This window comes from Martinezella miluonensis (assembly GCF_900094545.1).
GTDB lineage: Bacteria > Pseudomonadota > Alphaproteobacteria > Rhizobiales > Rhizobiaceae > Rhizobium > Rhizobium miluonense.
Map to the genome: position 1 here is coordinate 113,961 of NZ_FMAH01000009.1, position 54,729 is coordinate 168,689.

At 59.1% G+C, this 54,729-nt stretch carries 49 protein-coding genes and 5 pseudogenes (1 of these 54 cut by a window edge); 17 read left to right on the forward strand and 37 right to left on the reverse strand.

Features of this window, described 5'->3' with window-relative positions; translation table 11 throughout:
• Positions 1-105: the 3' end of a LysR substrate-binding domain-containing protein gene (locus GA0061102_RS10995; protein WP_092846786.1), read on the forward strand. It extends 795 nt beyond the left edge of the window; the window shows 105 of its 900 coding nt (coding positions 796-900); its start codon lies off the left edge, out of view; it ends in the stop codon at positions 103-105.
• Between the two features lie 516 nt (positions 106-621).
• Here the strand turns inward: GA0061102_RS10995 and GA0061102_RS11000 are convergent.
• A complete protein-coding gene (locus GA0061102_RS11000) occupies positions 622-867 on the reverse strand; it encodes a transposase (RefSeq protein ID WP_245297981.1) in 246 nt (81 codons plus the stop codon).
• Positions 868-911: 44 nt separating this feature from the next.
• Positions 912-2,180 (reverse strand): MFS transporter, encoded by a 1,269-nt coding sequence (locus GA0061102_RS11005; RefSeq protein WP_092846790.1) that lies wholly within the window; start codon positions 2,178-2,180, stop codon positions 912-914.
• Here GA0061102_RS11005 and GA0061102_RS11010 point away from each other — a divergent pair.
• Entirely contained in the window at positions 2,179-3,585 is a 1,407-nt protein-coding gene (locus GA0061102_RS11010) for an aminotransferase-like domain-containing protein (protein WP_092846792.1), read from the forward strand. The genes GA0061102_RS11005 and GA0061102_RS11010 overlap by 2 nt on opposite strands.
• A 46-nt stretch (positions 3,586-3,631) precedes the next feature.
• Here the strand turns inward: GA0061102_RS11010 and GA0061102_RS11015 are convergent.
• The 13 genes and pseudogenes from GA0061102_RS11015 to GA0061102_RS11070 form a co-directional block, all read right to left on the reverse strand.
• Positions 3,632-4,336: pseudogene (locus GA0061102_RS11015) on the reverse strand (IS6 family transposase).
• Between the two features lie 51 nt (positions 4,337-4,387).
• Positions 4,388-5,159, reverse strand: a pseudogene (locus tag GA0061102_RS11020) (aminotransferase class V-fold PLP-dependent enzyme); the annotation flags it as partial.
• Entirely contained in the window at positions 5,160-5,702 is a 543-nt protein-coding gene (locus GA0061102_RS11025) for a sarcosine oxidase subunit gamma family protein (protein WP_092846794.1), read from the reverse strand. It abuts the pseudogene before it with no gap.
• Positions 5,695-8,544 carry a 2Fe-2S iron-sulfur cluster-binding protein gene (locus GA0061102_RS11030; protein ID WP_092846796.1) on the reverse strand — a complete coding sequence of 950 codons (2,850 nt, stop codon included), beginning with the start codon at positions 8,542-8,544 and terminating at the stop codon, positions 5,695-5,697. Before GA0061102_RS11030 ends, GA0061102_RS11025 begins: the two co-directional genes overlap by 8 nt.
• On the reverse strand, positions 8,541-8,804 hold the full coding sequence (locus tag GA0061102_RS11035; protein WP_092846798.1) for a sarcosine oxidase subunit delta: 264 nt from the start codon (positions 8,802-8,804) through the stop codon (positions 8,541-8,543). Before GA0061102_RS11035 ends, GA0061102_RS11030 begins: the two co-directional genes overlap by 4 nt.
• A 12-nt stretch (positions 8,805-8,816) precedes the next feature.
• Entirely contained in the window at positions 8,817-10,070 is a 1,254-nt protein-coding gene (locus GA0061102_RS11040) for a sarcosine oxidase subunit beta family protein (RefSeq protein WP_092846800.1), read from the reverse strand.
• Between the two features lie 15 nt (positions 10,071-10,085).
• Positions 10,086-12,494 (reverse strand): GcvT family protein, encoded by a 2,409-nt coding sequence (locus GA0061102_RS11045; RefSeq protein ID WP_092846802.1) that lies wholly within the window; start codon positions 12,492-12,494, stop codon positions 10,086-10,088.
• Between the two features lie 192 nt (positions 12,495-12,686).
• Positions 12,687-14,267 carry an ABC transporter ATP-binding protein gene (locus tag GA0061102_RS11050; protein WP_245297974.1) on the reverse strand — a complete coding sequence of 527 codons (1,581 nt, stop codon included), beginning with the start codon at positions 14,265-14,267 and terminating at the stop codon, positions 12,687-12,689.
• Positions 14,264-14,902, reverse strand: a complete 639-nt coding sequence (locus GA0061102_RS11055; RefSeq protein ID WP_245297983.1) for an ABC transporter permease — start codon at positions 14,900-14,902, stop codon at positions 14,264-14,266. Before GA0061102_RS11055 ends, GA0061102_RS11050 begins: the two co-directional genes overlap by 4 nt.
• A 54-nt stretch (positions 14,903-14,956) precedes the next feature.
• Positions 14,957-15,070 (reverse strand): annotated as a pseudogene (locus tag GA0061102_RS33880) (ABC transporter permease); the annotation flags it as partial.
• Positions 15,067-16,059, reverse strand: coding sequence for an ABC transporter permease (locus GA0061102_RS11060; RefSeq protein WP_092846806.1), 993 nt, complete (start codon positions 16,057-16,059; stop codon positions 15,067-15,069). The gene GA0061102_RS11060 and the pseudogene GA0061102_RS33880, both read right to left, overlap by 4 nt.
• Before the next feature lie 4 nt (positions 16,060-16,063).
• Positions 16,064-17,566, reverse strand: a complete 1,503-nt coding sequence (locus GA0061102_RS11065; RefSeq protein WP_159432154.1) for an ABC transporter substrate-binding protein — start codon at positions 17,564-17,566, stop codon at positions 16,064-16,066.
• A 208-nt stretch (positions 17,567-17,774) separates the two neighbouring features.
• Positions 17,775-19,316, reverse strand: coding sequence for a trimethylamine methyltransferase family protein (locus GA0061102_RS11070; protein ID WP_092846810.1), 1,542 nt, complete (start codon positions 19,314-19,316; stop codon positions 17,775-17,777).
• Between the two features lie 162 nt (positions 19,317-19,478).
• On the opposite strand from GA0061102_RS11070, the gene GA0061102_RS11075 reads away from it, so the two are divergent.
• The 5 genes from GA0061102_RS11075 to purU all read left to right on the forward strand — a co-directional run bounded on the left by GA0061102_RS11075 (position 19,479) and on the right by purU (position 23,817).
• On the forward strand, positions 19,479-20,147 hold the full coding sequence (locus GA0061102_RS11075; RefSeq protein WP_092846812.1) for a TetR/AcrR family transcriptional regulator: 669 nt from the start codon (positions 19,479-19,481) through the stop codon (positions 20,145-20,147).
• A 120-nt stretch (positions 20,148-20,267) separates the two neighbouring features.
• Entirely contained in the window at positions 20,268-21,029 is a 762-nt protein-coding gene (locus tag GA0061102_RS11080; RefSeq protein ID WP_092846814.1) for an electron transfer flavoprotein subunit beta/FixA family protein, read from the forward strand.
• A gap of 1 nt (position 21,030) precedes the next feature.
• A complete protein-coding gene (locus GA0061102_RS11085) occupies positions 21,031-21,942 on the forward strand; it encodes an electron transfer flavoprotein subunit alpha/FixB family protein (RefSeq protein WP_092846816.1) in 912 nt (303 codons plus the stop codon).
• A 2-nt stretch (positions 21,943-21,944) separates the two neighbouring features.
• Positions 21,945-22,832 carry a bifunctional methylenetetrahydrofolate dehydrogenase/methenyltetrahydrofolate cyclohydrolase FolD gene (gene folD / locus GA0061102_RS11090; RefSeq protein WP_092846818.1) on the forward strand — a complete coding sequence of 296 codons (888 nt, stop codon included), beginning with the start codon at positions 21,945-21,947 and terminating at the stop codon, positions 22,830-22,832.
• A gap of 100 nt (positions 22,833-22,932) precedes the next feature.
• Entirely contained in the window at positions 22,933-23,817 is an 885-nt protein-coding gene (gene purU, locus GA0061102_RS11095) for a formyltetrahydrofolate deformylase (RefSeq protein WP_092846820.1), read from the forward strand.
• A 49-nt stretch (positions 23,818-23,866) separates the two neighbouring features.
• Here purU and GA0061102_RS11100 read toward each other — a convergent pair whose 3' ends face one another.
• Together GA0061102_RS11100 and GA0061102_RS11105 are read right to left on the reverse strand one after the other, a co-directional pair.
• Positions 23,867-24,916 carry a flavin reductase family protein gene (locus tag GA0061102_RS11100; RefSeq protein ID WP_092846822.1) on the reverse strand — a complete coding sequence of 350 codons (1,050 nt, stop codon included), beginning with the start codon at positions 24,914-24,916 and terminating at the stop codon, positions 23,867-23,869.
• The gene (locus tag GA0061102_RS11105; protein ID WP_092846824.1) at positions 24,913-26,172 is read right to left on the reverse strand and encodes an aromatic ring-hydroxylating oxygenase subunit alpha; all 1,260 of its coding nucleotides are present in this window, start codon (positions 26,170-26,172) and stop codon (positions 24,913-24,915) included. Before GA0061102_RS11105 ends, GA0061102_RS11100 begins: the two co-directional genes overlap by 4 nt.
• Positions 26,173-26,287: 115 nt before the next feature.
• Here GA0061102_RS11105 and GA0061102_RS11110 point away from each other — a divergent pair, with 115 nt between their 5' ends.
• Positions 26,288-27,184 carry a LysR substrate-binding domain-containing protein gene (locus tag GA0061102_RS11110; RefSeq protein WP_092846826.1) on the forward strand — a complete coding sequence of 299 codons (897 nt, stop codon included), beginning with the start codon at positions 26,288-26,290 and terminating at the stop codon, positions 27,182-27,184.
• Positions 27,185-27,503: 319 nt separating this feature from the next.
• Complete coding sequence (locus GA0061102_RS11115; RefSeq protein ID WP_092846828.1) at positions 27,504-27,737, forward strand: DUF6429 family protein; 234 nt, start codon at positions 27,504-27,506, stop codon at positions 27,735-27,737.
• On the opposite strand, the gene tnpC is transcribed toward GA0061102_RS11115, so the two are convergent.
• From tnpC to GA0061102_RS11140, 5 genes are read right to left on the reverse strand one after another with little or no spacing between them, the layout of a single operon-like run.
• The gene (gene tnpC, locus GA0061102_RS11120; RefSeq protein WP_092846830.1) at positions 27,718-29,361 is read right to left on the reverse strand and encodes an IS66 family transposase; all 1,644 of its coding nucleotides are present in this window, start codon (positions 29,359-29,361) and stop codon (positions 27,718-27,720) included. The genes GA0061102_RS11115 and tnpC overlap by 20 nt on opposite strands.
• Positions 29,362-29,409: 48 nt before the next feature.
• Positions 29,410-29,760 (reverse strand): IS66 family insertion sequence element accessory protein TnpB, encoded by a 351-nt coding sequence (gene tnpB / locus GA0061102_RS11125; protein WP_208858639.1) that lies wholly within the window; start codon positions 29,758-29,760, stop codon positions 29,410-29,412.
• Positions 29,757-30,170: an IS66-like element accessory protein TnpA gene (gene tnpA / locus GA0061102_RS11130; RefSeq protein WP_092846832.1), complete on the reverse strand. Its 414-nt coding sequence runs from the start codon at positions 30,168-30,170 to the stop codon at positions 29,757-29,759. Before tnpA ends, tnpB begins: the two co-directional genes overlap by 4 nt.
• Positions 30,171-30,201: 31 nt before the next feature.
• Positions 30,202-30,792: a DUF3885 domain-containing protein gene (locus GA0061102_RS11135; RefSeq protein ID WP_425348527.1), complete on the reverse strand. Its 591-nt coding sequence runs from the start codon at positions 30,790-30,792 to the stop codon at positions 30,202-30,204.
• 20 nt (positions 30,793-30,812) lie between these two features.
• Complete coding sequence (locus tag GA0061102_RS11140) at positions 30,813-31,238, reverse strand: hypothetical protein (protein WP_092846836.1); 426 nt, start codon at positions 31,236-31,238, stop codon at positions 30,813-30,815.
• Between the two features lie 452 nt (positions 31,239-31,690).
• Between GA0061102_RS11140 and GA0061102_RS11145 the strand changes: the two genes are divergently transcribed.
• Positions 31,691-32,311 carry a GGDEF domain-containing protein gene (locus tag GA0061102_RS11145; protein ID WP_245297976.1) on the forward strand — a complete coding sequence of 207 codons (621 nt, stop codon included), beginning with the start codon at positions 31,691-31,693 and terminating at the stop codon, positions 32,309-32,311.
• A gap of 269 nt (positions 32,312-32,580) precedes the next feature.
• Positions 32,581-32,706 (forward strand): annotated as a pseudogene (locus tag GA0061102_RS33505) (IS6 family transposase); the annotation flags it as partial.
• 308 nt (positions 32,707-33,014) lie between these two features.
• Here the strand turns inward: GA0061102_RS33505 and GA0061102_RS11150 are convergent.
• From GA0061102_RS11150 to sfnG, 7 genes are all read right to left on the reverse strand, one after another.
• Positions 33,015-34,262: an SfnB family sulfur acquisition oxidoreductase gene (locus GA0061102_RS11150; protein ID WP_092846840.1), complete on the reverse strand. Its 1,248-nt coding sequence runs from the start codon at positions 34,260-34,262 to the stop codon at positions 33,015-33,017.
• A 29-nt stretch (positions 34,263-34,291) separates the two neighbouring features.
• Entirely contained in the window at positions 34,292-35,086 is a 795-nt protein-coding gene (locus GA0061102_RS11155) for an ABC transporter ATP-binding protein (RefSeq protein WP_092846842.1), read from the reverse strand.
• Positions 35,087-35,176: 90 nt separating this feature from the next.
• Entirely contained in the window at positions 35,177-36,511 is a 1,335-nt protein-coding gene (locus GA0061102_RS11160) for an ABC transporter substrate-binding protein (protein ID WP_092846844.1), read from the reverse strand.
• Positions 36,512-36,607: 96 nt separating this feature from the next.
• Entirely contained in the window at positions 36,608-37,651 is a 1,044-nt protein-coding gene (locus tag GA0061102_RS11165) for a branched-chain amino acid ABC transporter permease (RefSeq protein ID WP_092846846.1), read from the reverse strand.
• Between the two features lie 2 nt (positions 37,652-37,653).
• Positions 37,654-38,550 carry a branched-chain amino acid ABC transporter permease gene (locus GA0061102_RS11170; RefSeq protein WP_092846848.1) on the reverse strand — a complete coding sequence of 299 codons (897 nt, stop codon included), beginning with the start codon at positions 38,548-38,550 and terminating at the stop codon, positions 37,654-37,656.
• Positions 38,550-39,467, reverse strand: a complete 918-nt coding sequence (locus GA0061102_RS11175; RefSeq protein WP_092846850.1) for an ABC transporter ATP-binding protein — start codon at positions 39,465-39,467, stop codon at positions 38,550-38,552. Before GA0061102_RS11175 ends, GA0061102_RS11170 begins: the two co-directional genes overlap by 1 nt.
• A gap of 125 nt (positions 39,468-39,592) precedes the next feature.
• A complete protein-coding gene (gene sfnG / locus GA0061102_RS11180) occupies positions 39,593-40,702 on the reverse strand; it encodes a dimethylsulfone monooxygenase SfnG (protein ID WP_092846852.1) in 1,110 nt (369 codons plus the stop codon).
• Between the two features lie 147 nt (positions 40,703-40,849).
• On the opposite strand from sfnG, the gene GA0061102_RS11185 reads away from it, so the two are divergent.
• Positions 40,850-41,035, forward strand: a complete 186-nt coding sequence (locus GA0061102_RS11185; RefSeq protein ID WP_092846854.1) for a hypothetical protein — start codon at positions 40,850-40,852, stop codon at positions 41,033-41,035.
• A gap of 18 nt (positions 41,036-41,053) precedes the next feature.
• On the opposite strand, the gene GA0061102_RS11190 is transcribed toward GA0061102_RS11185, so the two are convergent.
• The 3 genes from GA0061102_RS11190 to GA0061102_RS11200 form a co-directional block, all read right to left on the reverse strand.
• Complete coding sequence (locus GA0061102_RS11190; protein ID WP_167667958.1) at positions 41,054-41,974, reverse strand: nucleotidyl transferase AbiEii/AbiGii toxin family protein; 921 nt, start codon at positions 41,972-41,974, stop codon at positions 41,054-41,056.
• The gene (locus GA0061102_RS11195; protein ID WP_092846858.1) at positions 41,964-42,584 is read right to left on the reverse strand and encodes a type IV toxin-antitoxin system AbiEi family antitoxin domain-containing protein; all 621 of its coding nucleotides are present in this window, start codon (positions 42,582-42,584) and stop codon (positions 41,964-41,966) included. The genes GA0061102_RS11190 and GA0061102_RS11195 overlap by 11 nt, the downstream gene beginning before the upstream one ends.
• 359 nt (positions 42,585-42,943) lie before the next feature.
• A complete protein-coding gene (locus GA0061102_RS11200) occupies positions 42,944-43,312 on the reverse strand; it encodes a winged helix-turn-helix transcriptional regulator (RefSeq protein WP_092846860.1) in 369 nt (122 codons plus the stop codon).
• Positions 43,313-43,437: 125 nt separating this feature from the next.
• Between GA0061102_RS11200 and GA0061102_RS11205 the strand changes: the two genes are divergently transcribed.
• Both GA0061102_RS11205 and GA0061102_RS11215 read left to right on the forward strand, forming a co-directional pair.
• On the forward strand, positions 43,438-44,022 hold the full coding sequence (locus GA0061102_RS11205) for a glutathione S-transferase N-terminal domain-containing protein (protein ID WP_092846862.1): 585 nt from the start codon (positions 43,438-43,440) through the stop codon (positions 44,020-44,022).
• A gap of 262 nt (positions 44,023-44,284) precedes the next feature.
• Entirely contained in the window at positions 44,285-44,983 is a 699-nt protein-coding gene (locus GA0061102_RS11215) for an IS6 family transposase (RefSeq protein ID WP_092846866.1), read from the forward strand.
• A gap of 121 nt (positions 44,984-45,104) precedes the next feature.
• Here GA0061102_RS11215 and GA0061102_RS11220 read toward each other — a convergent pair whose 3' ends face one another.
• On the reverse strand, positions 45,105-46,814 hold the full coding sequence (locus GA0061102_RS11220) for a phospholipase D-like domain-containing protein (protein WP_092846868.1): 1,710 nt from the start codon (positions 46,812-46,814) through the stop codon (positions 45,105-45,107).
• A gap of 1,280 nt (positions 46,815-48,094) precedes the next feature.
• Between GA0061102_RS11220 and GA0061102_RS11225 the strand changes: the two genes are divergently transcribed.
• Entirely contained in the window at positions 48,095-49,915 is a 1,821-nt protein-coding gene (locus GA0061102_RS11225; RefSeq protein ID WP_092846870.1) for an ABC transporter ATP-binding protein, read from the forward strand.
• A 471-nt stretch (positions 49,916-50,386) separates the two neighbouring features.
• The gene (locus GA0061102_RS32920) at positions 50,387-50,545 is read left to right on the forward strand and encodes a hypothetical protein (protein ID WP_159432155.1); all 159 of its coding nucleotides are present in this window, start codon (positions 50,387-50,389) and stop codon (positions 50,543-50,545) included.
• A gap of 187 nt (positions 50,546-50,732) precedes the next feature.
• Here the strand turns inward: GA0061102_RS32920 and GA0061102_RS11235 are convergent, their stop codons facing one another.
• Both GA0061102_RS11235 and GA0061102_RS11240 read right to left on the reverse strand, forming a co-directional pair.
• On the reverse strand, positions 50,733-51,092 hold the full coding sequence (locus tag GA0061102_RS11235; RefSeq protein ID WP_092846874.1) for a hypothetical protein: 360 nt from the start codon (positions 51,090-51,092) through the stop codon (positions 50,733-50,735).
• Positions 51,089-51,793 carry a GGDEF domain-containing protein gene (locus tag GA0061102_RS11240; RefSeq protein WP_159432156.1) on the reverse strand — a complete coding sequence of 235 codons (705 nt, stop codon included), beginning with the start codon at positions 51,791-51,793 and terminating at the stop codon, positions 51,089-51,091. The genes GA0061102_RS11235 and GA0061102_RS11240 overlap by 4 nt, the downstream gene beginning before the upstream one ends.
• 696 nt (positions 51,794-52,489) lie before the next feature.
• Here GA0061102_RS11240 and GA0061102_RS11245 point away from each other — a divergent pair.
• Complete coding sequence (locus GA0061102_RS11245) at positions 52,490-52,756, forward strand: helix-turn-helix domain-containing protein (RefSeq protein ID WP_092846878.1); 267 nt, start codon at positions 52,490-52,492, stop codon at positions 52,754-52,756.
• 244 nt (positions 52,757-53,000) lie between these two features.
• On the opposite strand, the gene GA0061102_RS11255 is transcribed toward GA0061102_RS11245, so the two are convergent.
• Together GA0061102_RS11255 and GA0061102_RS11260 are read right to left on the reverse strand one after the other, a co-directional pair.
• The gene (locus GA0061102_RS11255; RefSeq protein WP_092846882.1) at positions 53,001-53,216 is read right to left on the reverse strand and encodes a hypothetical protein; all 216 of its coding nucleotides are present in this window, start codon (positions 53,214-53,216) and stop codon (positions 53,001-53,003) included.
• 288 nt (positions 53,217-53,504) lie between these two features.
• Positions 53,505-54,729, reverse strand: a pseudogene (locus tag GA0061102_RS11260) (ISL3 family transposase); the annotation flags it as partial.

Here is a 54,729-nt window from a genome sequence, read left to right on the forward strand (position 1 = left end):
ATCGCACCACAAGCGCAGGATCGGCGAGACGTGCGCGCACTAGAGCGATGGATAATCTCCGAAATGACGCTCCATTCGGAACCCGATAGCAAACCTACTGACTAGTCGCCCGGCGCTCAGAGAGCCGGCAAGCCATATCATCCAGCTTCGTAGTTGCCGGCCAACGGCAGCGGAGTTCATTCTGATCGCGTAGAGGGTGCCTCTCTCAAGGCGATACCATCAATAATTTGATCGCGAAGCTTTGGACCAAGGGGGAACGCCTCCCGAGTGCTTCAAAAAACTTCTCATAGTGCTGGCCTGGCAATCGGCCCTTTAATTGCGGAACCTTGTCAAGTCTGTTGTCCGTGCCAGGGTCATGGTCCTTGTCGAGGCCATGGCCTCATGATGATGTTCGAGTTGGATGCCTCAACTTGCTTAGCGCGGTACTGGAGCCACAGCTGACTGAACGAGATCACTACAACCACCGTCCCGGCGGGACATCACAGGCCTGGGTCAACCCTGCGATCTCGAGAGAATGTTATAGTTAGGCCGGCTCCTTGCCCCACTGGAGCGAAGTGCCATCGACCTAGATGCAGTGCAGGATGACGGCCAGTTTGCGGGCGATGGTGACCTGCGCCTTCTTCATGCCATTGCGTTTGGCCAGCCGCAGCCCACGACCTTCAGCGCGCACCAACGCCTCGTTAGATGCAGCGGCACACTGGCCGCCTCGAAGAGATAGGTCCGCAGTAGGCCGATCGCCCCATCCAGAGATATGACCTGTGGCATCTCGCGCGACTGCTTGCGCCGCGGCGTTAGGCCCAGATAGGCGCCAATTGATGCAGCGCTTCGGAAACGGGTCGGACCATCAATGGTACTGCGGAGGGACATCGCCGTCTGACTTTCACCGTCATCACGGTCGGCGAGATCCGCTTCTAGGCGATTTCTGTTCGTGTCCAATGCAGCATCCAGCCGGCAATCGCGATGTTGGCTGTCACCAGCCCCACCATCACGAGGAGTGCGGTGTCGATGCCGTCGGCTGCGATCAGGCTGCCAGCGAAATAGGGAAAGCCGAACAGGCCGACGAAATAGCCGAGCGTGAACACTTGAGACGCAACTGGGACAGACAGTCCCCGTTCACCAGCCAAGTTCACGACCATGGCATTCAGGGTCGAATAAGTGAGGCCATAACCCGCCGCAAAGAGGACGGTCGAAAGGATATACAGGATTGAGCTACCCGCGTTGGCGACGAGAAGGGTGAGGCCGAGGAGTGTCACAACGAAGAGGGCGAGCGCTAACGGCCCAAGCGCCAGCTTGCCGATCATGGGTGCGACAGAGAAGCGCAAGGCGACCGTGATGACGGTGAAAGTTAGGAAGAAGATATCCGGGGTCAATCCGCGCGAATCCGCATAGAGGCTCTGGAACGTCGAGAGCCCTGCGAACATACAGGCGGCGATCCCCATCATGATCACCGGCGCGACCGTCTTTGCCCGGAGAATGGACAAGGTTGCTGGAACTGACAGGGCGACCGCCCGCATCGGCAACTGCGGCTGAACGGCCATACGCCTCCGGATCACCAGGGAGAATGCCGCCGCGAGGGCGCAGAAGCCGGCATAGAACGCATAGGTGTTGCTGGGGCCGCCAAAATGATCGGCGATGACACGGCCCAAGGGCGCGGACACGCCGATCCCGAGCATCTGCGAGCCCGACAGGTGAGTCAGCGCTTCCAGGCGCGCGGAAGGCTTGAGGCAATGGATGAGCTGGATCGGAGCCAGCATATAGAAGATCGCCCAACCGAGGCCCAGCAGAAGGCCGCCGGCATAGGCGAGTGGCAGGCCGCCGGTTCCGATCATGGCGAAGCAGGCCATCGCGGCCGCCATGATCGACGCGGATGTGGCGAGCAGCGGCAGGATGCCGGTGCGTTCGGCTAGGCGTCCAGCAAACAGGGAGCCGACGAGCGTCGCGACCGTTCCAACGCTGACGATAGAGCCCGCCGTTGATGCCGCATACCCGGCCGCGCGCAGGGTGTCGGCAAGCAGGAAGCTCGAACCATAGGCCATGGCTAGCGCCACGGCGGTTATGAGATAGGGAGCGAAGAGGCTGACGGGCAATCTTCCGGCCAGCATATGCTGAGCCGTATCGACCGTAACGGGCTTCGAAAGCGTTTCCGTTACCTGATGAGAAGTGTTATCTATATTTTTCATGAAGAGAGATAACAGACTATCAATCGTTATTCAATCCTTGCGGGACGCGGCAGCTGCCGCCCGGCCGGGAACGCGGCTACCTTCCGTGCGGATGCTCGTCAAGGACCATCGCGTCAGTCCGGCGACGGTGGAGCGGGCCTTTGCGCAGCTTGTCGGCGAAGGCTTGATCGAGCCCCGCCCCGGTCAGGGAACCTTCGTCCGTCAGGCGAAGGAAAGCACGACCGACAGGTCTGATTTCTCCTGGCAGTCCGTCGCGCTCGGAGCCGCGCGCGCGGGCAGCGGATTCATGGAATCCCTGTTGACCGTGCCACCGCCCGAAAACCTGATCCTGAGTATGGGCTACCTGCCGCCGGACCTTCAGGCGTCGAGCCTGCTGGCCAATGCACTCCGGCAGACCTCCGGGCGGCCAGAACTCTGGGATCGCCTGCCTATCGAGGGCCTGGAGCCTTTGCGGGCATGGTTCGCGCGCGCGGTCGGAGATGGCGCGGTGTTCTCTCCCCATGACGCTATCATTTGCGGCGGGGGACAGTCGGCCATCGCCACGACCTTTCGTGCGCTGGTTCCGCCGGGGCGTCCGGTCCTCGTGGAGACGCCGACGTATACGGGTGCTATTTCCGCTGCCCGCGCGGCCGGCCTTGAACTTGTCCCCGTGGCGACGGACGAACAGGGAGTCCGACCGGAACTACTGGCTGACGCCTTCCGGCAGACGGGATCCCGTGTTTTCTACAGCCAGCCGACGTTCTCCAACCCCTCTGGCAGCATCCTGTCGGCAGAGCGACGTGCCGCCGTTCTCGATATCGCTGCAGAAGCGCGGGCCTTCGTCATTGAAGACGATTGGGCGCGCGATCTCGATATGACGGGTACGGCGCTTGCGCCTCTTGCGGCTGGCGACCGGCACGGGCATGTCGTCTATATCCGCTCTCTCGCCAAATCCGCTGCCCCGGGATTGAGGGTCGCGGCGGTCATGGCACGCGGGGCGGCGTTGGCCCGTCTGAAGGCTGCTCGTGGCTGCGACGACTTCTTTGTTTCCGGTCCCTTGCAGGCGGCTGCTTTGGCGGTTGTTTCCACACCAGGCTGGAAGCGCCATCTCAATGCTGCCCGTGCAGCTCTGATCGAGCGCCGCGATGCCCTTGTCGGCGCGTTACGCTTGGAATTGGGAGATCGCGTGACGTTTCAGGTGCCGAGCGGAGGCATGCATCTCTGGCTGCGCCTGCCGGATCACATTCAGGACGTTGCGCTTGCGGCAGAAATGGCCCGGCAAGGCGTCGTCGTCAGTGCCGGTCGCACATGGTTTCCGGCCGATACAGAAGGCTCCTTCCTACGGCTGACATTCGCAGGTCAGCCCACCTCCCTTCGCGAGGGCGTAAAGCGGCTCGGAAAGGTCATCAAGCAAGAAATGAGGTGATGTCAGGTTAAATTCGCCAAGCCGATTTTGGACGGATGTATCGCGATCAGGCGGTGACGCCAGCGACGGCGTTCCAATTTGCCATGGCCTGACGGCGATACAGGCGGGTGGCTATAGTAGTGTGTTTCGATGGAGGCGGCACGAAGAGGTTTCGGGTCGCCGAAAAGATTGAAACGAAGCGTTGCAATCCGCCCGGTGACAGAAATCCTTGCATGACCCGCTCTCGTTTTCGCAAAGGCAGATGTGAATTCTCGGCGCGGTTGTTCAAGCCTTTATGCGATCTATGCTCGACAGCCGGCATGACTTGGCGTCGGGCTGCTCCATAAGAGCGAAGCTTATCCGTGACGATGCGCTTCGGCAGGCATCTCTGCTTCTTTATCAACCGGATCAACAGACGCTTGGCAGTCTTATTATTACGCCGGCTCTGGACGATTTCATCGAGAATATAGCCATCCTGATCGACGGCGCGCCACAGCTAGCGCTCCGTACCACCAATCGTAGCAACGACTTCATCCAAGTGCCACACAGCGCTTGAGCTCGGCGTTTTCCTCAGCAGACGGCTGGCATATTCCGGGCGGAACTTCTTGGTCCAGCACCGGACCGTCTCATAGGAAACGGCAATGCCGCGTTCGAACGGCATCTCTTCCACCAGCCGTAGGCTCAGAGGAAATCGAACGTAGAGCCAGACGGCATGCGCAATTATGGACGGCGGAAAACGATGACGCTTGTAACTGACGGCAGCTTGGATCATGCCGGCCGAATATCAGCCAACCGCTTCATCCCAGTTAACCTGACATCACCTCGGCGGTGTACCCACGCGCATCCGTTCGATTCCCTGACCAGCGCGATAGTCGAGATCGAAGGCGAACGGCGCTTCGTGCCCCATCCATCCCGACAAAGCGGGCCTTGCAGCATCCTGATGACGCGGCGCGACATAGATAAAGGCAGGGCCACCCGGGCCGGAATTGAGATATTTATAGGAGTAGCCAACCGCAAAGTCCGCGCCATCTGCAGCGAGCTGAACCGGCAGCGCACCGGCCGAATGCGCCGGATCCCATATTGCCAGCGCACCTACCGCATGAGCTCTTTCAATCGGGGGCTTCATGTCGTGGCGTCGTCCTGTCCGGTAATCGACCTCGGTGATCAGGATCGCGGCAACAGTCTCGTCAATGGCATCCAGCACCTTCTCGGGTGCAACGGCGCGAAGCATGTATTCCTCGCCGAGCGTCCGCAGCAGCCCGTCCGCAACGTACAGATCGGACGGGAAGTTTCCGGTATCCGACAGGACGACTTTTCGGTCCGGTCTCAGCTCGAGAGCCGAAGCAAGCGCCTAGTAGACCTTGATCGACAGCGTCTCCCATGACGACGGAGCTGGGTTCAGCCCCGATCAGGCGCGCGATGCGGTCGCCGACCCGTCTGGGCTGGTTCCAGCCACGGATCAGCATTGTGCCCCATTCATCGGCGACGACAGCAGCAATCCTGTTCTTGACAGCTAAAGGTAACGGCCCCAGCGAATTTCCATCCAGGTAGATCACGCCTTCGGGCAAAGTGCACAGGCGCGGGTCGTGTTGAATTCAGTGGTCATGGTCTTCCTCTTCGCTCAGGACAGTTTGCAGCCACGTCCAGATAGAGACGGCCAGCCCCCGCTCGACGTGCAGACGCAGGTCAGAAGCTGGTCCGTAGTGATAGGCAAGGGCCGGCACGGCGGCAAAGCCGATGGATGCCGAGGCACTCGCAAGAGCCGGATCCACGGTGGTCGCCTGCGAAACCAGGTCCATGACGCCTGCCCCGCTCAGTTCAATGACCCGATCCGCCCCGCCGATTGCGGTAACAGCGAAGCCTGCCTCGTTCCAACCGTCGTGGATCGCCGACGGCAACCCGCCCACCACGAGCAGACGGTCACGAGCCAGACGGACGGTATAAGGTAAGCCCTTGACATGTCCGAAAGCACCGACACCATTTTCATCCATCCCCGTCAGATGCCCGAAGGCGGCGAGATCACCGCTCACAAGTGCCTGATCGGGAAGATCCACGTTTCGCACCGACAGATGCTTGCCGTTCAACACGGCGGTCGACCAGTCCGGCGCGGGTTCCCATTTGCGGGCGTGATCAAGCATACAATCTCTCCCCTTCCGGATCGAAGGCGCAGGCAGGCGCTAGACGCGCCTCCAGGCTCTGGCCCAGATGATGTAATTCGACCGTTTGACCGATCGCGGTTTCGCCGCCCTCGACCAGGCCAAGGGCGATTGGACGGTTGAGATTCGGACTGAAATGGCTGGTCGTGACAAAGCCGATGCTGCGCTTTCGCGCACCGTCCCTGACCACCACATGCGCACCGGCTGGCAAGACCGATCCGGTTAAGCTCTCCAGTCCGACCATGGCTCGAGCCTGATCGGCGACCGCCGGGAGATGCAACGAGCGCCGTCCGATATATTCAACGCGCTTTTTCTCAAGCGGTCCTCTGACGCCGAGATCCATCGGGCGCGTCCGCCCGTCGGTGTCCTTGCCGATGACGATATACCCCTTTTCGGCGCGCAGGATCATCAAGGCCTCGCCGCCGAGCAGCACGGCGTCGAAAGCGCGCCCCGCCTGCTTGAGCGCCCGCCAGAGCGCGAGCGCCCGGTCGGCGCGGATCGACAGTTCATAGGACCGGTCCCCGGTGAAGCTCACACGAGTGACGCGTACCCGCTCCGCGCCGAGCTGCCCGAAGGCGAGCGCCATATGCGGGAGAGTAGCATCGTCGAGATCGACGCTCAGATCGACCGCCTCCAGAAGCGCGCGGGATTTCGGCCCGGTCACGGTCAGCGTAGCGTAACGCGCTGTTGCATCATGAATGAAGACGCGGGCTCGGTCGAAACGATCCTGCCGCCACTCCTCCAGCAGCATCTGGACATCCCGAACGTGGGAAGAGGAGCACGACACGATGAAGCGGTTTTCGTCGAGCCTCACCAGCACGCCGTCGTCATAAACGATGCCTTGTTCGGTCAGCATGAAGCCGTAGCGGCAACGGCCCGGCTTCAGGGTCGACATGGTATTGTAGTAGATGAAATCGAGAAACGCTGCGGCGTCCGGCCCGATCACCTCGATCTTGCCAAGGGGCGAACCGTCGAAAAGCCCCACCCCGTTGCGCGCGGCAACCGCCTCCCGCGCAACGTCCTCCGCCTCGCCGTGAGTGCCGAACCACGCCGGCCGCAGCCAGCCGCCATACTCGCGAAACAGCGCACCGTCCGCCCTGTGCTCGGCCTCCAGAGGCAGACGGCGCACCGGGTTCATCAGCTGACCGCCGCGATGCCCTGCGAATGTGGCGAGCGGGACGGGCACGAAGGGCGGCCGATAGGTCGTCGTTCCGGTTTCCTGGATGCTGCGCCCGGTGATGCGCGCCATCAGCGCAAGCCCCTGAAGGTTCGATGTCTTGCCCTGATCGTTCGCCATGCCTAGCGTGGTGTAGCGCTTAAGGTGTTCGACCGAGGTGAAATTCTCTCGCGCCGCAAGCTCGACGTCCTTGGCGGTAACGTCGTTCTGAAGGTCGAGCCAGATTCGACCGCCAGCTTCCGGCTCAGGCCATCCAGCAGCAATATCCAGTGGATATCGCGGGGCGTCTGCAACCGGAACGCTTCCACCCGTTACCTCTGCGGCCTCCTTCAGCACGGCCGGAAGGGCGAATTGTCCGGCTGCCGCCCCCACCACAGTGAGTCCGGCAATCTCGCGATCCGGTACGAAGCCCTGGATATCGTCGCGCCAGCGTAGCTTACCCTGTGCCTGACCGTAGAGATGAATCGTCGGCGAATAACCGCCCGAGACCAGCACCGTGTCGGCCTCAAGCTGCTCGCCTGATACGAGCCGCACGCCTTCGACTGCCGTGCGTCCGAGGACCGACCCAATCTGGCCCGATATCACGCGGAAAGCGGACTCTGTCTGGGTCACGTTACGGCGAAGATCAACCACCGTGACATCTGCCCCTCCGCGCGACAGCCCGGCGGCTGTTTCATAGGCGTGTCCGTTGTTGGTGGCCAGAACGATCCGCCTACCCACCACGACGCCATAACGATTCAAATAGTGCAGGCCAGCGCCGGCAGCCATGACACCGGGACGATCGTTGTTTGCGAATGGCAGGCCACGCTCGATGGCTCCGGTCGCCAGAATGGTTTCCGCTGCCCGTACCCGCCAGAGACGCTGGGCCTTGCCATCGGCGCAATATTCCGCAATGCCGGTCATGCCGTGTTCGTACCGACCGAAAGCGATGGTGCGGGTGAAAATCCGTGCACCCGATTCGCGCAGCCGATCGATGGCCTGCGCGACCCATGCACGCCCGTCCAGCCCGTCGATACCGGCGTCGCGATCAAGCAGGCTGCCGCCGGGCATCGCCTGATCGTCGCAGAGCACCACTCGCTGACCGCGCCCTGCCGCGCCCAGTGCGGCCGTCAGCCCGGCCGGCCCTGCGCCCACGACGAGGACATCGCAGGACAAATTGGCTGGCGCGACCGCGTTAAAGCCTGTTGAATCCGGATCCAGCGCGCCTAGGCCAGCCATGGCGCGAATCCGCGGCTCGAAGCTGTGCCAATTCGGAAACATGAACGTCTTGTAGTAGAAGGCAGCGGGAATAAAACGCGAGAAGCGATCGAGAAACGCATGCCGGTCATGGGCGGCTGATGGCAGCCCATTGATCGAGCGCACGACCATTCCGTCACGGGCAGGCTCTACCGTCATCTGCACATTAGGGCGATGATGCTCACCCAGAATATCGGCGATACCATTCGGCTCCTCTGCACCAGCGCCCCAGAAGCCGCGCGGCCGGTGATATTTGAAGCTGCGACCGACGATCCGCACGCCGGAAGCGATGAGTGCGGAAGCGACGCTGTCGCCCTCGAAGCCATTGACCCGCACACCGTCGAACGTGAAGGAAAGCGGCCTGTCGAGATTGGTGGCCCAACCACCTTCCCTTATACGCCAACCGGTCATGGCCGTTCCTCCCCTGTCAGCGCGTGGGTTGCATGCACCTCATGGGTGACGGTATCGCGCTCCATGGCAAAGACCTCGCGGCATGGCAGATGCATCCATATTTCCTTGACCGCGCCGCGGCTGTTGTCGCGGAAATAGAGATAGTTCGACCACGCCATGGCGTCGACGTCGCCCTCGGGCCTGAGATTTCCGGCATCGCCACCGAAATGAAATTCGGTCTCGGCGCGTGGACCGCAGAACGGACAAATGAAAAGCTGCATGATCGATCCTTCTCAATGCGCGATGCCGGCGCCGGCAGCCTCGTCGATTATGTGGCCGCTATGGAAACGGGACAGATCGAAAGGCCGACTGATGGCGTGATGACTGCCGGTGGCAAGAATATGGGCAAAAACGGTGCCTCCGGCGGGGATGCCCTTGAAGCCGCCGGTGCCCCAGCCGCCATTGACATAAAGGCCCGGCAAAGGGCTTTCGCCGAAGATGGGCGAGCTGTCGGGCGTGACATCCACCGTGCCACCCCATTGCCGCAGCAGCCGCAACTGGCGGAAAATCGGAAACATTTCCAGAATGCCTGACAGCGTATTTTCCAGCATAGGCAGATTGCCGCGCTGCCCGTACGAGGGCACCCGGTCCAGTCCGCCACCGATGACGATTTCGCCCTTGTCCGATTGGCTGACATAGGTGCCAGTCATGGGCGAGACCAGAACGGTGTCGAAAATCGGCTTAACGGGTTCCGAGACGCAGGCCTGCAATGTGTAGGAGGTAATGGGCAGCCGGAAGCCCGCCTTGGCGGCAAGCGCGCCCGAGCTGCCTGCCACCGCCATCCCAACCCGATCGGCACGAATCTCACCCCTGGAGGTCTTGACGCCGACACAGCGTCCGCCCTCGACGAGGAATGTCTCCACCTCGCATTGCTGGATAATGTCGACACCCAGCCGGTCGGCGGCACGGGCATAGCCCCAGGCCACCGCGTCATGGCGCGCGATGCCGGCGCGCGCCTGCCAGATGGCGCCATAAACCGGATAGCGTGCCTCCTGCGCATAGTTGTAAATGGGAACGCGGCGTTTCACCTCGGCGAGATCCAGCAGTTCCGCTTTCACGCCATTGATCTGCATGGCGTTGACCATGCGCGCCGCGAGTTCCATCTCTCCGGGACTGGAGACAATCTGCATCATGCCGCGTTGCGATAACATGATGTTGTAGTTCAGTTCGCGCGCCAACCCTTCGTAGAGAGACAGTGAGAGATCGTAGAGCGCCGTGCTTTCCGGATAGAAATAGTTCGAGCGGATGGCCGTGGTATTGCGTCCCGTATTGCCGCCACCAAGCCAGCCGCGCTCTATCACAGCAACATTGCGCAGGCCATGAACCTTTGCCAGATAGTAGGCGGTGGCAAGCCCCTGCCCGCCGCCACCGACAATCACAACATCGTAACGCGGCTTGGGCTCCGGGCTGCGCCAAGCGGGACGCCAGCCCTTTTGGGAATTGAGCCCCTCCTTGAAGAGCGAAAGCGCAGAATAGTGGCGTGTCATCGGGGCCTCTCAGGATCAGGCGCGCATGGCCGCGCCGGCGGGGTCGTACGGAGAGGCAGGGATGACCAAAGCGCGCCGTTCTTCGCCCACGATATGCGTCGACAGGACGGTACCTTCGGCAGACGCTTCCCTGTCTACCATCGCAAGAGCGAGACTCTTGCCAATCGTGTGGCCAAAACCACCGGAGGTGACAAAACCCACCATTTTGCCGTCATGCCAGATCGGCTCATATCCACTGGCATCGGCATCGCCGGCGTCGATCTCAAGCGTCACCAAAACCTGCCTGGTAGGTGCACCATCTCGCTCGCAGCGAGCGGCTTCAGCGCCGATGAAGTCGCGTTTGTTCCAGGCGATGAAGCGGTCGAGTCCGGTTGCACCAGGCGTATAACCTTGCGTGAATTCGCGCGACCATACGCCGTAGCTCTTTTCAAGCCGCAAACTGTTGCCGGCGGAAAAGCCGACTTCGGCCAGGCCGTGCTCCCGTCCCGCATCCAGCAGGATCCGTCGCAGCGTCGCGTGTTGCGCCACATTGCAGTTGATCTCGTAGCCGAGTTCCCCAGTAATCGACAGTCGTGCGACATGGCAGCGCAGAAGCCCCACATCCATCGACGTGCATCCCAGAAGGGGAAGAGCCGCAACGTCCTGATGCGTGAGCTTTTGCAAGATCTCACGGGAACGGGGACCCGCCAGCGAAAAGCCGGAAACATGATCGGAAATATCACGAAGCGCGACACCGTCCGCCCTGTTGTCTTCGAACCAGCGCATATGCCATTCGCGCAGGTAATAGGAACCCATGATCCAGTAGCGGCCACCGCCCCAATTCAGCAGCGTCAGGTCGCCGCGCAGCTTGCCGTCATGGCCAAGCATGGGCGCAAGACGCGCCCTGCCCGCCTTAGGAAGATGGCAGGCAAAGATGCGATCAAGCCAGGCTTCGGCACCCGGGCCGGAAACCTCATAGCGTGAGAAGCCGGAGATATCGAGAAGACCTGCCTTCTCTCGCACAGCCTTCGCTTCGGCCGCGATAATGTCGAAGGCATTGGAGCGGCGCAGGCTCGGCTTTTCCTCGAACCCTTCCGGCGCGAAATAGAGCGGCATTTCCAGCCCCCAGTTCGCACCCCAGTGGGCACCCGCGGCCGTCATGCCTTCGTAGGCGCCAGGCACGCTCAAGGCGCGGCCAGCCGGCAGGTGCTCGTTCGGATAGGTCATGATGAAACGGCGCGAATAGAACTGGCCAGTCGTCTGCCGAATATATTCTCGGTTCGAGGCAAATTCGCCGTAGCGCGCGATGTCCATGCCGAACACATCGGCCTGCGCCTGCCCCTCGACCATCCATTCGGCCAGCGATTTGCCGACACCGCCACCCTGCAGGAAGCCGGCCATGACGCCACACGCCACCCAATAATTGCGCAGGCCGCGCACGGGCCCGACTAGAGGGTTACCATCCGGCGAGAACGTAAAGGCGCCATTGACCCAACGCTTGACACCGGCCGTCTCGAGCACGGGATAGCGATGGAAAGCGAGGGCAAGCTCGTCCATAATCCGGTCGGTGTCCTCCTGAATCAACTCGATCCCGTAATCCCATGGCGCGCCGTCCATTTGCCAATGCTTGTGATTGATCTCGTAAATGCCAAGCAGCATGCCATGCTGCTCCTGACGCATATACGAAAAGCCGTCGAGATCGACGATCGTCGGCATTTCCTTGGGCAGCGCCGCGATTTCAGGAATGGCCTCGGTCACAAGGTAGTGGTGCTCCATCGGCGTTACGGGCAGTTCCACGCCGACCATCCGGCCGAGTTGCTTGGCCCACAGTCCGCCCGCATTGACCACGTGCTCGGCAAGGATGGTGCCCTTTTCCGTCTCGACCTGCCATTCCAGCGAGGGAAGCTGGTTCAGCGACTGAACGCGATTGTGCTCGATGATGTCGGCGCCGCGCTTCTTGGCGGCGCGGGCATAGGCATGCACCACACCAGAAGGATCGACATAGCCTTCCCGCTGCGAAGTCATGCCGCCAAGCAGGTCAGTTGTGTTCACAAGTGGGCAGAGTTCCTTGATCTCCTCAGGGGTGACCAGACGGCTGTCATCGATCCCCATCGACTGCATGACCCGATAGCTGCCCTTCAACCAGTCCCAACGATCGGGATCGCAAGCCATCATAATGCCGCCTGTCATATGCAGACCGATATTGATGCCGGATTCCGCTTCGATTTCAGACAGAAGATCGATCGTATAAGCCTGTAGCGCAGAAATATTAGGATCGGCGTTGAGTGTATGGATACCCCCGGCCGCATGCCAGCTGGATCCCGCCGTGAGCACGCTACGCTCCAAAATAGCGATATCGGTCCAGCCGAGCTTGGTCAAATGATAGGCGATGGAAGCACCAACCACACCACCACCGATGATGACGACACGATACCGGGATTTCATTGCTCACCCTTTCGGCTCATTGCAAGCTGTATTTACACTAGCATAATAGACATATATGTACAGACGAAACTTGCGTGGAAATCGCGCAGAGGACGTCGAATTCGATATGGAGAAGGCAGGGTTTGTCGAACCACGTGCCGTGGCGGACACGGGGCGAAGCCCGCAGGCGATGGCTAATCTCTTGCCAGCCGGTTAAAGTCGAGATTCCAGCCAGCCCCGTTCCATAAGAGGCGTGGAATCGATCAGGGTCTTTGTGTAATCTTGCCGAGGATGAGCAAATATTCGTTCCGCTGGTCCGAATTCGGCAATCTGTCCTTTCTGCATCACCGCGACATCATGGGCAAAACGCCGGGTGAGACCAAGGTTATGCGTTATGAACAGCATGGTCAGCGGCCGCGTATCCATGATGCGCAGCAGGAGACGGATAACACTTTCCTCTACCAGCGGGTCCAGTGCAGAGGTCACCTCGTCGCAGATCAGCACGTCCGGCTGTGCAGCGAGGGCCCGGGCGATACAGATCCGCTGCTTCTGTCCTCCCGATAGCGACCCCGGAACACGATCCAGAAAACTTTCGGGAAGCTCGACGTCGCGCATCAGCTGTCGCAGGCTTTGTTCGCGCGCATCACCCTTCATTCCGCCAAACCATGTTAGGGGACGACCGACGATCTCGCGTATGGTCTGCCGCGGATTAAGGGCGAGATCCGGCAATTGATGAATGTATTGTACCCGCCGACGGGCATCAAAGCTCCGGTTTTCGATGCGGCCGGCAAGGGGCGCTCCCTTCAAGGTGATGGCCCCGCCGTGGACATCGACCAATCCGGCGATCGATCTTGCAAGGGTCGTTTTCCCACTTCCGGACTCACCAACTAGACACGTGATGTGACCTGCAGAGAGATCCAGGGAAATGTCGTGCACAAATGACAGACCGCCGTAACCAGCCGAAAGGTTGCGAATCTCGATGATCGGCGTGGAGGCCGCCGCCCCTGGAACACCGCTCGTGGTCGTTTTATTGGCCACCAATGCGCGGGTGTAGTCCTCTTTCGGCGTTTCGATGAGGTCCCGGGTTTTGCCCATTTCGACAATGTGGCCATGGCGAAGCACCATGACCCGATCGGCCAGCTGGGAGACCACGGCCAGATCATGCGAAATATAAATCGCACCGCAGCCACGGCCCTTGACCACCTTATGGATCAAGCGGATCACCTCAAGCTGTGTCGTCACATCGAGCGCGGTGGTCGGCTCGTCGAAGATGATGAGTTCTGGCTCGTTGACCAAAGCCATTGCAATCATGGCACGTTGAAGCTGCCCCCCAGACACCTGGTGCGGATAGCGTCGACCGAAGGTTTCTGGCTCCGGTAACTGGAGCTCCCGAAAAAGACGGGTGGCCATGGCGCGCCGTTCCTCTTTCGGCGTCCCTAGTTCCACGGCGGCAAGCTCGGTTATCTGGTCTTCCAACCGGTAAAAGGGATTGAAGGCCGCAGCAGCACTTTGGGCGACATAAGAGACCTTGCGTCGGCGCACGCCCTCTAATGCGGGCTGCGAGAGTTCAAACAGCGACTGCCCTGCCAGCACGACCCGACCCGAAGCCATTTGACAGCCCGCACGCAGAAGACCGATCGTCGCCATTGCCAGCGTGCTTTTGCCCGCGCCAGACTCACCAATGATGCCAAAAATCTCACCAGGATGGACCTCAAGGTCGATATTCTCGAGAATCGTCGATTGTTTTGCGTCGATTCGCAGATTCTCGATGCGCAGTACAGCTTCTGTCATCATCCAAGCTCCGCACGGACCGAATATTTGTGAATGAACCAGTCGACAATGCCGTTGACCGACAGGGTGATCAGCGCGATGCAAAATGCGGGCGCCAGTGGCGAAAGCTGCCCAACAGAGATAGCTAGCGCGTTTTCGCGCACGAGCCCCCCGAGATCTGCCGCCGGTGGCTGCACACCGACCCCAAGAAAGCTGAGACCGCTGATGAACAGCACGGCATAGGCAATCCGGATTCCGAATTCGGCGATCAGCGTGGGTGCGGCATTTGGAAGTATCTCGCGAACGAGATACCATCCAAGGCCCTCCCCGCGAAGACGGGCCACTTCGACATAATCCATCGCCACCACATCTCCGGCAACAGGACGGATGACGCGATAAAACAGCGTTGCCTCAAGGACCGCCATCGTCAACACCAGCGTAGTGAGAGACACCCCGGCAACCGCGAGAACCACGAGCGCAAAGATGATCTGCGGCACGGACATGATGGCATCGACCAGCCGGCCCAGCAGAATGTCGGTCCAGCCACGCCGGAATGCCGCAAGAAATGCAAGGACGACACCCGCCACGGCAGCAAGCGCGGACACCGAGAGAGCTATGCCCAGGGTATAACGCAGCCCGAAGAGAATTCTCGACAACATGTCGCGACCGAGCGAGTCTGCACCAAGAAGACCGCCGTCCCCAGGTGGGGCATACGGCATGTGAACAGGGTCACTTGGCAAATATGGAGCAATCCATGGTGCCAGCAGTGCTGCAATGACAAGGAGCCCGAAACATGTCAACGACAGAACAAAGCCGACATTTCTCATTCGGTAGTCCCCCGGGACGGTATGCGTTGACGCGGGTTAGCAAGCAGTGCGAGAAAGTCTGCCAGAAAATTCATCATGATGAAGATCAGCGCAAACAGAAGTCCGCATGCCTGCACTACGGTCAAGTCGCGATAAGCCACGCTGTCGACCATAAGCTTGCCAAGACCGGGGTAGGAAAAAACGATTTCGATAACGACAACGTCCACGATCAGATAGGCGACGGTGAGGATCGAAATCGACAGGATCGACGACAATGCATTGGGAAGCGCATGGCGAAGGATGATACGCGACCTGGGAATTCCCTTCACCTCGGCCATCAGAACATAGTCAGAGGCCAGAACTGCAAGAATGGCGGTTCGTGTCAATTTCATCGTGTGTGCCTGCCCGATGATCACAAGTGCTAAAACGGGCAAGACCAGAACACGGACCCAAGCCGCTGCGCTCCCGGAAAGCGGAGCAACGGACATGGGCGGAAAAAGGCCAAGCCGTACAGCGAAGACATAGATTAGGATATATCCGACCAAGAAAGCTGGCATCGCAAGAAACAGCATTGATGTGAAACCAAGCGCCCGATCGAACCACTTGCCCTGCCAGATCGCAGCAAGGATTCCGCCGCCGATCGCAACGGGCAGCAGGAACACAGCACCAACTCCAGCCAGCAAAAGTGAGTTCCGCAGACGTGGCATCAGGATTTCCGCCACCGGACGGCCGGAGGCCAGAGATGTACCAAAATCGCCATGCAGCGCGCTGACCAGCCACCCGAGATAACGCTGGACCAGCGGCTGGTCGAGACCAAGATCCCGTCGCAGCGCTTCGAGCGCGGCGGGCGTTGCGTTCTGCCCGAGAAGCGCGCTAGCGGCGTCACCAGGGAGTAGCGTGGTTCCGATAAAGATCAGGGCAGTGACCAGAACCAGCGACACAATACCGGAAACCGCGCGCGAGACAATGAAGTCTCGCACTGGGGCCGATCGTCTACGGAGCGTTACCATGGCTCTATGCGAACCAGATTTGCTCGGCACAACGGTAATTGGCGCAGGGTTGCGTGCCCGGCACGTATCCCTGCACCTCACTGGATACGCCTTCGATCACATCACCGAAGACCGGTATGATCACACCGCCGTCCGAGGAAAGGAGCGACTGTGCTTCGACGTACAGTGCCTGCCGCTTCGCCTGGTCAGGCTCGACACGAGCAGCGGCAATTGCAGTATCAAAGGCCGTATTCGACCAGTGGGAATCATTGCCCGGAGAGCCAGTGGAGTAAGCGGTCGTGAGGATCATATCAGCGGTGGGACGCGCGCCCCAGACAGTCGCATGGAATGGCGCCTGTCCCCATACATTGGACCAATAGCCATCTGCAGGTTCGCGCACGACCTCGATTTCAATTCCGGCCCGGGCCGCATGCTCCTTGAACAAGACTGCCATATCGACCGCGGGAGCGGTTGCGGCATCGGACGTGCTGAGACGCAAGGTCCCCTTGTGTCCGGATTTCGCATATAACGCCCTGGCGCGTTCGGGATCATAGCTGTTCTGGGCGATACCGGTTGCAAACAACGGATCGTTCGGCGGGATCGGCGTATCGTTCCCGATCCGGCCCATTCCGCTGTAGACCCGCTTCAGGACGTCTTTTCGGTCGATTGCAAACTTCAGCGCAAGACGCAGGTCCGGATTGTTGAACGGCTCGATGTCTGCGCGCATGTTGAAGCCCACAAACTGGGATCCTCTGAGGCTGATCAGCGACTTGCCGGGCAATGCCTTCAGCAGCGCGGCCGTGCGTGTATCCAAGCCGCTTGCGATCTGGATTTGTCCGCTTTGAAAGGCGCTCGCCCGGGCTGCAGGATCATTGGCGGCAAGTATGACCACCTCGTCCACCCAGGCCGCGTCTTTCTTGAAATAGCCATCATACCGGGCAGCTTCGATTGCCTCTCCGGGCGCAAAACGCGTGATCTTGTATGGCCCGGAGCCAATACCGTCGAACGTGGTCGTGCCATCGGGGATAATGCAAAGTGGATAGTTGGAAACCATCGCCGGAAAGAAATAATTACCTTCCTTCAGCTCGATAACAACCCGCATCGGGGTCTCGGCGACCATGGAGCCAATGGCGGCCGCAATAGCGCGTGAATTCGAGCGCGAGTCTTCCGCATCGTGGATCTTGAGCGAATAGATGACGTCGGTCGCAGTGACCGGCCGACCGTCATGAAAGGTTGCCCCTTCCACCAGATCGAAAACCCAGTGCTTGCCGCCGTTGCTGCCTTCCCATGACTTTGCAAGCCCCGGGCGAAGCTCGTTGGCCGGCCCATGCGCCTCGACCAATGTGCTGAAAACCGTTCCCGAGGCGACAGCCCAATAGGGTGAGTTAAACGTCCGCGGATCAAGGGTATCACCGGTCGAGGCGCCCTCGACACCGATCGCAAGCGTGCCGCCGCGCTTCGGCGCCGCCTGCGCAAAACCCATACGCGGGGCCGCAGCTATCAATCCCAGAGTCCCTACGATGGACATGAAGCCTCGACGAGACAGACTGCTCCAATGTTGCATGATTGAATTCCCTCTGTTGGTCTCGATACTCTATCGGTATCTCATAATGGACAGTAATGCACATATAGGCATTTGTGTATAGGGAATTGTTTGGCTACCTTCAAAATTCAGCACGTCGCGACAAGAGCCAACAACACGTGGGTCGAGGATAAAAGATGCCTCTGGTCAAGCCTCAGTCCTCTAACGGGGCACCGCCGGCATCTTCACGCGAGCGAATGAAGGGCTCGAGACGCTCTTCAACGCCATGGCAGGCGGAGGGCGCTTGAAACTCCGCGAGTGTCTGTTTCCAGATATCGGTCGCCCGCTGATCTGCAGATTTTGATCCTGCGTCCACCCAGGCGCCATAGTTCGAAAGATCGGCCACCAGCGGACGATAGAAGGCGGCTTTGTACCGTTCCATCGTATGCGCCGTGGAGAAGAAATGCCCGCCGGGCGACACTTCTGCGATTGCATCGAAGCCAAGCGCATCGTCATCGGCAGCCTCGGGCTTCGTCAGCTCGGCAATGGTTTGCAGCGCCTCTATGTCCAGAATGAATTTCTCATATCCCAGCGTCAGGCCACCCTCCAGCCATCCGGCAGCATGAACTGTCACGGTCGCACCACCAAGCACGGCGCCCCAAAGGGCCATGACTGTTTCCGCCGCGCCCTGGGCGTCTGCCAAGTTGGATGCGGCGCCGGTTGCCGAGCGCCACGGTAGGCCAATGTGCCGGGCCAGTTGTCCGGAACCGATACATGCCTTTATGTGCTCGGGCGTACCAAACGCAGGGGAACCGGATCTCATGTCGACATTCGACAGGAAGCCCCCATAGGATACCGGCGCACCGGCTCTGCTGATCTGCGCCAGCGCGATGCCAGCCAAGGCTTCCGCATGTTGGAGCATCAGAGCGCCGCTGATGGTAATCGGCGCCATCGCGCCGGCCAGACAGAAAGGCGTTATAATCGACATCTGGCCTGCACGAGCGAAGTCTATGATCCCCCTCGACATGGGAACGTCTAGCTGCCTTGGGGAGTTCGAGTTGATCACCGTCGTTGCCCAAACCCCGTTTGCGAATGCATCCTTGTCCAGCCCCCGGGCCAGACGGATCATCTCGAAGCTCTCTTCAACCTGTTGCCGGCCACGGGAATAGACGAAGACTGGCTTGTCGCAGTTTTCGAGTTGTCCGCGCATCATGGCATAGTGGCGAGACTGGAGAGGCACGTCCTGCGGCTCGACCGAGGGACCGTGCATATGGATCACGTCGAAGCTCTGCTGAAGCCGCAGGGTATCCAGGTAGCCCTGCAGGTCGCCAGGCCGCCGACCGCGCTCGCGGTCGAATGCGTTGGGGCAGCCAGCGCCCGCCATAAACAGCATCGATCCCAGCGTATAGTCCTGCTCGCGTGCCGGATTGGCGGCCTTCAGGCGGATCGAGCGCGGTGCTGTAGCCAGCGCCGATTCAACGATCTCCCGACCGATGCGGACCAATTGACTGTCTTCATCGACACGCGCGCCGGCAGCCTTGAATGCCTGCCGCGCCTCGTCAAGGAGGATCTTGATCCCGAGCTCCTCCAGAATGCGTAGAGCCCCGTCATGGATCGCCGCGATACGGTCACTGCTATAGACACTTTGCGGGACAAAAGGGGTGCTGAGCCTGATATAGGCCGGGCTTGTGGCGGGCGATCTATCAACCTGACTGCGGCGGCCGCGCGTTCGCCTTGTATTCTGCAGATCTTCCATATCCTGCTCCCTCCGCGTCGCCTGAGTGAATAGCACAAGTGTTCATAAATGTACAGAAATAACCGGCGCGGCATAAAAGGAGTGGCTCGGTCGGTCTGATTATCCTTGTTCGGCCGCCCGTTTGACGTCTATGCTGGATCAAAAAGGAAAAAGGTAGTTTTGATGGTAATCACCACTGCACAGAGTCAGGCGCCAGAAGAAAATCTGCAAGGCCGCTCGACCCGCGAAGATTGGTTGAAGCTCGCGCTTCAATTGCTCGTGAAAGACGGAATCGATCGCGTAAAAGTGCAAATCATGGCGAAACAATTGAATGTTTCGCGCTCCAGTTTCTATTGGTTTTTCAAGAACCCTCAGGATCTGTACGGCCAGATGCTCGACTTTTGGCTCACCAAGAACACCGGCCCCATCATCCAGCGCGCGCTTCGTCCGGCCGGTAGCATTTCTGAAGCGATTTTGAACGTTTTCGAGTGCTGGGTGAACGAAGATCTCTTCGATCCGCATCTGGATGTCGCTGTCCGTCTTTGGGCACGCCGGGCGCCCGAGGTCCTGAAAGTAGTCGCCGGTGCGGATCAGCAGCGACTGGGCGCTTTAACCGGCATGTTTGCCCGTCACGGCTTTGCCGAGGACGACGCAATCGTCAGAGCTCGCGTGCTCTATTTCACCCAGATCGGCCAATACACGTTGGATTTCCGCGAGGACATCCTGACACGTTTTTCGCGCACGCGTGCCTATGTTCTGGCTTTTTGCGGCCAGGAGCCTGATCCGAAAGAGCTGGCAAGCTTCGAGGCGGTCGTTATGTCGGCGGCGCGCGCAGAAGCCGAACGCGACTGATCCCGCCAGTTCCCCACTCGGCGGACAGACTTTCATTTGGGGCCAGAATACAACAAGCCTATTGACAGATTTTTCTGTTCACTTATGTACACAGGCATGAGCTGAAGAGGACTTGTCCGCATGAAGATGCTTGTGCCGGTAAAACGGGTGATCGACTACAACGTTAAGGTTCGTGTGAATGCGGACGGAAGCGGCATTGATCTCTCAAACGTCAAGATGTCGATGAACCCCTTTGACGAGATTGCGCTTGAGGAAGCGATCCGTCTGAAGGAAAATGGCGTCGTCACGGAGATTGTAGCTGTCTCGATCGGCGTCAAGCAGGCGCAGGATACGTTGCGCACAGCGCTTGCCATGGGAGCCGACCGGGCCGTTCTGATCGAGGCCACCTCCGACGTACACCAGGACATCGAGCCGCTGGCCGTCGCCAAGCTTCTGGCCGCCGTCGTTCGAGAGGAGGAAGCGGGCCTTGTCATTGCCGGCAAGCAAGCAATCGACAACGATCTCAATGCGACCGGGCAAATGCTGGCAGCACTGCTGGGCTGGGGCCAGGCGACCTTTGCATCGGAAATCTCAATCGAGGGCTCCAAGGCCACAGTCACCCGCGAAATCGATGGCGGACTGCAGACCATCAACGTGACCTTGCCTGCGGTGATCACCGCCGACTTGCGCCTGAACGAGCCGCGCTATGCGAGCCTGCCCAACATCATGAAGGCCAAGAGGAAACCCTTGGCGGAAAAGACCCCCGCGGATTACGGCATCGACATCGCGCCGCGCCTGACTGTGATCAAGACTGTCGAGCCGGCCGCACGCAAGGCCGGCGTGCGGGTCGGATCGGTGGACGAACTGCTGGCGAAACTGAAGGACGAAGCGGGGGTAATCTGACATGGCTGTTCTTCTTCTGGCCGACGTGAACAACGGCGATTTGGCTATCGACGGGGTCGCCAAGACCATCTCCGCCCTCAAGACGCTGGGCGAGGTCCATGTGCTGGTAGCCGGTCCGGCTCCCGCCGCCGCTGAAGCGGCCAAACTGTGCGGCGCGGCGAAAGTCCTGCATGCCGAAGACGCTGGCCATGGTTTGGCGGAACCGCTGGCGGACCTCGTCGTGTCGCTGGCCGGCAACTACAGCCATATCGCCGCCGCCGCGACCGCGTTTTCGAAGAATGTGCTTCCCCGCGTTGCCGCCTTGCTGGACGTCATGGTCATGACCGATGTGACCGCCGTTATCGATCCCGAGACCTTCGAACGGCCGATCTACGCTGGAAATGCTATCCAGACGGTGCGCTCGGCCGACAGGATCAAGGTCTTCACCGTTCGCACTGCGTCGTTTGCCGCGGTGGAACAGCATGGGGCCGCTGAAATCCAATCCGTGCGGATGGGCAGCTTTGGCGCCAGCGCTTGGATCGAGGACAAGATTGCAGCCTCGGAAAGGCCCGAACTGACCTCCGCCAGAATGGTGGTTTCGGGCGGACGTGGCGTTGGATCGCGCGAGAGCTTCGCACTGATCGAAACTTTGGCGGACAGGCTGGGCGCAGCCGTCGGCGCCAGCCGCGCGGCGGTCGATTCCGGCTACGCGCCCAATGATCGGCAGGTCGGCCAGACGGGCAAGATTGTAGCACCTCAACTCTACGTCGCCGTCGGCATATCCGGCGCCATCCAACATCTGGCCGGCATGAAGGACTCCAAGGTCATCGTGGCAATCAACAAGGACGCGGACGCCCCCATCTTCCAGGTGGCCGATTACGGAATTGTCGGAGACCTGTTCACTATCCTCCCCGACCTCACTGACAAGCTCTGACCATGGCGCATGTGATTGACGGAACGGCCTTCGCCGCCAGGATCCGCGAAAAAGTGGCAGCTCGTGTCGCGCATTTGAGCAAGACGCACGGGATCACGCCGGGACTGGCGGTGATCATGGTGGTCAACGATCCAGCCTCGCATGTCTATGTCCGCAACAAGGGCCTCCAGACCATGGCAGCAGGCATGGCCTCTTTCGAGCATCACCTTCCCGAACAGACCGGCGAGACAACCCCTCTGGCGCTGATCGAAGACCTGAACGCCGATCCGGCGGTTCATGGCATTCTCGTGCAACTGCCTTTGCCCGGACATCTCGACGCCGCAGCGGTCATCAACGCGATCGACCCTGCCAAGGATGTCGACGGGTTTCACATATCCAGTGTCGGGCGTCTTGGAACCGGCCAGAAGGCGCTGATGCCGTGCACACCGCTCGGCTGCCTTCTCATGCTCCGGGACCATCACGGTGCGCTCACCGGGCTGAATGCGGTCGTCGTCGGCCGCTCGAATATCGTCGGAAAGCCGATAGCGCAGCTTTTGCTGCAAGAAAATTGCACCGTGACCATCGCGCATAGCCAGACAGTCAACCTGCCTGACGTCTGCCGGCAGGATGACATTCTCATCGCCGCCGTCGGTCGTCCGGAGATGATCCGGAGCGACTGGATAAAGCAGGGAGCCACGGTGATCGATGTCGGCATCAACCGGATCGAGCGGGACGGCAAGCGCCGGCTCGTCGGTGACGTCGATTACGGGTCCGCAGTCGGCGTGGCGGGGGCAATCACACCTGTTCCAGGCGGGGTCGGCCCAATGACGATAGCCTGCCTGCTCGCCAACACCGTCGTCGCCTGCTGCCGGGCGCATGACTTGGCGGAACCAGAAGAATTGACGGCATAGGCGGGCTCGATCGCCATCGAGCGCTTGGATCATAAGGGAAGGCTCCGGTCCTTCTCTGCAAAACGGCATGCTCCCAATTTGGAGAGCGGAGGGAAACCAGATGTCAAAATACTGCCTGACCGTAACCTGCCCATCGCAACGCGGCATCGTCGCCGCCATAGCCAGCTATCTATCCGAAACCGGTTGTAACATCACCGACAGCGCCCAGTTCGACGCTGTCGATACCGGCCGTTTCTTCATGCGCATCAGTTTTACATCCGAAACGGGAGCCCAGTTGCCGGCGCTTGAAGAGGGCTTCGCGGAAACCGCCAAAGCCTTCGACATGACAGCGAGCTTCCGTGACGAATCGCGAAAAAGGAAGGTGATCATCATGGTCAGCCGGTTCGGCCACTGCCTGAACGACCTTCTCTATCGCTGGCATATCGGCGCGCTGCCGATCGACATCGTCGGCGTGATCTCTAATCATATGGACTATCAGAAGGTCGTGGTGAACCACGATATCCCGTTCCATTGCATCAAAGTGACGAAGGACAACAAGCAGCAGGCGGAAGCAGACCAAATGCGGGTCGTGCGCGAAACGGGCGCAGAGCTGATCGTCCTTGCCCGTTACATGCAGGTTCTGTCCGACGAGATGTGCCGCGAAATGTCGGGTCGGATCATCAACATTCACCACTCCTTCCTGCCGAGCTTCAAGGGCGCCAACCCTTACAAGCAGGCTTTCGAACGCGGCGTGAAGCTGATCGGGGCAACGTCGCATTATGTCACCGCCGAGCTGGACGAAGGCCCGATCATCGAGCAGGACACCGTGCGCGTCACCCATGCGCAGTCGGCGCAGGACTATGTAAGTCTCGGGCGCGATGTCGAAGCCTCGGTTCTGGCACGGGCCATCCACGCTCATGCCAACCACCGCGTCTTCCTCAACGGCAACAAGACCGTCGTCTTCCCCGCCTCGCCCGGTTCCTATTCTTCGGAACGCATGGGCTGAAACTGTAAGGTCGGGCAACTTGCTCGGCCTCCGGTTTTTCCGCGGCCTTTCACTTTTCGATGACGACGTCCGATGTGGGGCGGGAGCAGCACGCCAGAATGAAGCCCTGGTCGATTTCGCGCTGGCGAATGCCGCCTTGATGTTTCATCTCGACCGTGCCGGACAACATCCTCACGCGGCAGGTTCCGCAAACGCCCTTGCCGCAAGAGGTCTGGATCCGGGCGCCCGCCACCTTCGCCGCCTTCAGGACCGTGGTTTCTGCGTCCACGCTGGCGGTCAATCCCGCTTTGGCGAAGGTCACGGTAAACTGAGCCGATCCCGCCTCTGCCGCGCTCCCGATATTGTCATCCTCGCGGGCGCTTTCGAAGCTTTCGATGAAGACGCCGTCGGGCGGATGACCCATCTGCTTCAGCATCAATGTGGCCAGGTCCATGAAGCCGCCCGGGCCACAGCAATAGACATGGCGCTGCGCGACATCCGGCGCCAGAGCACGCAAAAGGTCGGAACTGAGCCGCGCGACCGGACCGATCCAGCCCGCGCCGGGGATATGGCGTGTGACTACGGGTACGATACGCAGTCCAGGAAGAGCCTCGACCCATCGGCGCATGTGCTCACGGAAGATCATGTCCTGCGCGCTGGAGGCGAAATGAACCAGCAATACATCGCAGGTGGACGCTTTGTCCGCCAGGCTTTGCAGCATGGACGCCGCCGGCGTGATGCCGCTACCGGCAGTCAACAGCAAAAGCGGCGTTTCCGGCTCAAGCCCGCAACTGAATTGTCCCATTGGTCCGGAGGCTCTGACCTGCAGACCGGGCCGCATATGCTCGAACAGCCAGTTCGACACCCGACCCCCCTGCACGCGTTTGACCGTGACGGAAACATTCTCCGCGTTCAACGCGGATGACGATAGCGAATAGCTGCGGATATGTTCCTCTCCGTCGATCTCGAAAACGAAGTTCAGGAACTGGCCTGGATTGAAGCGGAACTGGCCGGCCGGATGGGCGAAGAGATAGGTCTTCGCTACGTGCGTTTCCTGCCGAACGCCAATGCATTCCAGACGAAACTCGCCGGCTTCCGATAGGGGGGAGGGTGTGTTCACGCGCCAAACCCATGTTTCTGAAGCCGTTCGATATACCAGGCAATGTTGCGATCGACCGCGGTTTCGCAAAATGCGGAGAGGGGTCCCGGTTGATAGCCCGTCGATGCGACGCCCTGTTGGGCGATCGTCACAAGATCGGCGTCCTGCTGGTTGGTCGCAAGCCAGACTTCTGTCAAACGATCGAAATCGTAGTCGACGCCCTCGCGAGCGTCCTTGTTCACCAGCCAGATAGTGCGCAGTTCCGTGCGATCAGGGGCAAGAGGGATGATCCAGCTTATGACAGCGTGATCGGCAAAGAAATGGGACCACGAATTATGGGTATGCAAATGCATGTCGCCAAAGCGCGGATCGGTCAACCGACCCAGAAGCTTCCGGCATGCCGCAGAACCATCTATCGTATGGGATTCGCCTGCGCCCGCGATCATAAAACGCTCTGTTCTAAAGAGGGTCGCAAACCCCTCGTAATGCTCGACCTTCCGCGAGGGGAAGCCTTGGCCCTCCCATACCGCAACCTGCGAACTGGCGATCTCGCAATGCCTAGTATATTCGTCCTTTTCTTCCTCGCCGACTTCATCAGGATCAAAGCCGATATCCATGCCGACAAAGGTGTTTAGTAGTTCGGGATGAGAACCCTCGCAGTGGTAGCACTCGCGATTGTTGTCGACACTGAGCTTCCAGTTGCCCGGCTCAACGATGGTTTTTTCCAGCGCCACGTGGGCATTCCCCAAGTCGTAGGGTTCGAGGCGCTCGCCGAGAATACGTGAAATATCATCGATGTCCGATGGAGCGTTTTCGTCGATGCATAGGAACACAAGTCCGCCGATCACCCGCAGATTGACCGGCTTTAGCCCGTGGCAGGCGCGGTCCATCTCCTTACCCATATGCGCTGCGTGCACAAGGTCGCCGTTCAGGTCATAGGACCACTGGTGATAGGGACAGACGAGCCGTCCTACTGACGTCTTGTCTTCGCCGACCAACCGCGCGCCGCGATGGCGACAGACATTGTGGAAGGCGCGGACCTGCATGTCATCGTCGCGCAGCAAGAGGATGGACGTCGTCCCGATATCGAGCTTGCGGACATCTCCTGGCTCGGGAATATCCGCCGTCACGCCGGCCAGAATCCAGTGCTTGTGAAAGAACACATCGAGATCGACGCCGTACAGATCCTGCCGGGTATAAAACGGGGCAGGCAATGTATATCCCCGGCGATAATGCGTCACCAGATCAGTGATCGACGAAGTGTTGTCAGCGTTCATGGACGTCTCCGATGAAAAGCAAACCGCTCCAATCGCGGCAATAACAACGATGAGTGCCGCTCATTGCAGGGTTTGACAACTGGACAAATTTTCTCTTTAGACATATCCTGAAGTTATGCGAACGCTCCGCGCCCAGATCGGCCCGCTGGCCACCATTTTTGCCTTCGAGGCCGCTGCAAGGCTCCGCAGCTTCACGTCGGCTGCGGACGAGCTCGGTGTCACCCAAGCTGCGGTCAGCAAGCAAATTTCGCTGCTTGAGGAACGCCTCGGTACCAGATTGTTCACCCGTGGTAACCGCAATGTGGAGTTGACAGCGGCAGGACAGCGGCTGTCCGTAAGTGCGCATGCCGCACTATCCTCAATCGCTGATACCATGTCCGATATCGGGAAGCAGGAGCGAAAGCCGCTTACCGTAATGTTGTCCGCTTCTTTGTCGCGGTTCTGGCTGATGCCACGAATGGCCGATTTTCGGAACACGAATCCCGATGTCACTCTGCGTGTCATCGCATATGACGAATTGACGGATGCAAAAACGAAGAGTGCGGACTTGATAATCCGCTATGCACCGGGATTGCGGGAGGAGCCATCAGCGATCCGCCTGTTCGGCGCGCACGTTCTCGCAATGGCGTCGCCGGAATTTCTCAAACACCACCCGATCGCGACGGAGGGCGACGTCGCGGCCTCTCCTCTCATCCACTACGACACACCAGGCCCTCACTGGATCAGTTGGGAAGACTGGGGACGGGCAGCACTAGGAGACAGACACCTGCCGCCGCCTTCCCTTTCCGTCAGCCGATACCATGATGCGATCGTGGCGGCACAGCAAGGACAAGGCGTCGTCCTTGTCTGGAAGGTTTTGGATGGGGGCGATCCATATGCGGAAGGACTGATTGCGGTGCCCGGCCCCGAGATACAAGCTCCCGGAGCCTTCTATCTGGTGCCCTTAACGCCGGATCGGACAGAGACGCATGACGCGGTCGCCTGGTTTAGGACGCAATGCTCAGACTTATAGAAGCAAATTTGCGCCGACAGGACCGACAGGGGTGATGTCATGTCTGCACCCGACCCGCAAAGCTCAAACACCGGCCAAAATCACATTGCCAAACGGGCGCCATCCAGACATGACATCACCTTGAAAACCCGCAAGATTGGAAGCATATCCTCTACTTAGCGTAGGATTTCGCCCCCTCCCGCAAACGACCCCTACGAGACTGACAACTTGACATCAATCTCGACGTAAAGCCTGTTCTCCCCCATTAGAGTCCATCAGAACGTACGCATCCGAGCCGAACCGCAGGGACAGAGAAGCACTCGCGTGATAAGCTGGCGGGATGGAGATTGACGAAGACAGGATCGATGACGCGGTTCTGGCGCTGCTCTGGTTGACGCTGCACAACGAGCGCTGCGCGTGGAAGGGGTTTGACTGGACGACGACCGATCGGCTGCACCAGAAGGGGCTGATCTGTGACCCCGTAAACAAGTCGAAGTCGTTGGTCCTGACGGATGAGGGTCTGCGCCGATCGGAAGAGCTGTTCCAAACGCTGTTTACGCGGCAGCCGCAATAGCCTTGGCACGGATGGCTTTCCAGTTCCACGGCAACAGTTCATGCAGGCGGGAGACGGACAGATCGGCGATCCGGGTCAGAACGTCGGCCAGCCATGCCTTTGGATCGACGTCGTTGAGGCGAGCGGTGGTGATCAGCGTCAGCATGATGGCAGCTCGGTCTGCGCCGCGCTGGGAACCGGCGAAGCTCCAGTTTTTTCTGCCGCATGCAACTCCGCGTAGCGCTCTCTCGGCCGCGTTATTCGTCATGCAAATTCGGCCATCGTCAGCGTATCTGGCAAAATCAGCCCAGCGAGACAGCATGTAGTTGATCGGCTCGATCACCGGTGATGATCGCGACAGGCCCTCAAGTTCGAGCCTGAGCCGCGCTTCCAGTTCGATCAGTAGCGGCTTGCTCTTTTCCTGACGAACGGCACGACGCTCTTCGGCGCTCTTGCCATTGATCTCGCGCTCGATGACGAACAACGCATCGATACGCCTGACGGCCTCCAGTGCCGTCGCTGAGACAGGTCTCAGGCCCTTTCCTCGACGGGCACTCCGAGAGACATCGGCTAGCTCGAAGAACTTCCTTCGCGCATGGGCAAAACAGAAGGCCGGCGTCACCGGGATCTGCTTCTTCGTCCGATCGAAGAGCGGATAAAAGCCATTATAGCAGTCGGCCTGCAGGATGCCCGTGAACTCGACCAGATGCTTTTGAGGATGCTCGCCGCGCCGATCGCTGGAGGCGTAGAAGACGGCGGCCGGCGGTGACTGTCCCCCGAAGGGCCTGTCGTCGCAAACGTAGGTCCAGATGCGCCCCGTCGTGCATTGCCCTTTCGCCAGGATAGGGATGGTGGTGTCGTCGCCGTGGAGGCGCTCGGCGGCAAACACATGGGTCTCGATCATGTCGAAGAGCGGCTTGACGGCGGCGCTGACGTAGCCAACCTGATCAGCGAGCGTCTGCGTGGACAGATCGATCCCCTCGCTGCGAAAGCGCCGGCTCTGGCGGTTAAGCGGTTGATGCTCGGAGAATTTGTCGAAGACAATGGTGGCGAGCAGGTTGGGACCGAGGAAGCCGCGTGGCGTGGCATGGAAAGGTGCCGGCGCCTGACTGATACAGCCACAATCCCGGCAGGTAAATTTTTCTCGCACGGTCTCAACGACCTTGAAGCGGCGCGGGATCTCTTCCAACGTCTCGGTGCTATCCTCGCCCAGCTTCGACAGTCGTTCGCTCCCGCAGTGGGTGCAGGCAACCGGCGCTTCGACGACGACGCGTTCGCGCACGATATCCTCTGGCCAGGGCTTACGCACCGGCCGCTTGCGGGTGAAGGCGTGGACATCTCGGGTTTTGGCGGCAGACGCTTGTGAAGCGAGCTCGTCCTCGGTCGCGTCGGCAACCAGTTCCTCGAGTTGCAGTTCCATCTGGTCGATCAGTCGCTGCGTGCGCTCCCGGCCGGGACCATGCTTGTCGCGCTCCAGTTTGGCGATCAGCAATTGCAGATGGGCGTTGAGGGCTTCAATGCTGGAAAGCTTGGCCTTGGCGCTGCTGGCTTCTGCCTCCGCCCGTAACCGCGCCTCGCGCTCTACCAGCAGCGCGGCGTGGGCGCTGGCAAGATCGTCGGGAAGGGAAAGTGGCGGCAACGACATGCTGTTACAAGAGCATATTTCTCCAATGAATTCAATGCAAAGAGACGCTCAAACCCGTGTCGGACGCCACGTTTCCTGAGGGGCTCGCCAGTCAATTCCGGACAGCAAATAAGAAAGCTGAGCGGGCGAGATCGCCACCGCACCACCCTCCACATTCGGCCAGATGAACCGGCCGCGTTCCAATTTTTTCGTGAACAAGCATGCGCCTTGGCCATCATGCCAAATCAATTTTATCAGGTCACCACGGCGACCCCTGAAGCAGAATAGATGACCGCCTAGCGGCTCCTGCTTCAAGACTTCCTGCACCCGAAGCGCGAGAGACGGGAACCCACATCGCATATCCGTATGACCCGTCGCCAGCCAGACCTTAACGCCCGATCCCATTGGCAACACGTTCATCGAAGCGTTTCCAGACCACGAACAATCCGCAGCATCAAATCGACATCGACATTCTGGTCGACGATCACCCGCCGACCGTTCGCGCTGACAACCTCGATCCGGCCATCTGACGGTGAGGCGCTATTACGCAGACTACCAACAGGGTCCGGCGTGACGATGGCCGGGATAAACCCTGCAACCTGATCGACGACTTCAACCTCTCCAAGCTTGCCAGCTCGCGCGAGGCGACGCCACTCATAGAGCTGTGATCGCGATATTCCGTGACGACGTGCCGTTTCCGAACAACGGCCCGGCTCAAGCAGGCTCTCCGCGACAATCCGGAGTTTGACGGCATTGCTAAACCGCCGACGTCGACCGGTATCGACGATATCGAGGCGGCCAGCAGACTGACTGTGAGTATAGATGTCCATACAGGCAGTCAGCTATTTTTCCGCACACCTCTCAAGGCGGCCCAGCTCGGATGCGTACATCAGAACGGTCGGACAACCAGGTCGGAAATAGACCGCGCAGCCTGTCAATTTCTTCTACTCGATCCGAAAATATGTCAAAGCCACCTTCGTAAGGAGCAATTACATTTCCGTTGTGAGCTATCATGACCGTCTGCATGATCTCGTCTCGCATGATGGCCGCTACGAGGAGCTCGATTTCTGAGCTATTGATCTGTTTGACGCCGCCGTAAAGGTCAAACGTGACACCCTTGCCATCCTCTTCGTCTGTGACGTCAGCGTCCACCAACTTCAATCCAACGGAGGACATTGCGTCAGGGTGATAACGTCCACGTTCCCCATCGTACTTGATGACCGGCGCAAATACCAAAATCGACAAGTCATTCGTACCAAAGAGCGACGACCCGATCGCATCGAAACGCCGAAGCATTTCTTCTCTTTCGCCCCGTGCCGTGATTGGACGATCTCCAGATGGATGCGCGTAGAACCGTAACCATCTAGACGCAAAAGAGCTACGCAATCTCCAGCCGAGGGGCGGAATCCCCGGAAAATAACGATGAAAGGTCGATTGTCGATGCCGCCACATTAGATCAGGCTGCTGATTGCTTAAGCTTCTGCGATGCGCAGCGTCTTGCAAACCACCGCAGTCGATGTGCCATGAACGAAGCCGATGACGGACAAAAACTGTGACCTATCTCGATCAATTATTTTCCTTATGTCCTCCTTAAAATACTGAAGGCCTGCCCGCCCTTGAAACAAGGCATTCCATCCCGCATCTACCGACTGCGAAGATGGCACATTTTCAACACTCCAGATGAAAATGGCGTTGACTATCGAATCATCCCAAATTTGCCCTAGGGAAATTTCCTGAACTCCCTCATATGAGAGTTTTACTTCCGTTCCATCAGCCCTCCGTAAAGTTAAAAGGAGCTGACGATGGTTCACAAAATCCAACGAAATCAATCTTGCGTCGTGGGCTCTGGCCCCAAGAAGCATCCCGTCGTCGTCATTTCCCCATGCAATTTCTCTCATTTCCATACTCCTGATCATCACTTATTTGCGCCGCGAGGTGTGAGTAAGCATCAAGTAATGACCCCAGACACTGCAGCGAAAACAATTGCTTATTTTACCTATCGGCATCGTGACCCCCATGGATTGAGATGAAGCGCTGGGCTTCTGTCGCAAACCGGGCACCAAGCTCAAAGAACGGTTCCGGATATTCGTTCGAAGACAGTTAATTCGTGAAAACAACTGTGCAAAGCAACAAATTTTACAGGATTTCTTAAGCCGGTTTTTTGGGGCGTCTGTTTAGCTGACACAGCACTAAGAACGGGTACGACTCCGATATGATTCGACAACAGCGACATCCCTCCGCCACCATTTTCAAAGCCCTGCGGAGGGCCACGCTCGGCGCGCTGTTCGCCGTAGTCGGTTCCGTTGGTCTTTTACTTATATTAAACCTATTGATGCCGGATCGACCATTTTTGGTCGGATTTGTCGGTGCAGCACTTATTTCCGCATTTGTGTCCTTTCCGCTGCTTTTTGCCTTGCAGCTCAACAACGGCGTCGTCCGCAAGATGCAGGAAAACGTCACCCAGGCGGCGCGCTACGACAGCGTGACGAAGACGCTGAACGGCACCGCCTTTGCCGCGGCCGTCGAGCACTTTATCGACCGGCGCAAGCATGCCACCACCGATACCGGCGGCATCGTCATCGCAGTCATCGTCGATACGCTCGACGACATCGGCCGCCGTTACGGTCCGCAATGGGCCGACACCGTGATGCAATCGCTTGCCTCGATCATCCAGTCCTCGGTTCGTCGTGACGATCTTGTGGCGCGGCTTGCGACCAACGAACTCGACATCTTCCTACCTGGCGCCACGGTCGAGGACGCCCGCGACATCGGCACCCGCATCCGCACGCGCGTCTCCGCCGCCACCTTCAGCGCCGACGGCGCGCCGCTTTCCGTCGCCATCCGCCTCGGCGGCACCTCCTTCGACGGCCCGGCCGACTTCAACCAACTCCGCCAACTCGCCGACCAAACGGCTTTCGAGCGCGGCGACGAGAGCGACGACATCCCAATCAGCGCGCTGCCGGCCGCATGAGGCTGGCGACCCCGCGGCAGCGGCGGCCTCGGCCCGAACGGCGAGACCCGTCTTTGATGCGGCGTCAAAGCCAGCTAGGATCTCAGTTGGCCTTCTGGATCCGCCGAGGCTGATCAGGCCTCGAGGGATGAGATGTCGGTATGGGGTCTCGTTAAACAGCCTTCATGACGGAAACCTCGATTTCAACGCCCGCCGTCACATATTTCCACATCGCGACGAGCAGCTTTCCCGGCAAGCGCGACGATGGCTGTTTCCTAAGGCGCCCCTGGTTGCGCCTTACGCCAATCGAGACTGTCGCGCGTGCGATTTGGCTCTATTTCCGCTTCAATGTCAGCCTTCGCGAAGTCGAAGAATTAATGCTCGAACGCGGCGTTGTCGTTCCTTGCGAGACGATCGGCTGGTGTCGCAAACGATGCAATCAAATACCACGCTCTATTTTGCCGGCGCGCCTTCCAATAACCCATCGAGAACTTCCAGAAGTGGATCGGTGATCGCTTGGCCAAGTGCGTTGCGGGCTATCTAAGCTCTTGATGGGGATCGAACCAGAGCGCATTGCACAGTCTATTGCATAATATCCCCTGAATTCTCCTCAGAAGTCGTCCAGCTGTAATTCCAGCGCGTCAGATCCGCGCGGGAGACCGTATCTGCAAGGATTTGTGGCTCTCCTCCGATTTGCACAGGAGAGCCAGCTTTGCGCTCGAAACTAGCTCCAGGCGTGGAGCGGCGGTTTTTCGCCATTCAGGAAGAACTTGCCGAGGATCGAATATTTCCACCGCACCGGATCGTGCAATGTGTGCGTGCGGGCATTGCGCCAATGGCGGTCGAGATTGTGTTCGGCGAGCGTGGAGCGGGTACCCGCCAGCTCGAATAGCTTGTTGGTGGCCGCAATTGCGATTTCGGTCGAAAGCACCTTGGCTTCCGCGGTAGCAATCTGCGCTTCGGCCACCGTGTCGGCTGTCGGGTTCAGCACCGCCCGGTCGATTGCGTAGCCGGCCTTCTCCAGAAGCGCTTGCGCAGCATGGAGCCGTAGTGTCAGGTCGCCGACCGCCTGGATCGTATAGGGATCGTCCCAGGCATTCTCCACCCCGCTATCCACCCAGGCTCGGCTCTTGGTGCGCACGAAGGCGACCGTCTCGTCGATAGCTGCCTGTGCGATACCGGTATCGACCGCGACCTGGATGATCTGAAAGATCGCGCCATCGGCCGTTGGCACCTCATATCCTTTATATCCCGGCACGAGATGCGTCTTCGGCACCTTGACGTTATCGAGCAGCACGGTGCCAGAGAGCGTCGTGCGCTGGCCGAACGAAGACCAATCATCAATGACGGCGAGACCGGGCGCATCACGCTGCGCGATCGCATACCAGGCCCGCCCCTCGTCATCGAGCGCCACAATCGGCACGAGATGGGCAAGCAGAGCGCCGGAGGAATAGAACTTGCGCCCGTTGACGACGACATGGTCGCCGGCATCGGTGAAGCGCGTTTCGAAATCGACCGCCCGCTTCGAGCCGAACTCGGAGAAGGCATTGCCGAAGCGCGTGCCCTTCAGAACCTCGGCGAAAAGAAGCTTCTGCTGCTCGGGATCCGATACCGTCCTGATGGCAGCGACCACGCCCAGATGGTTCTGGGCGATCTGGCCAATCGAGGAGTCCGCTGCCGATATAATCTCGATCACTTTGGCAAGCGTGGCGTAGGATACCTCCGGGCCTCCGAACGCCTTGGGCACATTGATGGACCAGAGGCCGCTTTGAGAAAAGGCATCCAGCTCGGCAATCGGCCAGATCCGCTCGCGGTCACGCTTGGCCGACTCCTTGATGAACTCGGCGGCAAGCCCCTTGGCGACGGCAATCGCCTCAGCATCATCCTTGATGATGTGGGCAGACTGGGTCGGACGGGGCACCCCTGGCACGGTTTCGACCGCGTTTTTGGTATTAACCTGTGAAAGCGTCATGCTGATTTCTCCTCGTTGAAGATGGACGGTCAAGCGGCTGGAAGGCTTGTTGGCGTGAAGGCGGGCGCGGGAGCCGGTTTCTGGCCGAGATAGAACGCCTTGACGTCGTCGCGCTGGCGCAGCTCGGTTGCCTCTCCCGAAAGCACGCCGACCCCGCTTTCGAGGACGATCGCCCGGTCGGCATAACGTAGCGCGATCGCGGAATTTTGCTCCGCGAGCAGAATAGAAAGGCCGGTCTCAACATTCAGCCGCCGCAGCGTCTTGAAAATGTCCTGTACGACGATCGGCGCAAGCCCCATGGAAGGTTCGTCGAGGACCAGCAGGGCCGGACGCGACATCAGTGCGCGGCCGATCGCCGTCATCTGCTGCTCGCCGCCGGAGGTGAGGCCCGCCAGAGCGCGGCGCTTTTCCTTCAGCCGGGGGAAAAGCGCGTAGATTTTCTCCAGATCGAAGGCGATCTCCGCACGCGAACCGCTGCGGCCGAGACCGCCGGAAACAAGGTTCTCCTCGATGGTCAGATTGCGGAAGCAGTGCCGGCCTTCCAGCACCTGCACCAGACCGGCGCGCACAAGCTGAGCCGGCGTCGCCGTCGTGACATCACGGCCTTCATAAAGGATGCTGCCGGCGGTGATTTCACCGCGTTCGGCCGGAAGCAGGTTCGAAATGGCTTTCAACGTCGTCGTCTTGCCGGCGCCATTGGCACCGAGCAGGGCAAGAATCTCGCCGCGATGCAGCGTGAAGCTGACGCCGTGGAGCGCGGTGATCGCTCCGTTGTAGGTCGCCTTGATGCCATCGACGCTCAAAAGGACGTCTTTTCCAGCCATGGTCCACCCGATCTCTGTGTGGTTTGCGGGGCAGCCGGGCACCAACAAGGAACGGGTGAACCGCCGCTTGCCGATACCCGGCCACAGGGCTCAGTTCGTCACGGTCTGCGCGTCTTCAGACGTGCGCAACTTGATGCCCTTTTCCTTGGCATAGGCCTCGGAGGATTTTTCGATGATCGGACGCAGCAGCGCCCAGTCCGGCGCGATCCAATCGGAGACGACGTTCCATTTTTTGCCGTCCCACTGCTGGAAGGTCACGTAGCCATTGCCCTCGTGATTGTCCCAGGTGACGTTGATCGAGTGGAACAGGCCCTTGGCGCCAAGCGCTTCGACGCGGGCGCGATCGAGCTGCAAGTGCTCGAAACCCCAGCGAACTTCGTCGCCGGTCAGCGTGCGGTGTCCGAACTTGCCCTGCGCGATGCGGATCGCCTCGACGTTCAGGATGCCGTTGACGATACCGAGATTGTGATAGACCGAGCCGATGCGCTTCTTGTCCTCGAGATTGCCCTTGCCGTTGTCATAGAGGGTCTTCACGATCTCCTGGACGATCGGATACTCCGTACCGGAGGCCTGTGTCGTAATCGCGGTGTATCCCTTGGCCGCATCGCCCGCCGGGATCACATCTTCTTCCGAGTTCGACCAGACATTGCCGATGATATGGTCGACCGGAAATCCGGTCTTGGCAGCCGTCTTCAGGGCAACCGGGTTCATGACGCCCCAGCCGCGCAGAACGACGTAGTCGGGCTTGGCGCGACGGATCGTCAACCACTGCGCCTGCTGCTCATTGCCTGGATGCGGCACTTCAATCTGCTGCAGGTCGAAGCCGTATTTCTGCGACAGAAGTTCGTAGATCGGAATGGTTTCCTTGCCGTAAGGCGAGCCGTGATAGAGCACGACGATCTTCTTGCCCTTGAGCTTGTCGACGCCGCCGAGCTTGGAGGCGATGTAGTTTACGATGCCCGAAGTCTCGCTATAGGGGTTGAGAAGCAGCGGAAAGACATAGGGGAAGACACGGCCGTCGGTGGAATCCGTGCGGCCGTGATTGATGGTGATCAGTGGCACCTTGTCCTGGGTGATACGGTCGATCATGGCATAGGCGATGCCAACGGAAAGCGGGTTCCAGGCGGCGATGTTCGGATTGCTCTTCAGGCGCTCATAGGCCTCGACGCCGCGCTCGACCTCATACTGGGTCTCCGCTTCCGACCAGGTCAGCTTGACGCCGTTGACACCGCCGTCACGCGTGTTGATCAGGTTGAGGTAGTCGATGAAGCCGCCGAAGAAACCGGTGCCGCCAGCCGCATAGGGTCCGACGCGGTAGCTCTGCAGCGGGAAATATTGTTCGTCCGCATGCGCCGCCGGTATGGCGACCGAAACGGCCAGGCCGGCCGCGAAGACAGCGGCTTTGAGTTTCGCAAGCATAGTCATTTGGATACACCCCCGGTGTTGTCCGGCGCGAAGACCGGATCTGGTTTGAATGAATGATGCGTTTGTTGGTCTTGGGAGCTCACGCTCCAGCTTGACTCAGGCGGCCCTGCTGACGGCGGAGCCGAGCCGCCTTCGGATCTTGCCCCAGAGCGAGGAAAGCCCGTCCGGTTCGAGGATCAGAAACAGGATGATCAGCGCGCCGAGCACGATGCGCTGGCTCATGTCGAGCACGCCGGAATCGAACAACTCGCCAAGCAGGAAGGAGCCGAGACGAGACAGGATGAGCGGGAAGACGACGATCAGCGCCGCACCGAAAAATGCTCCCCGCGTCGAGGCGAGCCCGCCGATGATGATGATGAACAGGATCTGGAACGAGCGATCGAGATTGAAACCGGCTGGCTCCACGGTCCGCAGATAGGCGAAAGCCCAGAGAACGCCTGCGACCGCAACGATGAAGGAGGAAATCGCAAAGGCCAGCAGCTTGGTCTTCAGCACGGGTACGCCGATGATCCGCGCCGCCGTCTCATTGTCCCTGACCGCGATGAAGTTGCGGCCGATCTGCGAAGTCGCCAGCCGGTGGGCAAGGAAGGTGAGCACCACGACGATCGTGAGCGAAAACAGATAGCGCCCGACCGGACCTGTGAACTCCACGCCCACCAGCGTCAGCGGCGGCGCATCGATGACGCCGGAAGCCGAGTCGTTGGAAAACCAGCTGAACTTGGTCAGTGCCCATTGCACGAAGAACTGGGCGGCAAGTGTCGAGACGGCAAGATAGAAGCCTTTCAACCGGAGGCTCGGCAGGCCGAAGACGATGCCGACAGCCGCCGCGCAGAGACCGGCGAGCAGAATGCTGATGATCAGCGGCAGGCCATCGACACGCAGATTGAAATTATAAGCAGCAAAAGCGCCGACAGCCATGAAGGCTGCACTTCCAAGAGAGACCTGACCGGCATAGCCGGTGAGCAGGTTCAAGCCGACGCCCGCCAGGCTGAGCGCCAGGAACGGCACGAGGATCGCCTCGTAGAGATAGGTCGAGCCGATGAACGGCACGACGACATAGGCAACCGCAATCAGGGCTGCCGGCGCCAGCCAACGATGGGACGTTTGCGTGGAATGCAGATCTGCGGTGACGACGGCCATGGTCAGACCCTTTCCACGAGCTTTTGCCCGAAAAGACCGGAGGGGCGGATGAGCAGGAAGGCGAGCGCCACGACATAGGCAAACCAGCTTTCGATGCCGCCGCCGAAATATTCGCCGATATAGACTTCCGCGAGCTTCTCGGTTGCACCGATCAGCAGGCCTCCGACGATCGCGCCCAGGATGGAATCGAAGCCGCCGAGCACGAGGACGGGAAGCGCTTTCAGCACCACCAGCGACAGCGAGAACTGCACGCCGAGCCGCGCGCCCCAGAGCAGGCCCGCAACAAGCGCGACAATGCCGGCAGTTGCCCAAACCGTCGCCCAGATCCAGGGCAGTTTCAGCCCGACGGCAAGGGCAGCAAACTGATCGTCCGCCACGGCCCTGAATGCGAGACCGACCCGCGTGTAGCGAAAGAAGATTGACAGCAGCGCCACCATTCCGGCGGCAACGGCGGCGGCGAAGATGTCGAACTGGCTGATCAACACGCCGCCAACCTCGAAGGGTACATCCTCGATCCCAAGATCAAGCCCATGGACCTGCGTGCCCCAGATCAATTGGGCGGCGCCCTCGATGATGTAGGAAAGCCCGAGCGTCGCCATGAACAGCGTGATCGGCGGCTTGTTGGTCAGCGGGCGCAGCACGGTGCGTTCGATGGCAATGCCGATCAGCACCATCGCCGCGAAGGTGATAACGAAGGCCAATGCGAAGGGTACGCCGCGCTCGACGAGGCTGACGAAAGTCAGCGCCGCAAACAGCAGCATCGAGCCCTGGGCGAAATTGAGTACGCCCGAGGTCTTGTAGATCAGCACGAAGCCGATCGCGACCAACGAATACATGACGCCGGACAGCAGGCCGCCGACCAGCACCTCGATGAAAAACGACCAGTCGAAATCCGCCATCAGATGCCCTCCCTGTCTTCGTTTTCCGGCGCAACGCCGAGATAGGCATCGATGACGCGCTGGTCGGTGCGGATCTCATCCGGCGTCCCGTCGGCGATCTTACGGCCGTAATCCAGCACGGCGATCCGGTCGGAGAGCTGCATGACCACGCCGATATCGTGCTCGATGAGGATCACCGTCGTTTGGTATTGATCGCGGGCGGCGCGAATGAAATCCGCCATGTCATTCTTCTCCGTCGCCGTCATGCCCGCCATCGGTTCGTCCAGAAGCAGGATCTTCGGCTGCGCCACCAGGGCGCGTGCAAGCTCGACGCGCTTTTGCAAGCCATAGGGCAGCGTTCCCGCCAAGCGGTCGCCGACATGATCAAGATGAAGGAATTCAAGGATGCGGATTGCCCGTTCGCGCGTATCGGCCTCTTCCCGGCGCGCCCGGGCAAGACCCAGAACCTGCTCGGCGAAGGTCGAGCGCACCCGATGCGCCAGACCGGCAACAACATTGTCGATGACGCTCAAGCCTTTGAACAAGGCGAGGTTCTGAAAGGTTCGGCTCACGCCGAGGGATGCCAGCCTTTCGGTCGGCACATGCCGATATGAGGTGGAGCCGATGCGTACATGACCGCGGTCGGAGCGATAGACGCCGCTGATGACGTTGATCAGCGAGCTCTTGCCGGCCCCATTCGGCCCGATGATCGCACGGATCTCACCGGGCTTGACCGAGAGATCAACGTCAACGAGGGCCGCAACACCACCGAACGACAGGCTGATCCCGTGCAATGCCAAGCCGCTGGTATCTTCAGACGCGTTCAACACGCTCTTTTCGTCCACGGGCGGAGAAGAGCCGCGGCCGATCTTTTCGACGGCATCCTGCAGCGCTGCACTAGTTGCCACCACGTCGAAGGAATAACTTGCGGCGGGCATTCTCTATCCTCCATACGGCTGGCGGCGCGCGAACACGGCACGCAGTTTCCCGTTGCGTGGACCGCCTCCAGCCCACGCTCTAATGATCGGTCTCTTGCGAGATGTGCTGAGGGCGTGGCTGGCCTCTACTCGGCCGCCACCGCCTGCCTGCTACCGGCTTCTTCGAGTTCACGGACCAGCGGGATCACATGCTTGCCGAAATATTCGACCTCTTCCTGGAAGTGCAGGAAGCCGAGCAGGATCAGATCCGCCCCCGCCCGCTTCAGCTCGACGACGCGTTCTGCAACCTGCTGCGGCGTGCCGATGAGGTTTGAGCGGAAGCCGTCATTGTACTGAACGAGATCATCAAAGGAGGATTTTGCCCAGTTGCCCTCGCCTTCCGGCGACGCCTTGCCGGCATTCTTTACCTCATGACCGAAGGCCTTCACCGCATCCGGATTGGCTTTCTCGATGATCTCGGCGAGCACCGCTTTTGCCTCTTCTTCCGTCTCGCGGACGATGGCGAAGGCGTTGACGCCGACGCGCACCGAATGGCCGTTCTCTCTGGCCTTCGACTGGATATCGTCGACCTGTTTGCGGATCTCGGCCGGCGTATTGCCGTTGGTGAAATACCAGTCGGATACGCGCGCCGCCATATCGCGCGCTGCCCGCGAAGAGCCGCCCTGGAAAATCTCCGGCTGCGGATCGATCGGCTTCGGCTTCAGCGAATATTCGTTGAAGCGATAGAAGTCGCCGCGGAAGGTGAAGTTGTCTTCGGTCCAGATGCCGCGAAGTGCGCGAATGAATTCTTCCGAGCGGCGATAGCGTTCGTCATGGTCGAGCCAGTACTCGCCGATCGCCGCGAACTCACCACGGAACCAGCCGCTGACGATGTTGACGGCAACGCGCCCGTTGGTCAGGTGATTGATCGTCGCGATCTGCTTGGCCGCAAGGGCCGGGTTCCACGGTCCGGGAAGAAGCGCCGCGATGACTTTGAGTGTGGTCGTCGATTCCAGCAGCGCATGGCTGAAGGCAACGGATTCGTGCTGGAATTCCGCGCCGTAACCGGCCGTGAAACGGATCTGGCTCAGGGCATACTCAAAACCGCTGGCTTCCGCGATCTGGGCGAGCTTTCTGTTATACTCGATCGTCCAGCTCGTGCGCTGCTCAATGTTCGAGATCACCAGGCCGCCCGAAACATTTGGCACCCAATAAGCGAATTTGACCGCTTCGTTCGCGGCGTTGGACAATGTCATATCGGTTTTCCCTATCCGAGTTATACTAATACCCTATAGATTTAATGGTCTATTGAAAGACAAAGACATACCAATATTGTTTGTGTCCGTGATCGATCGTCCACTTCGAACGCGGTTTCGATGGAAGAATTTACTATTGGAAGGTAGATGCGGCTCGCTGTCGAGCCGGAACTCGACATCCTAAGACAAGCCAGCGTCGTGCTCAGTGCGCAAATTCAATCGGCAGGTCGCTGGAAGGCGCACGAACAAGCGCAAAATTTGATGCTTCTTATCCATACTTCCCCCAAGCGCGATCACGGCTCTTTTCTTCGTCAAGCACGCCATGCGGAATAGAGTAATTTCATCGTTCTGCTATGCCTCATCGATTGTTGCTCCCGGCGACCACGGCCCGCTCGGCGGCCAAATTCGTTCTCCCTTCAAACCGACGACCAGCGGCATCAAGAAGAGGCGAAGATGGGCGACGGTAGCGGTGAAAGCATCTGGTGCGGCTGCCATCCGGTCCCGGCCTAGGAAGGCGCGCCATTGTGCGGCCCATACTTTTGCGAATTCATCAGTCAGACCGACGGGAACAACGGATGGGAGGGCTGTTCCGCGTCGTTCGAAGGTCCGCTGAATTGCCTCGACAAGAGCGGTCCGACGCAGCTCGAATGTTCGGGAGATCACCCAGAGATCATAGAAATCCTTGAGTCGGCTATTGGCCACGCCGAGCGTTACGAGCGCTTCGAATTTCTCGGCCACCACCGTTTCGACCGGATATGCGCGAAGGCGCGGCGTTGGGGCGTCCAGCAGGGTGGGATAGTCGATCTCGACGGCCGCAGGTGTAACTGCGTCGCCGAAACCAATGTCGACCTGGATCGGAATACGCGCCCCGGCGATGGTTGCCGTTGTGCGAACCCGCACGCCACCATATTCCACCCCCTCACGGATCGGAGCCGCGATCAGCCCGGAGACATCAAACATCACACCGTCATCGGCGACCGGCTGCGCACAAATGGTCCGGAAGGTTTCGGCAATGGCCTCGGTGTCACTATCACCGAGGCCAAGCAGATCCAGATCGCGCGTAGGTCGAAACGGATTGGCGACCCAGGTCACGAAGAGCATCGCACCCTTGAGGATGAAGCGGTCGCGGTGCGGCGACGCGCCTAGCCGATAGAGCAGACGCTCGAGCGCATATCGCGTCAGGAGAATCTGGAAATCCGATCGCTCGGCACGCGCCCGATCGAGGAGCCGCGCTCGCACTGATGCGCCGATGTTGCGAGGCTCACGCGGCATTGGACACCATTGCTTCGACGTAGGGACGCATGACCGACCAGACCCGTGCGTTGCGCGCGTAATGCCAGAGTTGATCCGGCTTGCATCGGCGACGGCGGAGACCTTCTCGCAGCCCCTCCATTGCGACGTCGAGGCCGATCTTGTTTCGGTAGCGAAAGCAATCGACAATTGTCTTCGCCGGATCGGTGATGGGAACGTCAACATTCTCGATGCGGTGACGCTCGACCCCTTCGGTCAGTGCCGATCTCGTGAAGCGCACGAACCGAATAGGGGGATAATCGATCTTTGGCCGCCAGGCAGTACGGTCGATCGCCATCCATACAGCCGACGGCATCTGCAGCGTCAGTTCGTGGTATTGGAGGGCCGAGGTTAGGCAGACCACACCCTTTGGAACCAGAACGGACGCCTCAGCCAGTGTATGGGCAGCCTCAACTTGGGTGTCGGCTAATTGATAGAGGCCTCGTGCCGGGCGGATGACCGCCTCCTCCCGTACAAGACGGGCAAGCGTCTCCGGGCCGATGCCTTCAGCGACAAAGTCCTTCAGTCGGAGCATCCCCCGGGTCTTTAGAAGGTTGAGTGCGCGAGATCGCTGGGCGACAGCAGTTGCCATGACAGGTGACGTTTCCTTTGCTTTTACAAACTATAGAAGAGGTTTTATCACGTCAGAGCAATTTTGGAAATCTAGTTATAGTTACCGATTCTGCTGGGAGTTGGAGAGCCCGAACTAGCTGGCTCTCAACGGGTCAACATACGCCCACGTCAACGGCGGATGCGAAGGAATCTCGGCATCTGCAGGGCGCCATCCGATGCAAAATGTATATCGTTATGGTCTTGAACGGATTCGAACCGCGGGACGGTTAGCTCCATCGCCTGAAATAACAATGGATTATGGAATTGGTGTCTGCACGATCTGCATGAGAGCGTTTTTGAGAACCGCCGCTACCGCAAGGATCGGGATTTGGCGAACCATCAAAGCTGACGAGCGTCGTAATGAAGGCGGTTGTCCTCGATTTCTACCCGATGGGCGGCCGCCCAATCGGCGAGATGCCGCGCGGTGTCCGACAGGGAATGTCCGAGCGGTGTCAGCGTGTATTCGACCTGCGGCGGTGTGCTGTGGCGAACGGCGCGTTCGACCATGCCGTCGCGTTCCAGTGTCTTAAGCGTTCTTGTCAGCATTTGCTGCGAAATGCCGCCCACGCGCCGCTTGATTGCATTGAAACGCTGCGAACCCGCGCGAAGTACGACAACCACCTGGATCGTCCACTTGTCGCCGACGCGGCTGAGGATTTCGCTCACACCCTTGCAATCGGCTCCTGCGGGCTTGACGGTCACATCCATCTGACCTGCTCCTAAAAATATGCTTTTGACGGTTCCATTTTGGTCCCATAAATGGCTGTGGTCAACATTGTAGACCTTGTCTCCGACCTGGAAATGTCGAGATTGGTCCACCCACGGAGACCACCATGAACCTCTTCTATTATCCCGCCGCCTGCAGCCTGGCCGACCACATAGCGCTCATCGAGGCCGGGCTCCCCTATAAACTCCTCAGCATCAACCGCGAAAAAGAGACCGAGGATGGCCGGGATTTTCTGTCGATCAATCCGAAGGGCTATATCCCGACCCTCGAGATGGACGATGGGACGGTCCTCACGGAGAACCAGGTCATCCTGGCCTATATTGCGGAACAGAGCGGCAAGCTCCTGCCCAGCGATAGCGCTCTCAGGTGGCGGACCTTCGAGGCGCTCGCCTTCATGTCCTCCGAAATCCATGGAAGCTACAACCCGTTCTTCAGGAATTTCCCCGAGCCGGAGAAGGAGCGCGCTCGCGAGAAGCTCAAGAAGGCCTTCGCCATCCTTGCCGATCAGATGGCAGAAAAGCCATTCCTGGTGAGCAACGAGATGACGATCGCCGATTGCTATCTGTTCTGGGTGCTGATGGTCGCGCCGAAAAGCGGCGTCGAGTTGCCGGAAAATTTGCAGAACTGCCTGGATCGCATGAAGGCGATGCCTTCCGTGATCCGGGCGCTCGCAGAGGAGGGAGTGAGCTGACTGGGCGACGGTCCGAGCGAGCCAAGCATGCCCCGCGCCGGACGCACCGAAATAGCGGTGCGTTTCGCTGGGAAGGCCGCGAGTGAACAGATGGCCGCGGCCGGCGCGGGGGGCGAGGACCACCACAACCTTGCCTGCCGTCGGCTCTTGAACCGGTCGAATGACGTCAACCGCTGGACGGGCGGTTCGGCCGGCTCTGTGGCGAACCGCACGGTGACGTTGGCTGGAGCATGAAGGCTCTTCCATTTCAGGGAGCTCGTTGATGTCCAACGGCCGTCACTTCGACCGATCAGTAATCCTGCTGTGCGCGCGTTGGTATCTGGCTTACAATCTCAGCCTGCGTGATCTGGAAGAGATGATGGCCGAGCGCGGAATTCGCGTCGACCACTCCACGACCCATCGCTGGGTCGTTCATTTCGCGCCGCTGCTGCTCGAACGCTTCAACCGGAGGAAACGTCCGGTCACTGGCAAGTGGCACGTTGATGAAACTTATGTCCGGGTGCGCGGTCTCTGGATGTATCTCTACCGCGCCGTCGATAGCGTGGCAGACACGGTCGAGTTCTTCTTCAGCGAGAAGCGTGACCTGCCGGCTGCCAAACGCTTTGTCCGCAAAGCGCTGAAACGTCACGGCCGGCCAGATAGCATCGTCATTGACGGTAGCCAGACGAACCGGGAAGCAATCATTGCCTGCGATGGCGAGAGCCGGCTTTGCGACCAATCGCAACGGCGACTGAAGCCGATCCGCATCCGGCAGAGCCAATACCTCAATAAGCGGATTGAACAGGACCATCGTCGAGTGAAGCGCCGGATCCGGTCTATGCTCGGCTTCAAATCGATCACCTGCGCAACAACTATCCTGTGCGGCATGGAAATGGTTCACATAATGCGGAAACGACAAACGAGGTATGCAGACAATTCCGCACCGTCACTTGTCGATCAGTTTGAAATCCTGGCCGCGTGAAAACTGAGCAGAACCATTTCCGCGTCTCAGCTTCGAGTTCGCGACAGAGCCTTGGCTAGATTGACGATGACCGGGTTATGAACTCTCTCCGGGAACGGCTTTGAGACCCGCAAAACCAAGATCAAGGGGCTGGATTCGTCCAGAAACCGATCTCGGCGGCCTTCGATTTTAGTTCGATCTTGAGCCACTGGTCGCTTGTGTCGAGATAGCTCCACGGATCTTTCTTCTCCGCCAGCATTTCGCGCACATAGGACCGGTAGCGGTAGTGCTGATAAACCGACATGATAAAGGTCGCATAGGATAGGGCCAAGGGCTTATGGCCGCGTATGATGAGATAGTTCTCATCGTTCTGCTTGCTGGCATTGTTGGAGAAGTTGTGCGAACCGGTCACGAGGATCGGGTTTGCGCTGAGACCGTCGATCAGCAGGATCTTGGCATGCACGATGGCGTGGCCGACCGAGGCGAGGAAGGTTTTGCGTGTGACTTCGCCGATCCACGGGCCGATGCCTTCTTCGCCCTGCGGTTGGACGATAGAGTAATGGTCAGGTGTGAAGCTGTGATCGCTTGAGACCAAGTCAACAGTCAGGACATTGTCATTGATCTGGTCCTCGGCCGCGGGAAGGCTGCTCACCACGCCCTTGACGTACATGCCCTTTTCGTTGGCGCGCTTCGCGCACAGGTCCTGCAGGCCATCATTGCCGGGCGTGAACATCAAGAAGTGAATGGACGACTTCGCACCGTTGATCAGGTCTGAGAGCGCGTGCATGTCACTCCGGTCGGTAGTCGGCGTAAACCTGACCGTGACATCGATGCCCTGCACATTGAGATCCGTCGGCTTATCGTTGGATGCCTTGAGTCCGGGGGTGAAATCAGCCGGCTGGGTTGTCGGCGGTGAAGCTTTCGCCAAACGGTCCCATTGGTCTTGGTAGATCTTCGCCAGGCCGACATCGGCCACCAGCAAGCCATTGTTGATCTGGGTGCATAGACCGGTCGTCGCCCAGTTGGTACTTCCGGTCCACACGGCCTGCGGTCCGGCAGCATTCGCACGGACCATGAACTTGTTGTGCCCCAGACCCTTGCTGCCCAGCAGCCGGTCAATCGTCGGAAAACCATGGTTGTTGAGATTGTCCCGGGCGTTCTTGTTGCCGTCCGGCGTCGCCGAACCATTGGCCAGGATGAGTTTCATCTGGTTCGGAAGCGCGACGATCGCCTCTTCCAATAGGTCGTCATCAAGTTCATAGAGGGCCGCGGACAGCGTGTCTCCCGAGGTCTTGGTGTCGGCGAGAATGCCGAATAGCTCAGCACCCAAGTCACCTTGCAGGAACTTGCGGAACTCGTCGGCACCGCCCTTTTTCCTAAGCTTGGCCTTGACCCCCGCCGCCGTAAGGTTGTTGGCTTTCATGTAGCGCGCAAAAAACTGCGACAGGACGAGTCCACGATTGAAATAGCATGAGAACCCCTTGCCAGCGTCTGCGGTCAACGACACCCACCCGGTCCAAGAACTCGCTGGGCCACTTGTAAAGCCGCCGTTTCCATCGGTGATCATCGCCGTGATGCGGTACTGGACTTGGTTTCCAACGTCGACGGCATGATCGGTCCAGTTGAATCTCTGGAACGGCCAGATGCCGGAAGGCTTGTGATCGCCCGACTTCGGCTTGTCTTTTTCGAAGCCGACACGGTTTTCGACGATTTCCGTGACCGTCGCACCGCCGGCCTTCCGCTTTCGCTCCAGCTGAAAACCCCAACATCCCGGAATGAAATCACTTGGTGCCCACGCGACAAACGCATCGTCGGAATTAGCGTATACTGCTAGATCGATCTTGATCACCATATCGCCCCCTTTGTACAGCTTAAACGCGAACTATAGCACAGTTCTTCTGCACGTAAATGACAGTTGTCGCATAATGCAGCGGCCGCGTGCGGGCGAGGAGAATGACTATCGAGGTATGGATAAAAGCACGCACCTCTGACCAACAGGAAATGCAGTCTTCGCTGGCGTTGCGGCGGTCGCAGACAGGATCGCCCGCTTGAGCGCGACGGTCGGACGGATCTCGCCCGCGTGCCAGGCGATCGATAGGCTAGCCGCGAACGCGGCCAGATGGGGCGGCTCGGATGCCTTCGGACGCACGGTTGACAAGACCATTGCGCGCACAAGTGCTTGGAGAGGGCGTTTGGATCCGGGCGACGGCGAATCCCGACGTGAATTCGGTGGATGAATTCGCGGCGGCGAGACCCCAATCTTCAGGCAAAGCCAAAATAAGTGTTCGCCTTGAACGGATCAGAACCAACGACCCCGCTGTTGCAAAGCCATTCATTTCAAATTCTCCAGTAGCAGATATCGGCTCGACCTGGACGAAATTACCGATTTGGGGCCGAGAGCAGTCGGCCCGCTACGAAATGAAAAGACGCGGATAGCGGACTTTTCCCAAACCCAAAAGTCCGCTATCCGGAGATTCAGAAGATTAGGCGGAAGTAGAAGCACCTTCTGTTGGCTTAACCTGTTGAGTGCTCTGGAATAGCGAGACGAACATCTTCGCCCGGCCCCATCATCCTCATGCTCCTCCGCAATTAACTTTACGACGCCGGCGTTACTATGCTTCGACATGCCGATTCCGCAATGCTCTTGCGCCGCTTATAAACCTATTGAGTAGGAGTGCGTCGAGCGTTCAGCGCATCCCGGTCAACCCTAAACGTCCGTTGGGAGAATTAGGTCAAACCACCTCTTTTGCTCCAGCTACGATGAGGACGGTCTCAGCTGATGGCTACTAAACTTCCTTTTCGGAGACCTTCTCGAACTGGCCAATGTTGCAAGGATGCCGCATCTTAAAGTTCAGCCGAAAATATCGCCGAATTTGACTTGTCTTGGCTGCCGAGCCGATCTAGGGTTGAACATCATCAACACGGTTCTAGGGAGTTTTCGATGGCTATTTTTTCCGACTCCCCAGTGGCTTCCGCAAATATCGCCTGAAGCCGTCAGCGTTTTCCAACGCGACCGAACCTGATGGACTGGTGCTAACCCTCCCGTCGATCGTTCTCCACCAAACCATTTCGCGCGGTTTTGCGCGGACATTCTTTTCCCTGTGACGGAGCCGGCGAAAGCCGGATACATCAATGGCTCTTGGTTTCAAATCCCGCCGCGGCGGCGCCTTTCGCAGCGTTTTCCGTTACTGCTGGGCTCACTGGAAGCAGCAGCCCGGCCGCGCCTCCTTCATGCTGTTCACAGCGATGCTGTCCACGTTTGCGGATGTGCTCACGCCCTTGTTCTCCGGCCGGCTGGTCGATGCCGTGGTGTCCGGCCATGCCGGCGACGCCATAACCTGGAACAATGCCTTCAACGCCTTTTGTTGGCTGATGGCACTGTCAGTCGGCGCCGTCGTTCTGCGGCATGCCACGTTCACCGCCATCATCGGCTTCACGTTGAAGTCGATGTCGGAGATCGCGGCGAATTCCTTTTTTCATATCCAGCGATTTTCGAGCGATTGGCACGCCAACAGTTTTGCCGGCTCCACCGTTCGCAAGGTGACGCGCGGCATGTGGGCGCTTGACCTGCTCAACGACACCGTCTTCGTTGCGCTGTTCCCATCGCTGGTGATGCTCATCGGCTCGACCATTCTGATGACATGGTACTGGCCGATGATGGGACTGCTGGTTGGCGTCGGATCCGTACTCTTCATCGCCTTCACCGCTGCGATGGCTCTGCGCTATGTCGCGCCGATGGCGAGCATGGCCAATAGCTGGGATACACGCCTTGGCGGCGCGCTCGCCGATGCCGTGACCTGCAACGCCGTGGTCAAGGCCTTTGGCGCCGAGGACCGGGAAGACAAGCGTCTCGCCAAGGTCATGCGCAAGTGGCAGGATCGCACCGCTCGCACCTGGACGCGGGGTACTCTGAACGGCACATCGCAGAACGCACTGCTCAGCCTGCTGCGCGGCAGCGTGCTGGGGCTTGCGCTTTGGCTCTGGGCCGACGGCAAGGCCAATGCGGGCGACATCACCTTCGTCCTAACTGCCTTTTTCATCCTTCAGGGATATCTGCGTGAAATCGGCATGCATATCCGCAACCTGCAGCGCTCCGTCAACGATATGGAGGAGCTTGTCACCATCCATGCGCAGCCTTTGGGCGTGGAGGACGTTTCGGGCGCCCCAGCTCTCCATGTGAAGGCCGGCCTGGTCGAGTTCGATCGCGTGACCTTTCATTATGGCAACCACCACGAGCCGCTCTACAAGGACTTCTCGGTCACCATCAAGCCGGGCGAGCGGGTTGGTCTCGTCGGCCACTCCGGCTCCGGAAAGACGACATTCATCAAGCTGATCCAGCGCCTGCATGACGTCAACCACGGCATGGTTTCGATCGACGATCAGGATATTTCAAAAGTGGCGCAGACTTCACTTCGCCGCCAGATCGCGATCGTACAGCAGGAACCCATCCTGTTTCATCGCTCGCTGGCAGAGAATATCGCCTATGCACGGCCAACGGCCACGCACGCGGAGATCAGGAGGGCTGCGCAGCTTGCCAGCGCCCACGACTTCATCGAAGCCCTGCCGAAGGGCTACGCGACGCTTGTCGGCGAACGCGGCATCAAGCTTTCCGGCGGCGAACGGCAACGCATCGCCATCGCCCGCGCTTTCCTGGCCGACGCGCCGATCCTCATCCTCGACGAGGCGACCTCGAGCCTCGACTCGGAATCGGAAATGCTCATCCAGCAGGCAATGGAGCGGCTGATGGATGGACGCACGACGCTCGTCGTCGCTCACAGACTGTCGACTGTACGCGCGCTTGATCGGTTGCTGGTCTTCGAACACGGACATATCGCCGAGGAAGGAACCCATGCCAGCCTCATTCGGCGCAGCAGCGGGATCTATCGCGGGCTGTTCGAGCGCCAGGCATTGGAGCTGACGAAAGGCATCACGAGCGAAGGGCTGGTCGGCTGAGAGGAGTTTATAAGGTGGTCCCTCCTCGCGTTAGCAGCAAGCGTTGACGAATGCCGGCAGGCCTTTGGAAGCGCCGCAACGAAAGGCCTGACAGAAGATCGCACTCGATCACACGCACAAAAGGTCAAAAACTTCTTGCAAAACGGGCGGCAACCACGGAAGTGCCAAACGAACCTAATGAGGCAAGGCATTTGACGGCAAATACACCTCCCGACGAGGAGGAGAGCCTTCCATCGCGTCAAATTGCACGCCCGACGATCATTCATCCCCCATTCAGTCTTTAGGTTTCAGGATGAGGAAGATCAGGGAGGTTCACCATGAAAGTCTTCAAAACTCTACTTGCTGGAATCCTAGGTGTCGGCTTGCTTATCGGAACAGGCGCGGCATCGGCTACGCCGATGATGAATATGACGAAGCCGGAAGTTCAATCGTCTGTTCAGACGGTCGACTATCGTCATCACCGCCATTGGCATGGTCCACGGCATCATCAGCATCATTGGAAACCGCATCGCAGCTATCGGAGCCACTACTGGCGTGGTCATCACCGGGGTTGGTACGACCATCACCGGCACCGTCCCCATTATCGGCATCATCGTTATTATTGAGCCCGAAACGGGGTTTGCTGCATAGGTTTATCTCAGCACAAAATTGCGGCGCTCCAGCGCGCGTTGGATGGGAGACTTTGCCGTGCGACGCAGCGCGAACCGCCTTTGATGAGTGCGCGCGACGCGATCCTCGCAACGGCGTGTCTAGAAAGTTCGCGTCTGCCATTTGTGGGAGCCCTGCATGGCCTAAGTTCTTCGAACTAGGTCACGACTCAATGGAGAAACGCCTTTTCGGATAGGTGCAATTCATGCACCGCCGCATCTATGATCTCCTGGAGCTTTTGCCACCCATAAAGGTTACGCTCGGCCACACGCTCCTGAATTGCGGTCAGCATCCAGCCGGCCGCCGCCACGTCGTCATCATCCTTATAGCTATTGAAATACTCGAGGCAGGCGAGGATGCGGGGACGAGCCGAGCCACCATCAAGATCCAAGGTCGCCACGAGTGAACGCGCGTCTCGATAGGCGTTCGTTATGCGCTGCTTGTCCCGGGCACTGCTTTCGACAATCATCCTGATCGTAAAAATCAGGGTTTCAAGCAGCTCAGCGGTCTCGTCAGGGATTACCGTCATGCGCCTCTCGCGACGTCAGGCGCGTCCTGGTTCGGGCGGGACCATATCGGCGTCTTCTCTCCGTTGCCAGAAAATGGCGGCGATCCCTTGTCCGGCGTCTGGACTACCGTTGCGTATCGCAAGCCGTCCTTGCCGCCATTCTTCGCCCCATACATCAGGCGGTCGACGCTGCGCATCAACGCTTCGATGTGTACTGCTCCGACACCTGGCTGAACCGCGAGTGCTCCCATACTGCAGGTCACCTCATAGCCTGTGTCGGCAAGGGCTGCGCTGAACCGTTTATGCAGCTTCTCGGCCACTTGCTGCGCTTCATCCTTTGAGGGCAATTTCATCAGCAATGCGAATTCGTCACCACCCATGCGGCCGAAACAATCCTCGCGTCGCAAAGCCAGCCTGCCCTCGACCCCGAAACGCTTCAGCACCTGGTCCCCGGCATCATGACCGTGGCGATCATTCACGCTTTTGAAACCGTCGAGGTCCAGATAGACCAGTAACATCGGCCAGCCTTGTTCGCCGGCGATCCTCAGCATTGCTTGGGCTTTCTGCTCGAATGCCTGGCGGTTCAATGTTCCGGTGACCCAGTCACGGCGCGCAGCAAAACGCTCGCGTTCATAGCTTGCGTGGAAACGCGAGACAATTGCGGCGATCGTCGCAAACGACACGATGTGGACCGCTAGATTGCCAGCGGCACCCTGGAGCATGGAGGAGAAGATTTCTGTTTGGGTTCCAACCGATACCAGAGCCGAAATAACCGCGATGGCAAGCCCAATCCTGGAATCGGAATGCCAGGATGCAAGGCATACTGGCAGCACGAACAATGGGCCGAGGTGGATACCGAACGGTTGGACGAGGTAATTTGCAACGCCGAAGCTGACGGCGCAGAGAGCCAAAAGCAGCAGAACACGACTACATGAAAGGGAAGCGAGCCGCCTTTCCAGCAAAGGAAGAGGACCACGAACGCCTTCCTCGCTACCCCTGCGTTGGTCCTCCATCAATTCATACGGTCCTTTGCGCTTTCCACTTCCACGAATGCAAATTCCAAAGCGCTGTTCATCTCACGGTTCATGCAGTGGCTTTCCTTCTCGTTCATTCGCGACGACCGCTTGCCGCAATTGTTGCAACCATTCGGTCTCTACGACGCGCAGCGCAAAAGCATGGCCCCGCCCCCCTCACTAGAGAAATCGTGTCCACTCGACCTGTCCTCGTTCGATAAGTCGAGTTACCAGCTTATGTGGCCGCATTCTTACCGGCATGCGATAAACCCGAGATGTGACCGAAGGCGTCGCGCAGAGCTCGAGAGCCCGACTACCCGACTACCACCTGTGGTTCGTTCTAGATCTCCTTTCATAGTTTTATAATACGTGGTTTTATGATCTGTCAAATGTTGTGTTTCCGCCATGGATGCACGGCAGCGAGTGGCATTGAATCTGAGGCGTCTACGAGTTTTGCGGGGAATCTCGCAAGACAACCTCGCGCTTGAGGCCAATCTCGAGCGATCCTATGTGGGCTATCTCGAGCGCGGCAGTAAAAATCCGACCGTCGTGACACTTGAGAAAATTGCCGTCGCACTATCATGCGATATTTCGGAGTTCTTTACTCCATTGCCGGACGATATCGTGGGAACGAAGCCGCTTAAGAGTGGGCGAAAATCGGCGCGCGGCTGATATTTTCGGATTCCACGGCATCGCCTTTACCAATCGCGGGATCGAAAGCCTTGAGGATTTCCTTGCCGACATTCGGTCGCGGGTCGGCGGCGTCAATCAATTCCTCGTGGACTCGCAATGCGATCCAGACGTCATTGAGCGCATCATGGCGGAGAGGCCGGATTCAGCATCTCCCCGGACTTCATCAGGTTGACCCTGTGCCGGTAGATCCACACTTTTCTTGGCTCAGACAGCGAGCTTGCCCTTAGGTTTCGACCAGCAGGGTGATGACGGCTATTCGATTACCTGACGAATCTTCAAGCTCAACGGACGTGCTGGGAGGTGCTTTTGCATCGAAGGCAAACGTCGCAAGCGCCATCGCAACAGCTCTGCAGGCTGTCAACTGATCGGCTTCGTCAATGTGGTTTTTCGCCAAAACGCGTTTGAATTCATCACGGACCTTAAAATTGTATCGCGTCATTGGCCACCAAGGTTGCATCGCATTTCTGCGAGTATATCGCATATTCTAATGTATTCAGTAGTTGTGGATTGTCAATTTGCGCAACACGAGGCAGCAGCTTTGGGCTATCAGCTTGGCTTGGAGAGTGAGCCTCCTTACGCTGCTGGCCCGCTTGCCTCGTGCATCGGCTACCAATCCATTTGGGCAGGTTAACTAGACCTTTGATAGATGACAGAAACTCCACTGTTGGATTGGATGCCACCCCCGATCCGGCCAATACTGTCGTTTTGCATTTAATCGGGTTCTTCCTCAAAGTCTGTGATTGAGCTGCAGCATTCTCGCTCTCATCAATTCCGGGCCGGCGCGCCCATACATGGCTCGCTTCAGTGTCTTAAGGCGATTGATCTGCCCTTCGGCTTGCCCGTTGCTCCAAGGGAGTTCGATTGCATTATTGACGGCGTCGATATCCCGGCGCAACACGCTAGCGAAGCGCGTGATTGCCGTGAGTTCAGTGTCGATGGCATCGTCGATCCATTCGTCCAGGGCTTCCGGGTTTCCGCTGCGCAGGATGCCGTTGAAACGCATAGCCAAGCTTCGCATTGTGGCGAACGCCGCCGAGCCATTCTTTAGGGCATCGACCTTTCTGGCCTGACGGTCCGTCAGAAGGCCGCGCGGCTTGATGCATAAAGCTGCTGCAACGACAGAGGAAATCGCATGGCCGGTGTCTGGATCACGAACCGGGTCTGACGTATTTGCTTCCATGAAAACATCATCCGGCAGATTCTGTTCGGCTTCGCGCCACACCTTCAACAATCGCTCGAGATTGGAACGACAGCCCGTGTAACCGCGGATCTTAAGGTCGTAAAACAGGTGGCGTCCGATGCGGTTTCCATCCTGCCAGCATTCCGCCAGGAACTCCTCAAAATACAATGGCGATGTTGGGTTCAATGCCGCCCGGTTTCTGTCCCGAGGTGCGGTGGAAGTAAGCCAATTCGCGACGCTGCGGCGTTCATATCCGGTCCGTCTCGCAATCTCGCTGTAGGTGAGGCCCTGTTGACGAAGGGCATGGAGCATATCAAAGGTTTTCTGGCGCGATTGTCTATGCGCCATGCGAGCCCGACGGTGTTGTGCCGTGTTGCTGGCGATCGTGTCTTCCGACAAAATCGGTCTGACATGAGCATGACCGGAAAGGCTCATCTGCTCCTTGATCGCGGCTCGAAGGTTTTGAACCAGATGGAAGCGATCGGCCACCTGCCGGGCCTGGGGTGCGCCCTCCCGGGCGGCCCCTGGGCATAGAGGCCACATCGATCTCGGCTGACAACCTCGATAGATGGGCGTTCTTGCAACCATGCCTTTGCACTTTCCACGCTGCGGTCGTCCAGAATATCGATGACTGACCGGCGCTCAAGGTCGATTATAATGGTGCCGTAGTGCGAGGATTGCCGCCAACTCCAATCATCTATACCCACAACTCGAATATTGTCGTCTCGCCTGGGTTTGGGAGCATTGCGCTTCAACTGCCGCAAGATCGTGT

Coding starts and splice junctions, on each gene's coding strand:
- GA0061102_RS11050 (WP_245297974.1), bottom strand. CDS start 14,267: ATGATGACAGAAGCTGTACTGCGCATCGAGAATCTGCGAATCGACGCA.
- GA0061102_RS11070 (WP_092846810.1), bottom strand. CDS start 19,316: ATGGAAGATCTGCAGAATACAAGGCGAACGCGCGGCCGCCGCAGTCAG.
- GA0061102_RS11220 (WP_092846868.1), bottom strand. CDS start 46,814: ATGGTGATCAAGATCGATCTAGCAGTATACGCTAATTCCGACGATGCG.
- GA0061102_RS11025 (WP_092846794.1), bottom strand. CDS start 5,702: ATGCTTGATCACGCCCGCAAATGGGAACCCGCGCCGGACTGGTCGACC.
- GA0061102_RS11205 (WP_092846862.1), top strand. CDS start 43,438: ATGAACCTCTTCTATTATCCCGCCGCCTGCAGCCTGGCCGACCACATA.
- GA0061102_RS11055 (WP_245297983.1), bottom strand. CDS start 14,902: ATGTTGTCGAGAATTCTCTTCGGGCTGCGTTATACCCTGGGCATAGCT.
- GA0061102_RS11115 (WP_092846828.1), top strand. CDS start 27,504: ATGGAGATTGACGAAGACAGGATCGATGACGCGGTTCTGGCGCTGCTC.
- GA0061102_RS11190 (WP_167667958.1), bottom strand. CDS start 41,974: ATGCCGCGTGAGCCTCGCAACATCGGCGCATCAGTGCGAGCGCGGCTC.
- GA0061102_RS11175 (WP_092846850.1), bottom strand. CDS start 39,467: ATGCCCGCCGCAAGTTATTCCTTCGACGTGGTGGCAACTAGTGCAGCG.
- tnpC (WP_092846830.1), bottom strand. CDS start 29,361: ATGTCGTTGCCGCCACTTTCCCTTCCCGACGATCTTGCCAGCGCCCAC.
- GA0061102_RS11165 (WP_092846846.1), bottom strand. CDS start 37,651: ATGGCCGTCGTCACCGCAGATCTGCATTCCACGCAAACGTCCCATCGT.
- GA0061102_RS11110 (WP_092846826.1), top strand. CDS start 26,288: ATGCGAACGCTCCGCGCCCAGATCGGCCCGCTGGCCACCATTTTTGCC.
- GA0061102_RS11170 (WP_092846848.1), bottom strand. CDS start 38,550: ATGGCGGATTTCGACTGGTCGTTTTTCATCGAGGTGCTGGTCGGCGGC.
- GA0061102_RS11160 (WP_092846844.1), bottom strand. CDS start 36,511: ATGACTATGCTTGCGAAACTCAAAGCCGCTGTCTTCGCGGCCGGCCTG.
- GA0061102_RS11035 (WP_092846798.1), bottom strand. CDS start 8,804: ATGCAGCTTTTCATTTGTCCGTTCTGCGGTCCACGCGCCGAGACCGAA.
- GA0061102_RS11080 (WP_092846814.1), top strand. CDS start 20,268: ATGAAGATGCTTGTGCCGGTAAAACGGGTGATCGACTACAACGTTAAG.
- GA0061102_RS11135 (WP_425348527.1), bottom strand. CDS start 30,792: ATGTGGCGGCATCGACAATCGACCTTTCATCGTTATTTTCCGGGGATT.
- GA0061102_RS11215 (WP_092846866.1), top strand. CDS start 44,285: ATGTCCAACGGCCGTCACTTCGACCGATCAGTAATCCTGCTGTGCGCG.
- GA0061102_RS11085 (WP_092846816.1), top strand. CDS start 21,031: ATGGCTGTTCTTCTTCTGGCCGACGTGAACAACGGCGATTTGGCTATC.
- GA0061102_RS11105 (WP_092846824.1), bottom strand. CDS start 26,172: ATGAACGCTGACAACACTTCGTCGATCACTGATCTGGTGACGCATTAT.
- GA0061102_RS11005 (WP_092846790.1), bottom strand. CDS start 2,180: ATGAAAAATATAGATAACACTTCTCATCAGGTAACGGAAACGCTTTCG.
- GA0061102_RS11060 (WP_092846806.1), bottom strand. CDS start 16,059: ATGGTAACGCTCCGTAGACGATCGGCCCCAGTGCGAGACTTCATTGTC.
- GA0061102_RS11240 (WP_159432156.1), bottom strand. CDS start 51,793: ATGCTCCAGGGTGCCGCTGGCAATCTAGCGGTCCACATCGTGTCGTTT.
- sfnG (WP_092846852.1), bottom strand. CDS start 40,702: ATGACATTGTCCAACGCCGCGAACGAAGCGGTCAAATTCGCTTATTGG.
- GA0061102_RS32920 (WP_159432155.1), top strand. CDS start 50,387: ATGGTCCACGGCATCATCAGCATCATTGGAAACCGCATCGCAGCTATC.
- GA0061102_RS11000 (WP_245297981.1), bottom strand. CDS start 867: ATGTCCCTCCGCAGTACCATTGATGGTCCGACCCGTTTCCGAAGCGCT.
- GA0061102_RS11225 (WP_092846870.1), top strand. CDS start 48,095: ATGGCTCTTGGTTTCAAATCCCGCCGCGGCGGCGCCTTTCGCAGCGTT.
- purU (WP_092846820.1), top strand. CDS start 22,933: ATGTCAAAATACTGCCTGACCGTAACCTGCCCATCGCAACGCGGCATC.
- GA0061102_RS11150 (WP_092846840.1), bottom strand. CDS start 34,262: ATGACGCTTTCACAGGTTAATACCAAAAACGCGGTCGAAACCGTGCCA.
- GA0061102_RS11185 (WP_092846854.1), top strand. CDS start 40,850: ATGCGGCTCGCTGTCGAGCCGGAACTCGACATCCTAAGACAAGCCAGC.
- folD (WP_092846818.1), top strand. CDS start 21,945: ATGGCGCATGTGATTGACGGAACGGCCTTCGCCGCCAGGATCCGCGAA.
- tnpB (WP_208858639.1), bottom strand. CDS start 29,760: ATGAACGTGTTGCCAATGGGATCGGGCGTTAAGGTCTGGCTGGCGACG.
- GA0061102_RS11045 (WP_092846802.1), bottom strand. CDS start 12,494: ATGAAATCCCGGTATCGTGTCGTCATCATCGGTGGTGGTGTGGTTGGT.
- tnpA (WP_092846832.1), bottom strand. CDS start 30,170: ATGGACATCTATACTCACAGTCAGTCTGCTGGCCGCCTCGATATCGTC.
- GA0061102_RS11200 (WP_092846860.1), bottom strand. CDS start 43,312: ATGGATGTGACCGTCAAGCCCGCAGGAGCCGATTGCAAGGGTGTGAGC.
- GA0061102_RS11075 (WP_092846812.1), top strand. CDS start 19,479: ATGGTAATCACCACTGCACAGAGTCAGGCGCCAGAAGAAAATCTGCAA.
- GA0061102_RS11010 (WP_092846792.1), top strand. CDS start 2,179: ATGAAGAGAGATAACAGACTATCAATCGTTATTCAATCCTTGCGGGAC.
- GA0061102_RS11235 (WP_092846874.1), bottom strand. CDS start 51,092: ATGACGGTAATCCCTGACGAGACCGCTGAGCTGCTTGAAACCCTGATT.
- GA0061102_RS11195 (WP_092846858.1), bottom strand. CDS start 42,584: ATGGCAACTGCTGTCGCCCAGCGATCTCGCGCACTCAACCTTCTAAAG.
- GA0061102_RS11030 (WP_092846796.1), bottom strand. CDS start 8,544: ATGACCGGTTGGCGTATAAGGGAAGGTGGTTGGGCCACCAATCTCGAC.
- GA0061102_RS11245 (WP_092846878.1), top strand. CDS start 52,490: ATGGATGCACGGCAGCGAGTGGCATTGAATCTGAGGCGTCTACGAGTT.
- GA0061102_RS11065 (WP_159432154.1), bottom strand. CDS start 17,566: ATGTCCATCGTAGGGACTCTGGGATTGATAGCTGCGGCCCCGCGTATG.
- GA0061102_RS11140 (WP_092846836.1), bottom strand. CDS start 31,238: ATGAGAGAAATTGCATGGGGAAATGACGACGACGGGATGCTTCTTGGG.
- GA0061102_RS11040 (WP_092846800.1), bottom strand. CDS start 10,070: ATGACACGCCACTATTCTGCGCTTTCGCTCTTCAAGGAGGGGCTCAAT.
- GA0061102_RS11155 (WP_092846842.1), bottom strand. CDS start 35,086: ATGGCTGGAAAAGACGTCCTTTTGAGCGTCGATGGCATCAAGGCGACC.
- GA0061102_RS11255 (WP_092846882.1), bottom strand. CDS start 53,216: ATGACGCGATACAATTTTAAGGTCCGTGATGAATTCAAACGCGTTTTG.